Below are 56476 nucleotides of genomic sequence, written 5' to 3' on the forward strand. Positions count from 1 at the left end.
AGATCAGAGAAAGAAAGAGATAGGGCGGGGGCGCCGAATCGATCCACGCGGCACTGCACAAGCCGGGTGTGGAAAATAATCGGCAGCTCATCCGTGAAATAGTGGTTGCGGCGTCGGCGGCCGTAAGCACAATGCTCCCCTGCACGTCGCCGGGCCAGCCGCCACAAGCGGGGGTAGTTTCTGCCGGGCGACGCGGCGGCCAACGTTCTTCGCCCCACGTAGTCGGGCGTCCCTGGCGTCAGAAGTCCACCGATTCGAACCGTCAACACGGCTCGTCGGGGATCGTCTGGTGCCCGCGGCCGGTGGTCCCGGACGAGCCCTTCTGAAAGGAAGGCTCGCCAATGGCAGCCCAAACCGAAAACGGGACGCCCTCGTCGCCCCATATCTCGTCCACGTCGGCCGCCGCCCACCCCTTCACGCCGCCCATCAAGACCGGCGATCCGAAGGGCGACTGCGCCGGCTTCGAGAAGTACCGCAAGAAGCCGCAGGTCAAGCAGGCCGGCGTGCGCATCCTCACGGCCGTACCGATCCGCAACCCGGTGAAGTACGAGTGGGTCACCGTCCACCCCGAATGGGTCTATGAGCCCGTCGACATCCTCACTCTCGAGGACAAGACGTCGTTCATCATGAACCCGGGCCTCGAGCTGGAGCTCGAGGGCCTCGGCGTGCGCACGGTGGCGCTCTACCCGGCGGTCTCGAAGGGAGGTGCCGTCTTCCTGTGGCCGAACCGACTTACCGACCGAATCGACTCCTGGAAGGAGACGTCGGACCGCGCGATTGAGATCGCGAAGGGAACCTGGGTCCGCATGTCTTCGGACATGTCCGCCAAGGAGTACGTCACGACCGTCGCCGTGAACGATCTCGGCAAGCCGCCGTGGCCGGGCGACATGACCTACGACAGCCTCTGGGACCTCGCCGCGAAGCACCGCACGATCGACAGCGTCGACCACGTCGTCCTTCGCCGCCTCGCTGGCGACTTCTAACGAGGAGTCGCGTCATGGCCGACGGGCGGGTTACCTCCATCCAGCTCTGGGACTTCGAGTTTCGGGATCTGGAGGGCGGTAACCCGCCCGTCCTCATTTGCGGCTGCGTGGAGGACTTCTTCACCGGCCGACGAGAAGAGCTTTGGCTTTACGACGGCGCGCACCCGAAGGAGCCGCCGTTCCCGATCGACGAGGGGACCCTGCTCGTCGCCTACGGCGTCCGCGCCGAGCTTCAGTGTTTTCGGGTGCTCAACTGGCGGCTGCCGAGCGCGGCGCTCGACCTGAGCAGCGAGTTCCGGCTCCGCGTCAACGGCACGCGCGAGGACGGCTTCAGCATCCTCGACGCGCTCGAGTTCCACGGCAAGCCGCACGTCACGCGCGAGCACAAGGACAACATGCGGAACCTCGCGCGCCGGGCGGATCCGCCGACGTACACGCCTGGCGAGAGGCGGTGGTTGACCGCCTACTGCTGGACCGACGTCGACGGCGCGCGCGACCTGCTCCTCGAGACGTGGCACGAGATCGACTGGGAGCGGGCCGTCAACGTCCGCGGCCGATACCAGCTCGCGCTCTCGGAGGTCGAGGCACGCGGCGTCAGCATCGACGTCGATACGCTCGAGAAGATCAAGGACGGGCAGGAGTTCGTCCGCTGGAGCTTCGCCCACCTGGCCGAGGCTCGGTATCCGGGCGTGTTCAAGAAGGGCCGCTTCATCCGCCGCGGCTTCGCCGACATGCTCAATCGTGAGGGCAAGGCGTGGCCGACGACGCCGACGGGCCAGTTGAAGCTCGACAAGAAGACCTGGCAGACGATGGTCCGGATCCATCCGGCCCTTAGCCGGCTGAACGAGGCGCGCGGCATCCTCGAACAGTTCCACACGCCGAAGCTCGCCGTCGGAAGCGGCGGCCAGAACGTCTCGCCGCTCTGGTCCTATGCGAGCAAGACGGGGCGCACGCAGTTCTCGGGATCCCGCTACATCTTCGGTCTTCCGTCGTGGAACCGCGGGCTCATCCTGCCGAACCCCGGAAAGGTCTACCTTTACGCCGACTATCGGCGTCAGGAGCCGGCGGTGCAGGCCGCGCTGTCCGACGACGACGTCATGAAGGCCGCCTATCGGGCGCCGGGCTGCTTCTATCTGAACTTCGCCATCGCGGCGAAGCAGGTTCCGGCGGACGCGACCGACGAGGAGCTCCGCGAGCTGCGCGAACGATTCAAGACGATCACGATCGCAACGTCCTATGGGCAGAGCGCGTGGTCCCTCGCGGCGCAGCTCGGCATCGCCGACGTCGACGCCGCCGAGATGCTAGGCACCTTCAGGAAGACGTTCCGGACGTACGTCGGATGGAGCGACAACGTAGCCGACGTCGCCAAGCTCGAAGGCAGGCTCTCGACCCTATTCGGGTGGGAGCTTCAGGTCGGCCGCAAGACGAACGAGGCGTGGAAGATCGCCGCCGAGGACCGCACGGCGAGGAACTTCTTGGGTCAGGCCACCGCCGCCGAGATGACCAGGATCGCGCTCGTCCTCGCCGTCGAGCGCGGGCTGCGTGTCGCAAGCGTCGTCCATGACGCTCTGTTGGTTGAGGCCGACGAGTCCGAGTTCAAGGAAGTCCGCCACGAGCTCGTGCGGGCGATGCACGAGGCGAGCGAGCTGGTGCTGTTCGGCTTCCGCGTCGAGGTCGACGTGAAGGAGATCCGCCCGGTGTCCGTGCTTCACCCGGACCGCTGCCTCGGCAAGGGCGCGGCGACGTGGCTCGAGGTCATGAAGATCCTGGGGTTGAAGTGAGCGTCCCGGCCTTCATCAAGGGCCCGATCCCCTGGGCCGGCTGGATGCACGTCGCGTGCAGCGTCCGCGGCTCCGCCGCAATCGTCGCCCTGCACGTGTGGCTCTGGGCCGGCATCAAGAGAAGGCGCACCGTCGCCATCAACCTCGCGCGACTTCCCATCGGCCGCGCGTCCGCCCGCAGGGGCTTGAAGACCCTCGAGGAGCTTGGCTTGGTCACCGTTCAACGACGTCCCGGGCGACGGGCCGTCATCACCATCGTCATGAGGAGAGAACCATGAGTAGACGTCAGATTCAGCTTGTCATGATCGGCGGGACTCCGTTGGAGCGGGGGTTGCTCGCCTCCGAGATCTCGTCGTCGATGGGATGCGGAGTCGTGAGCATCGCCGACGGCGAGACTTTCGAGTTCAGCGACGCGTCGCAAGCGGACTTCGACCAGAAATACACCGACGTTTTCAAGAGCGGCGAGCACGGTGTTGGCATCGTGCTCCGCGTCTGAGCTCGTCGCCGTGCAGTGTCGCCGCGGGCGTCGGCGCATCGTACCGATGCGCTGGGGCCGCTCCACACTGCCGGTTCGCGATGGAGGCGAGACCGCCAGAGATTTTACCGGCTTCAACGTACCCGCAACCCATGAGTGCCACGCATGTCATCAAGAGACCCTTTGAGCGCGGAGGACCGCGCGTGCGTCCAGCGCATGGCGCAGGCGATCCGGGCCGCAGTCCTCTCGCAGGGGATCCGCGAGGCGATGGCGTCCGCCTCCCGCGAGGCTGTGGATCTCCTGCGGGCTGCCCCTCGCGTACCGGAGCGGCGACTCCTCAGCACCGAGGAGTCCGCGGCGTACGCGGGCGTGACGCCGGCTGCGCTCCGCGTGGCCGCGAGCAGGGGCGTGGTCTCGCCCGCCGGCCGGCGCGGGCGGTCGCTCACGTGGTCCATCGACGCGCTCGACGCCTGGATGACGGGGGCCGCCGATGACGCTCGTGGGCGAGTACGTCAGCCGATGGGGCATGTGGGTCTCGCCCGAGCCGGTGCCCGGAGCTCCGGGAGTGTACCGTCGTCGGGACGGCGGGTTCGTGGTGCGCGCGCGGGTGGTGCACGTGCGGACGGGCCGGACAGTCACGATCTGTCGGGCGCTCGGCGACGAGGTGAGCCCGCAGCGCGCCTACGTGGTGTTGCAGGATCTCAAGCGGGCGGCGCGCGTGGGCGTGCTGGACGCCGTGCAGACGGAGATGCCTACCGCGAAGAGCTTCGCGCTCTCGTTGTTCAAAGCAAAGGTCGCTGACGGCAGCATCGCGAGCGCGAAGGGCCGCGAGAAGTGGGCAACGATCCTCGGCCACCTGGCGCGCGCAAAGTGGGCCGACTACCTGCTCGACCGGATCGAGCCTCGCGACCTGCACGAGTGGCGCGACTCGCTCCCCTCGCTCACCTGGACGCGCACCCGCTTCGATTGGCAGACCGGCCAGCCAGTTGTGATCAAGACCGGCAAGTACGCGCCCACGACGCTCAACGACTGGCTCGCCGTCGCGCGCGTGGTCTTCGCCGCCGCGAAGAGGAAGTACGGGCTCCCGGCCGACCCCATGGCCGACGTCGAGGACTTCCCGCTGAAGGGCCACCGCACGTACACGCGCGAGGAGCCGAACGCGCTCACGCCGGAGGAGACGGCGACGTGGCTGGCGAAGCTCCGGGAGCTCTACCCACGGCTGTTCGCGATGGTGCTGCTCGGGTTCGTCCTCGGTCAGCGCCCGAGCACGCTCCGTCCGCTCCGGCGGAAGGGCAGGCAGGCGGACCTCGACCTCGCCCGCGGCGTGATCCAGATCCGCCGGTCGCACACCCTTGGCGACGAGGTGATGGAGGCGACGAAGACGTTCGCCGACCAGGAGGTCGCGCTCCCGAAGAGCGTGCTCGACGTCCTGCGCGAGCACGTCGCGTGGCTCGACGCCGGCTACCCGGAAGGAGGGACCTGGCAGCAGCGCAAGTCGGAGCTCCTGTTCCCGTCCGCCGAGGGCAAGCTGCTCTGCCGGTCGGCGCTGCAGAAGCCGTTCGCGAAGGTCACGGAGGCGTGCGGGCTCGGCAAGAGCATCACGCCGCGCGCGATGCGCCGGACGTTCCAGGACCTTACGCGGAAGGCCGGCGTCGACGGCGTCGTGGCGATGGCGATCTCGGGCCACGCGACCGACGCCATGCGCGTCCGGTACTCGACTGCGGGCGGACCCGAAATCGCCGCGGCGATCGGGAAGGTCGTGAGCATCGCGACGGCGAAGCCGCGGGCGGGAAGGGCGAAGAAGAAGGCGGGGTAGATCGTCAGCGATGTGGAAAGCGCGCGCGCAGCTCCGCGCGACCATGGACTCCGAGCTGCCGGTAGACGTCCCGAAGATGGTACCGCGCGGTCTCGTAGCTCATCCCGAGCTCGCGAGCGACGCGCGGGAGCGACAGCCCCTCGGCCACGCGCGTCGCGACCTCACGCTGCGTCGGCGTGAGAGAGAAGAGCGCGTCCTCGTCGACCGTGTTCGCTGGACGCTCACAGAGCGCGAAGAGGAGGCGGCGATCGGCGGCGCGTCGCGGCCGCGGCCCCGAGCGCGTAGGATCGACGAAGCTCGCCTCGATCTGGTGGCGCGCCGAGACGACGAGCGGCGGCGGCGCGGATTTTGCGACCCGGGAGGCGCGCGCGACGAGCGTCGTGAAGAGCCGTCCTTGCGCTAGCTTGGTGCTGATGTCCAGGTGGAGGACGAGTGCCTCATTTACGCTCGGACTCTTGTAGAGGACCAGGCTCGGAAGGTCGACCCACGCCAACGGGATCACCCGCGCGAGGTCGCCGGAGATGGCGAGCTTCGCGATGCCGCTCCCGAGCGCGTTGGTGATCCATGGCGCCAGCAACCTGATGACGAGCGCGTCGCCGTCCTCGAATGGTCGACCGCCCTCGCCGCGATAGAGTGCCGCGGAGTAGCTCCCTCCGAGTGTATCGTAGCGCGACACGGCGCCGTCCGCGTAGCCGAAGCGCGCGAGCCCCCGGACGAGAGGGCCCGCGCGCTCGCGCGCGGTGCTGTGGGTCATCACCCGGTACGGCTCTCCGCCGGAGTGATCGAGGAAGGCTGGCGACGGATCCCACGAGAGGTGACGCATGTGGAGCTCGCGCCAGCCGTCTTCGATGCCGTGGACGTGCGCGAGGGGCGAGAAGCCGAAGCCTGGCCCGATGCTCACCGCCTGGACGTCCAGCGCACGCTGGAGCAGGTGCGACGCTTCCGCGACGTCTTCGGTGCTGCCGAACCCCCTCTGCAACAGTGCGAGCAAGCTCCGAAGCGCCGCTGAGTCCACGATCGTAGGAGGATACACGGCGCGACCGCGCCGCGGGAGGGTGGCTTGGCGTTCGTGGCCAGCTCCACGTCACTGCGGGAAGGGGTGCAGCCCGCTCGCTACCGGCGGATCGACCGCGCCGTCCCAGTCGTGGGGCGCGTTGGCTCCGTAGTCGCCGGTGTGTCGGAACAGCGTCGTGCGGTAGGAGGGGGCCGGGACGGAGAACTCGGAGGCAGGCACGACGAGCAAGATCGTGTCGTCGCGCAGGATGACGCGCGCCATCGACGTCGCCGACGACGTCGATCCGCCCGACGCGTCGGTGACCTTCAACGACCAGCCGGCCGCGGGCGAGTACTCGGCGGCGTACCAGCGATCGGTGCCCTTGAAGAAGTCGTTCGGGTATGCGGCCGCAGGCACGTAGTTGTTCGAAGGGTTCCCGTCCGCGTCGAACACGAAGCCGTACTGAAAATGATTCGTCGCGTCGGTCAGTGGGATCGGGTCCTGTACCGTCGCGTAGAGCATGAGGTAGCTGCCTTCGACGAGCGGCTGCACGGGCGACGGGCAAAGCGTGAAGCCGTTCGGCCCCGCGCCGCACGGAAAGTCGGAGTTGTTGAAGCGAGCGTCCAAGAGGGCCTGCGCGAGCGTCGTCACGAGCGCGCCACGGCGCAAGAGCCGCGTGAAGTTCCCCGGTGCCTTCGGAGGAACACCGCTACCAGACCACTGCGTCAAGCTCGGGAGTGACGGCAGGACGCACGCGAGGTGAGGCTCCACCACGCCGAAGAAAGCGGCGAGCTGGGCAAGCGCGGTGAGCTTCGGGTCTTGCGGCGTGCACGCCGTCGACGCGCCCGCGCAGCGGAAGTTCAGGACGGTAGGGCGCTCGAGCAAGACCGGCCAAGAAGAGCCCGTGAACTCCCCCCCCGTGAACTCCCCCCGCACACGGTAGAGAGCGCCGATCGCGTGCGTTCCGGGGGCCTTGCAAACGTACTTGAAGGCCAGCGTCTGCGATTGTCCCGTGGGCACGAAGGGGGCGCGGGCGACGATCGTCCCGGCCTCTACGGAGCTCTGGATCGGTGTCAACTGGTCCGTTGGCCCGTCGTAACGGATCTCGACGTGCTGGCTGGGGGAGAGCAGGAGGTGCGACGTCGTGGCGCCAAGGGCGCTCCCCGTCACTCCGAGCGTCGCGGTGGCGTCGTGCGCGACGTCGAGCGTGCACCCGTCGGTGCAGGATCCATCGAGCGTCAGCGAGAGCGACGGATACCGAGCGGCGCTCCCCAAGATCTCGGCGAGCTTGTTGCTGACGTACATGAGCTCTAGGCCGCCGATGCCGCTCCGCAGCGTCTCTTTCGTCTCGGCGGCGAGCTCTGTCAGCGACTCCTGCAGCGCGTGCCCCACGCTCGCGGGCGCCGCGCTCGGCGCCGGCGGCGGGTTCAAGGGGGGGACGCACTGAACGTCGCGCTGGATCCACGCCGTGGTCGGCCCCCGCCCCTCCGCGACGGTGTGAAGCTGAACCTCGATCTTCCCAGGACCCTCCTGTGCACACTCGAGCGGCAGAGGCGTCAGCTGCGGTGAGAATTGTCCGAAGGCGACCCACTCCGCGCGCACCGGCGCGCGGAGTCGGATCGCACCCGTCGCCTCGGCTCGGACGACGTAGTTGCCGTTCACCTGAGGCGTAACGACGATCGGCGTCTCCCACGTGGCGCCGACGAGCTTCGGCGCCACGGGGCCCAGGAAGACGACCGCGTCTCGCCCCGCCGCGGGGCCGCCCGGCATCGTTTCCCTGAGCCAGACCCTTGAGAAATGCGGGATCGGCGTGGCCAGCCAGGTTTCCTCGACCCCTCCGACGACCTCCGCGCCGAGCGCGAACGTCTGGAGCGACTCGCGTTCACCGCCCTCCGACTCCAACGTCGCGGAGGACACCCACCGCTGGCCGTCCTCCGTCGGCGGGAGCCGTACGAAGAGCCCCGCCGGCGTCGTGAACACGAGGCCGCTCGGCTCGAGCGCGTACCCGGAGTCGTCTCCGCGTTCGACGCGTGTGATGCGAATGTCGACGCCTGCGGGCGCCGACCCCTCGGGGACCCACAGCACCGCGTCGCCGTCGTCGCTGACGACGAAGCGCTCGGGCCGCGGGCTCTCGTCGTCGCCGCAACCGCTCGCGACGACGAGCCCGACGGCGAACGCGCCGATCGCGCGAGGCTTCACGGGTTCTCCGTGATGCTGAACGCGTAGTCGAGCGGCGGTCCGCTGGTGGTGACGATGACGTAGTAGGTCTTGCCCGGTTCGACGGGATCGGTGCCCTCGCGGATCGTGAGGTTGCAGCTCCCTGCGTTGTCGCAGCAGCGCAACCCCCCGGTGATGTCGCAGAGACCGATCGTCGTGTCCGTCTGCCATCGGATCGCTCCGCCGAACGGAGGCGTGAGGGTCGTGACGTTCACGGCGACGCTCGTGAAAGCCTGCGCAGGGACGTACTTGTAGTAGTGGGCCGAGGTGGTGCCTGGCGGCAAGGAGCCGGCAACGTTCTGTCCGCTGGTGATCGTCTGGGCCTTCGCGGGCGAGTCGGGGCTCGTCGAGCCGGCGTCCGCGCCGGAGTCGCTTCCGGCGTCCGCTCCCGCCTCAACCACAGGTCCGGCGTCAACCCCAGGTCCGGCGTCGACGATCGTGCCACTCTCGGCACTCGGGCCTGCGTCCTGAGAAACGCCCTCCGTCGAAGCCGACTCGTCGCCGCATGCGGCGAGTGCAGCAGTCCATGAGCCACACACCAGGAGTGCGTACACGAGATGACGAGTGTTCATTGGCCGCTCCTTCTCCAGTGCCCACGCGCTGCTTGATAGACAAGGCGGCGCGGGGCGACTCGGGCCGCTACCGGCCGTGTGCTAGATCGCTCGCGTGACGCTATGCGCGGAGCGCTGGGCTCGATATCCCCCGATCGGAGGGGGCCGGGCGCCGCCAAGCGGCCGACTCGGTCCCGAGAGCGCCGGTGCACCAGCGTCGTCTCGACCCGCCCCGCCTTCGGCGTCCACACCACTCGCCACACCAGTCCGGCCCGGCGCCACACCACCTGCCCGACCATCCTGGCGTAACGCTCCGTTACGTCCAGAAACGCGAAAGGCCGCCATCGGCGGCCTCGCTATTGAGCGGGAGAAGGGATTTGCTCTTCCCTGTACGAGTCCGCGAAGCCGGCCGAGTCTTCGAGGCCGAGCGAAGTGGACGAGTACACGGGAAGACAGAATCCCTGAAAATGGCGAAGGGCCAGGACCGAAGGTCCTGGCCCAAGCAGAGAGCGGGAGAAGGGATTCGAACCCTCGACGTCCACCTTGGCAAGGTGGCACTCTACCACTGAGTTACTCCCGCAACCGTGTGGTGCAGGCTTCATAGGCGAAGCGGATTGGCTCGTCAACACGCTCGTGATGGGTCACTTGCAGCGGCCGTGCGTGCCGGCTGTGTGGATGGTGGCGAGCTCCTGCGTCGTGAGGGCGCGGTCGTAGAGGGCGACCTCGTCGATGGAGCCGTTGAAGCGGTTTTGGCCGTTGGAGTCGGCGCCGATGCGGAGGGGGAGGGAGTTGTCGGGGAGGGTCACCGTCGTTGGGAGCGACGTGACCTCGGCGCCGTTCACGTAGAGGCGCGCGGTCGCGCCGTCGTAGGTGCCGGCGACGTGGACCCATGCGTTTGTCGGTAGGTTCGCGGGGCTCGAGGTGACCGTCTCGCCGAGGATGATGCGGAGCTTGTTCGCGTGCGTGTCGAGCAAGTAGCCGTTCGACGTGCCTGCGCCGATCTTGTCGATGATGCGGCCGCCGAGCTGCGTCGCTCGGATCCACGCCTCCATCGTGATCCGCGCCGGACGTAGGGGCGGCGCGTGCGGGACCTGGACGAAGCTCGTGCCTCCGAGCATGAACGCCTCGCCGACGTGTCCCGCATCGTACGTCACCGGCGTCGCGCCGCTCTGCGTGCCCGACGCGCCCGCGTGCGTGCTCACCCGATCCTGCATCGTCCCGTCGCCCGTCCACCACGCGATCATGCCGGGCGCCGCTGCAAGACACGGCGGGCCTGCGTCGGCGTCGGCGTCGGCGTCGGGCTCGGAGACGTCGACGTCGGGCGTGACGGACGCGTCGGCATCGGGATCGGCATCGGCATCGGAATCGATGGAGGCGTCTGTGCTCGCGTCGGGCGTAGGCGCGGTCGGAGGTCCCGCCTCCTCTGGAAGCTGGCCCGTCCCCGTCATGTCGAGGCCGCATGCGAGGAAGAGGCGCGCTGCGAGCGCCGCGAGCGCGAGGCGCCTCATCGCAGCAGCATCGCGACGGTCGTGCTCGGCTTCGACGCGTCGCCGCCCGCTGGGACGAAGGCGCCGACGGCGGCGACGCTCGGCGCTCCGTCCGTGAGGGCGAGGCGGAGCGTCGCGCGGTCGCCGGCGAAGAAGGGCTTGCGGTAGCGGAGCTCGATGGCGCGCGCGAGGAGGAGGTGCTCGGTCGGCTTCGTGCCCGGCGCGAGGCGCACGCGCGCTCGCTCGACGGCACGCGCCACCGCCGCCTCCTCGAAGAGGCGCGGGTACACGAGCGAGTTCACGTGCTGGTTCGAGTCCGTGTGCATCATCCCGAAGAGGTGCTCGTGCGCGGGCTCGAGCGCGTGGCTCGCGACGAGGGCGACGGCCTCGGCGTGCGGGTGCTCGTCTTCGGGGATGGCGGGTAGGCCGGCGAAATCGAGACGGGTCACCTTGCGTTCGGCCGGCGGGCCGAAGGGGCGCGTCATGACGTGCTCGGCGTAGAGGCGGCCGACGCGGCGGCGCGGGGCGTCGGGCGGGGGAGCGGGCGCGAGCGTGTGCGCGTTCGGGGCGTAGGCGTCGAGCCACATGTCGAGGAAGATGCGCTCGCCGTTCGTCTCGCGCGCGAGGCGCCACGTGCCTTCGACGTCGACCGGGACCTGCGCGCCGAAGGGGCCCTCGTCGCCGTCCTGCATCACGACGCGGCTGAGGATGGGGAGGACGCCGCTGTCGCGGAACGCCTGGAGGCGCTCGTGCTCCGCGAGGCTGCGCCACACCGCGCCGAGGCCCGGCATGAGGGAAGGGAGGAGGACGCGGCCGTCCTGCGCGACGTCCTCGTAGCGGAGGTCGAGCTTCGCGCGGCCGGTGGACTCGTAGCCGCGCGCGGGAGGAATCGGTGGAATGGAGGATATCGTCAAAGGTAGAATCCGACCGCGGCGTGGCTGACGATCGAGCCTTCCTCCGGATCGATCGTCTGCTCGTAGTGCTTCACCTTCCCCTTCGCGCTCGGGTCGATGACGCGGAGGAGCGAGTACATCGGGCCGAGGCCGCAGACGCGGCGCGTGTCGAGATCGGCGGCGACGTGCTCCCAGAAGGCCTCCGCGTCGACGCGCTCGGCGCGGTCGAGGGAGTCGCGATCGGTGCCGTCGAGGAGGGTGCGCTCCTCGGCGTCGAGCGGTCGCGGGTCGCCGAAGCGCGGGCCGACGTGCGCGAGGTCCGCGCCCGCGATGACGACCGCGCCCTTGTCGTCGACGACCTTGCGGACGGCGTCGAGGAAGCGCGCGACGGGCTTCGACCGGGAAGGGGACTGGCCGCTGCCCTGCTGCTCGCCGAGGCCCGCGAGGATGGGAACGATGCGCGGAGGTCTGCGCTTCGGGTCGCGCGCGAGGACGTGGCGGAGGAAGACGGCCTGGAACTCGAGCGAGTGCTCGCGCTTGTGGTTGAACTGGTCGGCGTACGGATCGAAGTCGCTCGCGGCGGCGATGGAGTCGATCGCGTCGAGGTCGGCGTCGACCCGGCCGAGCGGGGTCGCGAAGGCCTTGCGGCAGAGCGCGAACGGCTCGCGCATCGGGGCGTGCGACGTGCCGAGGAGGATGAACGTGTCGGCGTCGGCGGGGAGCGCCTCGGCGAACGCGGCGTAGGCGGCGCCGTAGCAGGCTGCGCCGCGCCACGGATCGATGTGCGGCGCGACGAGGGCGACGAGGCGGCCCTTCTCCTTCTTCGACGCGGGAGCGGCGGAGAGGCATTTCTGGTCGATGTAATCTGCAAGTTTATTTGGGTCGTCGTGGTAGGCGCCGCCGGCGTGGGAGGCGGGGCGCACGGCGGCGTCCGCGAACTCGCGCTCGATGCGGGCGCGCTCGCGCTTGTAGGGGGCGCCTTCGACGAAGAGGGCCTCCTCGAGCTCGCTCGCGAGCTGGACGACGAGGGAGACGGGCACCGTCTCGCCGGCCTCCTTCGAGAGGTCGCGCGCGATTTGCTCGCACGTCGCGTGGCCGGTGAAGCGGGCGACGATCGGGACCACGTCGATGGGGAGCACGACGTGGTTGTGCGCGACGCCTTGCGTGTCGCGCAGCATCAGCGCCCGGCCGAGGCGCCGGTCCTGGATCATGACGGTCTCGATCGGACGAAGTCGAGGACGCGAAGAAGCCGAAGCCACGAGGTCTCGCTAGTGTAGGGGAGCTGGATGCCGCGAGGAAAGGGACAGCCTGACAGCTCAGCCGCGTATCGCGCCGAGTTGCGTGCGCTCTACAAGGAAGTGGACGGCCTGCTCGAGGGCTGGACATGCGACACGAGCACGGATTGCTGCCGCTTCGGCGTGACGGGGCGGGAGCCGTACCCGACCGCGATCGAGCTCGCGGAGCTCGATCACGCGGTGCGGGCGCGCGGGGGCTTGCCGAAGCGGCGCACGTTGCCGCTCGCGGAGGAGCGTCGCTGCCCGCTCCTCGACGACGCGGGGCGATGCCTCGTCTATGCCGCGCGGCCGTTCGGCTGCCGCACCTTCTTCTGCGATCGCGCGGAGGGGCCGGCCGGCGAGCGGGCCGTGCCGCGTGACGCGATCCAGCGCATCAGCCGTGCGATCGCGGCGCTCTCGACGCGCTTCGCCCCCGCCGATCCCGGTCCGCGCCCGCTCTCGCGAGCCGTGGCGCGCGGAAAGTGAGGAGCGCGCGGCCGCGGGGGCGAGCGCGTGGCTCGCTGGGGCGGCGCGTTGGACGTGTGGGCGGGGGCTTGTGGGGCGGTGCGTCGGACGTGTGGGCGGGGGCGGGGCCGATTTCGCGGCGAATTCTGGAAGCGGGGGCGGGGAGGGATGATAATTCGCGGGTGATCAGGCGGGGCGCGAGGCGGTTCGTGCGTCTGGTCACGGCCGGTTTGGTGTCGCCGCCTGTTGCGGGGGCGGCGTATCTCGTGGGGATCGCGGCGTGGGCGGGGACGCGGACGGGGAGCGTCGACAGCGACATCGGGGACCTTCGACGCGCGGACGCGGTCGCGGTGTTCATGCAGCGTCGATTTCCGGCGGAGCTCACGCGCATGAAGGTCGGGGTCATCGCGATGGCGCTCGCGCTCGGGCTCGTCCTCGGGCTCGCTGCCGAGGTGCTGCTGCGCGCTCGCCATCCGCGTCGCCGGCTCCTCCGTCGCTCCGCCGCCGGCGCGCTCGTCGAGGGCGTGCTCCTCGTCGCGGCGCTCCATGCCTTTCTCGTGCTCTGGGCGATGGCCGACACGCCTCAGCTCTACGCCGCGGAGTGGTACGCGCAGGGCGGGTGGCGCCGCGTCGTGCAGCTCTTCGCGACCGACTGGCTCCGCCCGCGCGGCGTGGTGCTCGCGTTCGTGCTCGGCTGCATCGCCTACGTGCGCCCGACACGCATCGCGTACCTCGCGCGTCGCGCGTCGCTCCTCGCGCGCCGCCCTCTCCGCGGTGTGCTCCTCCGCATCGCCGTCGCGCCCGCGGTCGCCCTCGCGATCGCGAACGACGCGCCCGCCGCCGAGGCGAAAGAGAGAGAGGGAAGGTGGGCGAGCGACGCGCCCGCCGCTGAGGCGGTCGCGACCAAGGTGAGTGAATCGTTGGCGGTGGTGGTGCGGGCGCGCTTGGGGGGGGCCGCGAAGGGGGAGGTCGGCGCGGGGGGAGCTGCATCGCGGATGAATGTGCTTGTTCTTGCCGCGGATTCGCTGCGTGCGGACCGGGTCGAGGCTCGGGTGGCGCCGAACCTCGTCGCGCTCGCGGAGAAGGGGACGCGGTTCGAGCGGGCGTATATCTCGTTGCCGCGGACGTTTCCTTCTTGGGTGTCGATGCTGACCGGGCGGGCGGGGCATCATCATGGGATTCGCTCCATGTTTCCTACGTGGGAAGAGCGCGCGAAGGACCTCGATGCCGCGCCGGCGCGGTTCGCGAAGGCCGGGTATTCGACCGCGGTCGTGAGCGACTATGCCGGGGACATCTTCGGGCGCGTCGAGCTCGGGTTCGAGACGGTGGACGCGCCGGTCTTCGATTTTCGGCAGCTCATTCGGCAAAAGGTGCTCGAGCGCGAGATACCACTCTTGCCGGTGCTTCATTCGCATACCGGGCGGCGGCTCTTTCCCGTCATGCGAGAGCTCGCCGCGGGCGCGGACCCGCGGCTCCTCGCCGACGACGTCGTGGCGGCGCTGCGCGCGCGCGCGCGGCGGAAGGAGCCATTCTTCGTTACGGCGTTCTTCTCGGCGCCGCATTTCCCCTATGCGGCGCCGGCTCCTTATTATTCCAAGTTCACGGAGAAGGGATATCGGGGGCGGTTCAAGTACCATAAGCCGGTCGGGCTCAATCGCGGGTCCGAGGCGCCGCCGGACGCCGACGACATTCGCCAGATCCGCGGCCTCTACGACGGCACCGTCGCCGCGGTCGATGACGCGATCGGGCGCGTGCTGCGCGCGCTCGAGGAGATGGGGCTCGCGGAGAAGACGATCCTCGTCGTCACCGCCGACCACGGCGAGCTGCTCTACGACAACGGCCACGGGCAGGGGCACGGCGACCACCTCTTCGGCGACGAGGCGCTCCACGTCCCGCTCATCGTCGTCGATCCGCGCGTGAAGACCGGGCGGCGGGAGACCAGGATCGTGCGCGACGTCGACCTCGCGCCGTCGCTGTACGAGCTCGCGGGGGTCGAGCCGCCGAGCGACCTCGACGGCCGCTCGTTCGCGCCCGCGCTGCGCGGCGAGCCGATCGCGCCGAAGCTCGCGTACGCGGAGTCCGAGCTCTGGTTCACCGAGGACGTCCCGTCGCTCCCCGCCGAGCTGCGCATGCCGTATCCGGGAATCATGGCGCTCACGGAGATCGACGCGCGACACAACTCCGAGATCGTGCTGCGGAGAGAGATGCAGCCCGCCACGCTGATGGCGCGCCATCGCATGGTGCGCGACGAGCGCTGGAAGCTCGTCTACGTCCCGACCCGCCTCGGCGTGAAGTGGATGCTCTTCGACACCGACAACGACAAGGCCGAGATCCACGACGTCGCCGCCGCGCACCCGAACGAGGTCGCGCGCCTCCAGGCCGACCTCTGGGCGTGGATGCTCGAGGACCCGCAGATGGAACGGCGGAACGGCTTCCTCGTCCCGAAGGCGAGCCCATGACGAAGGTGATCCCGCGCGCGGTCGCGCTCGGCGTCGCGGTCCTCTGCGGCGTCGTCGCGTGGCGGGTCGGCGGCGGCGCCGAGCCCCCCACGCCGCCGCCACGCGCCGACGTGCGGGCCGAAGCTCCGCGTGACGCCGCGCCGCCGGCGGCCGGAGAAGACTACGAAGTAGCGCTCCGTCTCATCGAATTGGCCGGAGACGCCCGCTTCGAGATGCCGCGCGCCGATGCGATGAAGGCGGTCATGAAAGCGCATTGGCGCCAGCTCAAACCGCCCTACCACCCCGCGGGCGACAATGCGAAGTTCGTCACCGTCATCGGACTGCGCAACAACGCTACCGAGACGCAGTGGTCGATGCACGTCGGCCATCAGACGAAGCCCTGGGTCCCCGACGTCCGCGTCTGGAACATGAACGAAGGCAGCTTCGATCAGCGCGAGTCGCTCGTCTCGCCCGGGGCCGGCACCATCACGTACAAGCTCGACGTGCCGCCCGGCGCGCGCTTCTCCTTCGCCGAGGGCACCGTCAACGTGGCGGACGCGCCCACCGCGTTCGTCGTCACGGTCGTCGACCACGAGGGCACGCGCCACGTCGTGCACCGGCACGTCCTCGCGGTCTCCGCCTCGCGGCGCTGGACCGATCAGGTCGTCGATCTCTCGAGCTTCGCCGGGCAGAGCATAGCGCTCGAGCTCCACACCGAGCCGGCGCGAGGCGAGGGCGGCGACGACGGAAAGAAGGCGCCGGGGCGTGAAGCGAAGGCCCCCGCCGACGCCGGCGCCGTGAAGGAAGAGGCCCTCGTCACGCCCGGGACCGCGGTCGCGCTCTGGGGCAACCCGACCGTGCTCGCGCGCACGAGGCCGCGCACGCCCTTCAACGTGCTGTGGATCGTGATCGACGCGCTCCGCCCCGACGTCCTCGCCTCGTTCCATGACGACGCGGAGGACGCGGCGAAGCTCAAGGCGCCGTGGCCGCCGCTGGAGGCGCTCCTCCCCAAGGTCCCCGGCCTCACCCCCGCGATGGACGACCTCGCCGCGCGCGGCGTCCGCTTCACGCGCGCGTACTCGGCGGCGTCGTGGACGCGGCCCGGCACGATCGCGATGCTCGCCGGCGCGCGCTCGTCCGAGCTCGGCATCGACACGACGGAGTGGACGATCACCCCCGCGCAGGCGGCGCGCTTCTATGCCGGAGACCCGCCGCTCCTGTCGCTCGCGCTCCGCCGCCGGCAGGTGGCGACGCGCGCCTTCGTGAACAACTACTTCCTCGCGGGGTACGCGCCGGTCGGCCTCGACCTCGGGTTCGAGCGCGTCGACGACCATCGATACCGCACCAAGGACACCGCCGAGATCACGAACGCCGCGGCGCGGTGGCTCCGCGACAACAAGGACACTCGCTTCTTCGCTTTCGTGAACTTCAACTCGCCGCACGAGCCCTACGAGCCGCCGGCGAAGCTCCTGGAGCGTATTCCGCCGCCGCCGGCGGGGCCCAAAGACAAGAATACACGCCTCTACATGGCAGAAGTGGCGAAGGACGACGACGCTATTGGCCAATTGATGAAGACCCTCGACGAGACGGGACTTCGCGACGAGACGATCGTCGTCGTGACCTCCGATCACGGCGAGACGCTCTCCTCCGCCCACTCCGGCACGAGCGGCCTCGAGAAGATGCCGATCCGCTACCACCACGCGGTGAGCATGTTCGAGGAGACGACGCGCGTGCCGATCCTCGTCGTCGCCCCCGGCCTCCTCACCCCGAACACCGAGGTGAAGGCGCGCGTGCGCACGACCGACATCGCGCCCACCGTGCTCGAGCTCCTCGGCCTCGAGCCGCATCCGCGGATGAGCGGCAGGTCGCTCGTCGCGCTCGCGAAGGGCGAGGTGGAGCCGGACGAGCGCGTCGTCGTCTCGGAGGGACGGAGCTCGCGCGCGATCATGCACGGCAAGTGGCGCCTCGTCGTGCGCGAGGGCGCGGCGAAGATCACGATCCAGGGCGACAAGGTGAAGGAGACCGACGCCGAGCTCTACGACCTCGACGCCGATCCGGGCGAGCGCAACGACCTCGCGAAGAAGAAGCCGGACGTCGTCGCGGAGATGAAGGCGCGCCTCGACGCCGCGCTCGAGAACGTCCCCGTCGCCGGGACGCGCGCCGCCGTCGCGCCCGACGCCGAGACCGGCGCTCCGCCCACGATCCGCCTCCGCTTCGCCGGCGCCGCAGCCGCGCGCCGCGTCGCGGGCGCGATCACCGTCGGGGACGCGAAGTCCAAGCCGAAGTCCTTCGACGTCCAGCCGGTCGACCTCGGGCGCGACGCGTTCAAGGTCGCGGGCGAGAAGATCGAGCTCGCGTTCCGCACGAGCCCCGCCCACGCGGTCGGCTTCGACCTCGTCGTCGATCCGCCGGGCACGCCGGTGACGTGGGACCTCTACCTCGACGATCAGCCGTGGCCCGAGGACCGCGTCTTCGGCGGTCCGTTCGGCCTCCTCGCGCCCGTCCTCGGCAAGGGGCTCGCGACCGAAGAGGCGAGGGCCGCCGCGCAGGCGAACGCGCTCCCCACGATCGATCCGCGTCGCGACCTCGGCTTCTTCGTCGCGCGCGAGCGACGGAGCGAGGTGGAGACCTCGGCCGGCCCGACGGACGAGGGCGCGGAGGAGACGGCGCGCCTCCTCCGCGAGTGGGGCTACGCGCACGGATCGAAGTAATCGCACCGCGCGTCCTTGCGCCGAGGGGCGGTGGCGTCTATGGTCCTCTCCGCTCACCGACACGTCTCGACGCATTCACGACGCTCTCTCGAATCAGGGATCGGTTTTCGCGCTGCGAAGCTTCGTTGTTGTGAGGAAGTGGAGATGTCTCCATTTGCCTCCGTCCGATCCCAACGGCTCATTGGACGCCAGGTTCTTCGACGCACGCCGTCTAGATAGAGAGAGAAAATGAACAATCGTCTTTACGTGGGCAACCTGTCGTACGACACGACGAAGGACGCGCTCCGCAGCTGCTTCGCCGAGTTCGGCGAGGTCGTCGACACGCACGTCGTGATGGACCGCGAGACCGGGCGCGCGCGCGGCTTCGCCTTCGTCACGATGAAGAGCGAGGGCGAGGCGACGAGCGCGGTCTCGGGCCTCAACGGCGCGATGTTCGAGGGGCGTGCCCTCCGCGTTAACGTCGCCGAGGAGCGCTCCCCGCGCAGCTCCGGCGGCGGTCCGCGACCGGGCGGCCACCGCGGCTGGTGACCCCGCGCCCACGGCGCGAATGGGGTTCCGCGTCGGGCACGAAGTAGCCTATTAGTTGGGCCGCGATGCGTCTCGCCACGCTGCTCGGACCCGACTTGAAGGAGCTCCTCCGGGAGGATCCCGATCAGGTGCGCGAGCTCCTCGACGAGATCCATCCCGAGGACCTCGCCGACATCATCGGCGACCTCGACGCCGACGAGGCGGCGAAGCTGCTCGCGCGCCTCCCCGCCGAGGACGCCGCGCCGATCTTCGAGCGCCTCGACGACGAGGAGCAGGAGGACATCGTCGAGGTCATGCCGGCCGAGAGCGTCGCGCAGATCGCGAGCGAGATGGCGCCCGACGATCGCGCCGACCTCTTCAGCGCCCTGCCCGAGTCGGTCGGCGACGCCATCCTCGAGAAGCTCGAGCAGGTCGACCCCGAGGCCGCGGAGGAGGTCCGCGAGATCGAGAAGTGGCCGGAGACGAGCGCCGGTCACCTCATGACGACCGCGTACGTCGCGGTCCACCCCAGCATCACCGTGCGCAGCGCGATCGACGCGATCCGCGCGTTCACGGCGGACCACCACGACAACGTCTACAACGTCTACGCGATCGACGAGGACGAGAAGCTCATCGGCATCGCGTCGATGCGCGACATCCTCCTCGCCTCGCCGCTCCAGCCGCTCGACGAGGTCCTCCGCACCAACGTCCTCAGCGTCCCTCCGATCGAGGACCAGGAGGAGGTCGCGCGGAAGATGGCGAAATACGACCTCAACGTCATGCCCGTGCTCGACGACAAGGGCGCGATCCTCGGGGTCATCACGATCGACGACATCGTCGACGTCTTGACACAGGAGCAGACGGAGGACGTCCAGAAGCTCGGCGCGATCGAGCCGCTCGACATGCCGTACTTCCGGACGAGCTTCTTGACCTTCATCAAGAAGCGCGGCGTCTGGCTCTTCATCCTCTTCTTCGGCGAGTTCTTCACCCAGACCGCGCTCCGCCACTACGACCCCGTCTTCGACGCGATCAAGGGCGCGGCCTACTACGTCCCGCTCCTCATCTCCGCCGGCGGCAACTCGGGCTCGCAGTCGTCGACGCTCATCATCCGCGGCATGGCGCTCGGCGAGATCAAGATGCGGGACTGGTACCGCATCTTCGTCCGCGAGCTGTTGATGGGGTTCGTGCTCGGCCTCGGGCTCGGGATCTTCGGCTTCGCGCGCGTCCTCATGTACCCCGACCAGCACTGGGACTTCGCGCTCACGGTCGGGCTCACGCTCATCGGCATCGTGATGGGCGGCTGCACGGTCGGCGCGATGCTCCCGATCATCCTCAAGCGCGTCGGCCTCGACCCCGCGACGAGCTCGACGCCCTTCATCGCGAGCCTCGTCGACGTCCTCGGCATCATCATCTTCGTCCGCGTCGCGATGGTCGTGATGTCCTCCGTCCTCGCCGCGCACGGCGTGCAATGAAGCGCGGCGCGGCCGTGGCCCTGCTGCTCCTCGCGGTGACGGGCTGCAAGCGGCAGAAGCCGCCGACCGCGACCCGCGTCTGGCTCGGCCCGAACGGCGGCTGCGTCACGACGCTCGAGCACGTCGCGACGGACACGTTCGCGTGTTGGGGGCGGACGCGAAGCGACGTCCCGCGGAAGGGCCTGAAGCAGCTCGCGTTCGCGCTCGACGAGGCCACCTGCGCGCTGAGCGAGACGAACGAGCTCGATTGCACCTCCGGCCTGCACGTCGCGCTCCCCGAGGTCGGGGGCGCGATCGCGGGGAGCGGGGCCGGCGTGTGCGTCGCGACGGCGAGCGGGGTCGGCTGCAGCAGCGCGGGCGTCCCGTTCGCGGAGTCCACCGCGCCGTGGTCGCGCGGGGCGAAGGTGCGCGCGGTCGCGGTCGGGAAGACGCACGTCTGCGCGGCGTACGAGGGGAAGGGCGTCGTCTGCCGGACCTTCGATCCGAAGAGCGAGGACGCGATGACGTTCCCCGACCTCGACGCGACCGCGCTCGCCGCCGGCGACGCGCACTTCTGCGCGGCGCTCGTGGACCGCACGGTGAAGTGCTGGGGCAAGAACGAGTCGGGGCAGCTCGGCGATCGCACGACGAACGACTCGCCGGCGCCGGTCTCCGTGCTCGGCCTCGACAGCGTCGCGCGCATCACGGCGGGGCGCGCGCACACGTGCGTGCTCCGCGGCGACGCCACCGTCCACTGCTGGGGCAACAACGAGCGTCACCAGCTCGCGAACGGCGGGACGCAGAACGACGGCCGCGCGCAGATGGTGCTCGGCATCCTCGGGGTGAAGGAGATCTCCGCCGGCGGCGACGGGACGTGCGCGCTCCTCGGCAAGGACGGAGAGGTGCGCTGCTGGGGTCGCAACGACGCGTGTCAGCTCGGCGACGGCTCGCTCCAGGAGCACTCGGTGCCGGCGGGGATCAAGTTCCGCGCGAGCCAAGGCGATGGGCCGCTCGGTCCCAACTGCGCTACGCTCTGAGGGATGATCCTCACGCGAAGGCACGCCCTCGTCGGAACGGCCGCGCTCGTCGGCTGCCGCACGGAGGCGCCGCCGGAGCCGAAGCGCGAGCCGTCGCCGCTCGTCACGAGCTCCGGCGTCCGCTCGGTGGAGCGCGTCGTCGACGCGACGCCGACGAAGGACGGCGCCGGCGTGCGCCTCAGCCGCGCGCTCGGCGGCCGCGCGCTGCCGATGCTCGATCCCTTCCTCCTCCTCGATCAGTTCCACTCCGACGATCCGAATGACTACGCCGCCGGCTTCCCCGATCACCCGCATCGCGGCTTCGAGACGGTGACGTACATGCTCGAGGGCGCGATGGAGCACCGCGACTCGGTCGGCAACTCCGGGCGCCTCCGCCCCGGCAGCGCGCAGTGGATGACGGCGGGTCGCGGCATCGTGCACTCCGAGATGCCGAAGCAGGAGCGCGGCCTCATGTGGGGCTTCCAGCTCTGGGTGAACCTCCCTCGCGCGCGGAAGATGATCAAGCCGCGCTACCAGGACATCGCGCCGGATCGCATCCCCGAGCTCGATCGCGAGGGCGCGAAGGTCCGCGTCGTCGCCGGCGCCGCGTTCGGCGCGACCGGGCCGATCACCGGCATCGACGTCGAGCCGCTCTTCCTCGACGTCACGCTCGCGAAGGGCGTCCTCTTCCAGACGCCGCTCCCCACCTCGCACAACGCGTTTGCGTTCGTCACCGACGGCGCGGTCCGCCTCGGCCCCGAGAAGCGTGAGGTCCGCGCGGGGCAGCTCGCGGTCTTGTCCCACGGCGATCACGCCGTCGCGACGTGCGACGCGTCGGCGGGGCGGATGATCCTCGTCGCGGGCAAGCCGATCGGCGAGCCGGTCGCGCGCGGCGGTCCGTTCGTCATGAACACCGACGACGAGATCCGGCAGGCCTGGGACGACTACCGCTCGGGGCGCCTCGTCGGCGGCTGATCAGCCGGCGCGCGAGCGGACCTGCGGCAGGCCCTCGTCGAGCGCGCCGAGGACGTGCGCCTGGAGCTCGAGGAGGCGGCTCTGGCGGAGCGGCGCGCCGTTCTTCTCCGCGAGCTGGAAGCGATCGACCGCGCAGCCGCGCTCCGTCGTCGCGCGGAGGCCGACGATCTGGATGCCGGCGCGGAAGAGCGCCTGCGTCACCGCGAGGAGGAGGCCCGGTCGATCGACCGCCTCGACGGTGAGCATCGTGCCGCCGTCCTCGCCGGTGAGATCGAAGAGGATGCGCGCGGACGAGCCGGACGCCACCGGCGGCGCCTCGACCGCGGAGGTGGGCACGCGCTGCGAGACGAGGCCGCCGGCGCTCGCGACCGCCGCTTCGATCGCGACGCCGAGCGCGAGGACGTCCTTCGCGCGGATCGGAGCGACCGCGCCGCGCGCGCTCGGGAGGCGCCGGATCCACAGGAGGTCGACCGCTTCGATGACGCCGTCGGGGCGCGTGCGGCAGAACGCGTCCGCGCCGACGACGTCGATGCGATGCTCGACGAGCGCCGCGCTGATGCTCGAGAGCAGCCCCGGCTTGTCGTCCGCGACGACGCAGATCGCGACCACGCGCTCGGAGAGCTCCTTCCAGATCTCCACGTGCGCCGTGCGCGCGCCGCGCCGCTCGACGATCGCGGCGTGGAGGCGCGTCGCCTCGAGGTCGAAGGACTGGCGGTAGGCCGGCGGCATCGAGGCGACGTAGGCGGCGATGCGCGCGGGCTCGTCCAGGGACATGGGCCTCATCCTGACATGCGAATGTTTCATCAATGCTTCGCCTTCACGCGGCCTTCTTCCTCGCGGAGCCACCGATCGAGCCCAAAAAAGCGGGGATGCGCGCCGTCGTCGCCGACGCGCAGGCCGACCGCGACGCCGCTCTTGGACACGACGAACGCGCCGCGTTCGTGCCCGTCGCGCACGGCGTAGGAGCCGCGGAGGGCGACGTCGCCGCCGTGGACGTAGAAGTCGGTCAGCGCGATCTCGTCGGGGTCCGCGTCGAGGCGGCCGCGCAGGGCGAGGTTCGGCATCGTGAGGAGACCGCCGACGAATTTCGGCGCGTGATCGCGGAGGAGCATGCCGACGACGGGGCGCGCGTCGTCGGCGGTGAGCGCGACGTCGGCGCCGAAGCTCGGGACGCCGCCGCCCCAGCCGAGGAGCGCGGCGTCGAGGACGACGTCGCCGCTCCATCCGCGCGTCTCCGCCGCGGCGTTCTTCACCTCGACGTCGCGGAGCGCGAGGTGGGTGCCGGAGACGTCCATCGTCGCGGCGCGCGCGTCGACGCCGGCGACCTTCACCCGCAGCGCGAGGTCGGCCTCGAGGCTGCTCTGTTCGATCGCGAGGCCGGCGTGCTGCGCGTCGATCGCGATCGCGCCCGACGCGCCGTCCTTGCCCGCGAAGGTGACGTCGCCGTTCGCGCGGAGCGCGCCCGATGTGATGCGGACCTTCGAGCGCGGCGACACGAGCGCCTGGAGCGCGCGCGCGTCGGGGACGGTGACGCCGGCGAGCGCCACGTGCGCGTCGACGACCTCGAGGTTCGGGTGCTCGAGGTCGAGATCGCGCGCGACGCCGTCGACCTCGATCGTCCGCGCGCGCCCGAGCGAGCTCCGCACGTTCGTGAGTGCGACGCGCGAGGGGCCGAGCGACAGCGTCTCGCCGTCGTAGCGCCGGACGTCGACGTCGACGTCTGCGTCCGCGATCGCGCTGACCTTCGGCGTGTGGACGCCGAGCCCCTTCGTGACCATCGCGACGCGCGCGCGCACGACGTCGCCGCGCACCGCGATCGACGCGCCGCCGTCGAAGCGCCCGTCGTCGGTCGCGATCGCGACGGAGGAGGGGAGGAGCGAGCGCAGCGCGGAGGCGTCCTCGACGCGGCCGCCGTCGACGTGGAGCGCGAGGTCGAGCGCGCCGCCGGAGCTGCGGATCGCGACGCGCGCGCGATCGGCGCGGACGCCGCCGCCGTCCGTGGCGACGCCCGCGAGGCGGAGCTTCGCGCTCGACACGCCTTCGATCGAGGAGGCGCTGGCCTCGACGCTCGCGCGGCCGCGGAGCTCTCCGTAGCGCGCGCGGAGGTCGGGCGCACGCACGCGCGCGTCGAAGCCGGCGAGCGCTCGTTTTTCGATGCTCACGTGCGCGTCGCCCGCGATCTTGCCCGCGGCGCCGCCCGCGCCGACGTCGAGCTCGACGCCGGAGCCCTCCGCGATCGTGATCGTCGCGTCGAGGGCGGCGAGCGGATCGTTCGCGTCGATCCGCGCGGCGCGGACCCCGATCACGGCGTCGTGGAGCGCGCCGCGCCGGAGCGCGCCCGCCGTGACGACCGCGTCGCGCACGTCGGCGAGGAGGGAGACGCCCTCGATCGATCCGTCGTCCCAGCGCGCGGAGCCGAACGAGAGCCGGAGCTCGCCGTCGCTCTCTGCGTCGAAGGCGTCGCTCGACGCGTGGACGCCGGCGTAGCGGAGGTGCGTGCTCGCCGCGACGCGCTTCGCCTGGGGCCAGAGCTCGACCTGCGCCGCGAGCGTCGCGCGGCCGGAGTGGACGAAGAGCGCGCAGGGCAACATGCAGTTCGCGACGCGGAGGTCGGGCAGGGTCGCCTCCGGCAGCTCGAGCGCGAGGTGCCCGTCCTGGAGCGTCCCGTCCTCCGCGAGATCGAGCGCGGCGCTGTCCCCGCGCAGCCACAGCTCGCCGGCGTGGAGCAGCTCGGTCGTGTCGCTGCGGAGGAGGCGTGTGTGCTGGAGGTGCAGCTCGGCGCGGAGGCGATCGCGATCGGTCTCGTGCGCGATCGCGGCGCGGAGATCGAGCGCGCCCTCGGCGAAGTGGCCGTTCTTTGCGACGAAGACGCGCTCGGCGCCGGCCTCGACGACGGTGCCGGCGGCGAGGCGTCCTTCTTCGAGGCTCAGCGCGACGCGGCGCGCCTCGATCGTTCCGGTCGCGTAGACGCCGGCGGGGAGAGCGATCGGGAACGTCGCGAGCTCGGCGGAGCGTCCGCGGAGGTCGGTGTGGATCGTGAAGTGGCGAAGGACGTCGGCGCCGTCGACGGCGCGCGGATCGAAGGGCTTCGCGAAGACGTCGGCCTTGCCCGCGATCGCGGCGACGACGGGGCGGTCGTGACCGAGGTCGATCTGGCCCGACTCGATCGCGACGTCGATCTTCCCGATCTCGACGCGGCGGAGCGGCTTGAGGAAGAAGCGGCCCGTCACCCGCGCGTGACCGCTGAAGCGCGCGTCGTCGATCCAGATCTCGCGGACGTCCTCCGCGGTCGCGTCCTCGATCCCGGCGGTGATGAGCTCGTACTGGTCGTCGTCCCAGAGCTCGGGGTGATGCGGGTCGGCGGGGCGCACGCTGAACGCGGGGAAGCCGGGGATGGGAGGGAGGTTCGCGATCTCCTCCGTCGTGTCGGGCCGCTTCATCAGCTTCTGCCGCGCGCGGAGGCTGATGCCCTTGCCGTGCGTCCGCTTCACGAGGAAGGCGCGCCGGGCGAGGGCGGGGAAGTCGAGGTCGAACTCGACCTCGTCGAGCTTCAGGATCCACTCGACGTTGCTGTCGCTCGAGCGGATCGAGAGGTGCTCCGCGTGGATGGTGCCGGGGAAGAGCGACCAGCCGCGCGCGTAGTGGATGTCGAGGGTGACGGGATCGCCGTTGACGACGCGATCGAAGAGCGAGGTGGAGAGGAAGACGTTGATGCCGACGACGTAGAGGAGGTAGAGCGACACGATTGCCGCAACTGTGGCGCGGGCGACTCTCTTTCCGCGCGTTCGCCACGTCTTTCCGCGCTCTTTTCCGGTCACGACCGGCTCAGGTGCACGCGACGATCCGGGGCGCGGGGGAGGGGACTTTTGCCGCATGATCGCGTAATAGAACGGGCGCCCGATGATCCTCCGGCGGCTCGTTCCTGCGCTCACGCTCCTCGCCTTCGCGCCTGTCGCGTTGGGCCTCGGCGCGTGTGGTGGGACGACGGGACAGAACGCCGCCTCGCAGGTCCTCAAGACGCCGGAGCTCCCGGACGACGCGGAGGCGAAGTGCCGCGTCCGCAAGAGCCAGTCGGAGCCGCTCATCGTCGAGTGGCCGAACGGCGCGCGCGGTCGACTCGAGTCGACGACGCGGCGCGGGCTCATCCCGATCAAGTACGAGGGCTGCGAGCTCACGCAGCTCACCTCGTGCACGGTGAAGTCGTCGGTGGGCGCGTACGCGTACTGGCCGATCACGCGGAAGCAGAGCAAGGTCGTCATCAAGGACTCCGACGAGCTCTTCGCGAACATGCCGGTCGGCGCGCTGAAGCTCGAGGGCAAGCTCAAGTCGGCGGGGCAGCTCGACGTCAACATGACGATCATCGGCCGCTACGAAGCGCCGACGCACACGGTCTTCCGCAACGACCTCGAAGGCGCGGACTGCGACAAGGCCACCCACGTCATCGCCGCGATGACGGTCGGCTCCTTCACGTTCACCGCCGGCGCGGACGCCGAGGTGGGCGGCGGCGCCACGGTGGGGGCCGCCGGCGCGGGCGGCAAGAGCACCGCGAAGCGCGAGACGCTGCAGAGCGACGGCGACGAGGCCGCGTGCGCGCGCGCGAGCGCCAACGACAAGGGACCGCCCGAGGGCTGCGGCGCGCTCCTCCAGATCGAGGTCGTGAACCTGACGAAGGGCTCGCGTCCGCCGCCGCCTCCGGTCGTCGCGCCCGTCCCGCCGCCGGTGGAGCCCACGCCGCCGGCGGTCGCGTCGAACACGACACCGTCAAAGCCGGTAAAGCCGCCTAAATGCAAAAAGGGCGAGAAGGTCGAGGACGGCGTCTGCGTGAAGGTCGGAAAGAAGTCGAAGCCGGTGATCATCGGCGCGATCGGCACCGGCACGGGCGCGGGCGGGCTCGGCGTGGGCGGCGGCGGCATCGGCTCGATCGCGCCGCTCCCGACCTGCGCCGCGGGGCAGCACCTCGAGAAGGGGCGCTGCGTCGAGGACCTTCCGCCGGAGCCGGCCCCGCCTCCGCCGCCGCCTCCTCCGAAGGAGTGCGCGTCGGGCATGCGGCTCGAGGGCGACGAGTGCGTCGCGGGCGAGCGTCAGGTCGCCGAAGAGGAGGCGAGGCCCAAGGCGACGCCGACGGTCTACGATCAGACGCCGGTCGAGCAGCGCGCGCCGAACCCGCTCCGCACGCTCTTCGGCTACAGCGCGATCGGCTTCGGCCTCGTGTTCAGCACCGCCGGGTACATCGCGCTCGGCTCGCTCGGCGCCGCGAACGACGGCTGCAAGGGCGGCACGTGCACGGCGGAGGGCAAGGACAAGCAGGGCCAGGCGATGACGGCGGCGATCGTCGCGGACGTCGCGCTGGGCCTCACGCTCGCGTCGCTGATCGGCTTCTTCCTCGTGCCGGCGACGGTGAAGGTCGGCGTCGCGCCGACGCCGAACGGCGGGGTCGCGTCGGCGGCGTGGAGGTTCCAGTGAGCCGCGCCTCCACCGCGGCGGCGATCGTGGTCGCGTTCACGGGCGCCGCGTGCACCGCCATCGTCGTCGGCAGCATCGGCGAAAAGTCCGACTGGCCCGAACGCGACGGCGCCTCGTCATCGAGCACGACCAGCTCGAGCGGCTCGAGCTCGAGCAGCGGGGGAGAGGAGGAGGACAACGAATGCTCGCTCCTCCTCGTGCGCAAAGGCAGTCCGCTCGACAAGGACAACCGCTGCGCGCGTTGCATCAACGAGTATTGCGACGACCACGTCGAGCTCGCATGCAACCGGGAGGGCCAGGCGAAGCCCTGGTTCCAGACGTTGAAGAACTGCGCGCGGAACCCCTGGGACGGGTACCCCGAGCCGGACAGCGGCGGGAGCTTCTCGTGGGGCTGCGGCAGGTACGAGAAGGTCGAGCCGCTCGTCGAAGGCGATCAGCAGAGCGACAACGCGCGCCAGCGTGCGTCGGAGCACTGCGTCCACGACAACTGCTTGCAGGGCGCGGAGCCGGAGTGCCGGCTCTGCGAGGTGTCGAAGACGAAGGGCACGACGTCGGAGCGGCAACGCCTGCGCGACGACAAGTGCGGGAGCTGCTTCACCGAGAACTGCAACGCCGTGCTCGTGGAGTGTTGCGACCTCCCGATCATGGACGACTACATCGCGGCGTGCGCGTACACGAACGAGAAGGCCAACAAGCGCAAGTGCGGCGAGATCGGCGACGCGGGGTTGGTGGACGCGGGCGACTGGAAGCCGCTCGGATCGCGCTACGGCGCGGAGGACCAGGCGTGCGCGAAGAAGCTGGGCGAGTGCTTCAACACGCATTGTGCGGCCAAGAAGGAGTGCCAGGACGAATGACCGCTCGCCGCGCGCTCGCCTCGCTGATCGTGCTCGGCGCGTGCGGCGGCTCCACGCCCGCCGCGGCGCCGCCGTCGTCGAAGAGCTCGTTGCTCGGGGAGGCCGCGCCCTCGTTCAAGCGGGAGGCGCTCGATGGGACGAAGGTGGAGGTCGGCGCGGCGTCGGGCAAGGTCTCGGTCGTGAAGTTCGTCGCGAAGTACTGCAAGCCGTGCACGCGGACGTTGCCTGCGATCCAGAAGCTCTACGCCGAGCGTCCCGACATCGCGATCGTCGCGGTGTCCGAGGACGAGCACGAGAGCGAGGCGCGCGAGCTCGTCGCGACGTATCACCTCACGTTCCCCGTCGTGCACGACGCGCAGCAGGTGCTCGCGGCGCGCTGGCGCGTCGCCGACCTGCCGATCACCTTCGTGCTCGACGGGAAGGGGAGCGTCGCGTGGGTCGGCGGGCCCGAGAAGACCGAGTCGGACCTCGTCGCCGCGATCGAAGCGACGAAGCCCTGAGCCGGCTTGGGCGCGCGCACGCTCCGTGCTACGCGCGAGCGGCATGAACGCCGTCCGCGTCGCCGCCTGTCTCTTCGTCGCCGCTTCGAGCCTCGCGATCGCATGCGGCGACTCGGACACCTCGATCCCGTCGGAGTCCTCCACGAGCACGAGCACGAGCACGAGCACGAGCGGTGGGGTAGGCAGCTCCGGGACCGGAACGACGACGTCGTCGGGGATTCATCCCGCCGTCGTCGGTCGGGTCGATCCCGCCCGCGTGCAGACGCTCACGATCGGCAAGGACACGTGCATGAAGCCGGAGGGCGCGTGCCTCGACGCGCAGTCCTTCACGATCGATTTTGCTGCCTCGTCGTACACGCACACGACCTGCGTCGAGCTCGCCGGTCCCGACGCCGGCCTCTCCGGCGGGACGCAGGACGCCACCACGCGCGGGCCGCTCACCGTGGTCGATCTCGAGAGGATCCGGGAGGCGCTCGCGGCGGTGCGGGTCGCGGAAGGGCCCCATCCCGGCTTCGACGGAGAGATCGACACGCTCGAGGTCTCGATCGACGGGAACACCTTCGCCTTCTCGGCGCCCGCCAACTGCGGCGACGTCCGTTACCAGGTCCTCACCGAGGGCTTCGACGGCCTCTGGACGACGGTCTCGGAGGTCGTGCAGTAGGGTTGTGCCAGGGGATGCCACCGCGACGGCGGTGTCCTGCTCCGTGAGCTGCTCCCGCGCGATCCCGCGGAGTTACGGCGCGGAACGCGGCGTGCTACTCGCGCGCGTATGACGTCGTCCTTCCTCCGCGCGGGCGCGAGCGCGTCCCTCGCCGTCGCCACGTTGCTCGTCGCCGCGTGCTCCGGCTCCGACCTGTCGACGGACCTCGAGACGGGCACGTCGAGCTCCGGCGGACGTCGCAGCAGCTCGAGCGGCACGAGCGGCACGGGCGGCTGGTGGAGCGGCAGCTCCGGCGTCTCGCCCGGATATCCCGGGCATCCCGGCACCAGCGGCGGTTGGTCGTCGTCGTCGGGGGCCATCGACGGCGGGCCGGCGTTCGTCGACCGGCTCGACCTCGGATCCGTTCGGACGATCACGGTCGGCAAGGACGTCTGCGGGAAGCCGCCGGGCACGTGTTTGGATGCGCAGTCCTTCACCGTCGACTTCGACAAGGGAACCGTCACGCACACCACGTGCGTCGAAATCGCGACGCCCGACGCGGGGCCGTTCGGCGGCAAGACGACGAACGCGGAGACGACGAAGCCGATCGCGGACGTGCAGCTGAAGGGCGTCTACGAGGCGCTCGGCGAGGTCCGCCTCTCGCCGGAGGGGTTCAACGGCTTCGACGGCCCGATCGACACCCTCGAGGTCACGACGCGCTCGGGCGAGACTCGGCTTTACTCGCCGTTCGCGGGGTGCAGTCAGGACAGGTTCACGAAGATGACCGAGGGCTTCGAGGGCCTCTGGCAGTCGGTCAGCACGCTCTGATCGGATCAGTGCTGCGCGAGGTTCTTGTAGCTCTTCGGGATCGTGAAGCCCGCCGCGTCGACGGGGTGCGCGTCGAGCTTCGTGACTTGCAACTTCGTTTTGTCGTTTTCGGTAATTCGTAGTGGGAATACCGCGCGGACGGTGAGCTCCTTCTCCCACGCCGCGACCGCGCGGCCGGAGGGATCGACGAAAGAGCCGCCCTTGACGACGCACGCCTCGCGCATCGTCTTGCCTTCTTCGATTTGCCAAATATCGCACTCGCGATCGGCGACTTTGTCCTTCTTGTCCGTCTTCGTGACCTTCGCGTCGCCGCCGCCGCCGAGCTGGCTCGCGGCGAACGTCTTCTTGTCGTCGTCGACCTGATAGACGCGGAGCGTGGACGTGTCGACGATCGTGCGCCCGTGCTTCGCCCCCACCACCCGGAGCAAGGTGCCCTTCACCTCGACCGTCGTCTTCGTGCTACCGCGCTCGACCGTGATCTCGCCCTCGAGCTGATCGGGATTGGCGGGGACGTCGAGCCACGAGTCGGACTTCGCGGCCGCCGCGCCCGCGTCGCCGCGCTTCTTCGCCTTCCGCGCGTCGAGGAGCGCCTGCGGGAAGCAATAGCCGCCTTCGAGCGGGCGGCCGCGCTCGTCGTAGTCGTCGAGCTGGACCTTGATGCACTTGATGTCGGCCGCGCACTCGCTGTCGTCGTCGCAAGGGCGGGTGCACACCCCGTCGCCCTCGACGTCCTGCTTCATGCAACGCGGCGCCTCCTTCTGGCAGTGCATGTCGTAGGTGCAGACGCCGCCGAGCGGCTCCTTCTTGACGAGGTAACGCGTGTAGATCCAGCCGCCGGCGCACGCGAGCGCGAGGGCGAAGACGAGGACGCGGCGGATGATCGTCGCCTTCGACGTCTTCTTCGGCTCGTCGTCGTCGTCCGGGAGGTTCGTCATCGCGCTAGTCTACGGCGCAATGAGCGGACGTCGCCTGCCGATCGCCCCCGTCGCCGAGCCCGCGAAGCGGCGGCGGCTGCCGCTCGCGGACGCGGCGCGCCCCGTCGACGAGGCGTGCACCCCGCTGTACGCGGTCTGGGAGATCACGCTCGCGTGCGACCTCGCGTGCCGTCACTGCGGCTCGCGCGCGGGCAAGCCGCGGCCCGACGAGCTCACCACCGCGGAGGCGCTCGACCTCGTCGCGCAGATGACGGACCTCGGCGTGAAGGAGGTGACGCTCATCGGCGGCGAGGCGTACCTGCGCGCCGACTGGCTCGACATCGTGCGCGCCTTCGCCGCTCGCGGCGTCCTCGTGAACGTCACGACCGGCGGGCGCGGCTTCACGCTCGAGCGCGCCCGCGCGGCTCGCGACGCGGGCGTCGAAGGGATCAGCGTCTCCGTCGACGGGCTCCGCGCGACGCACGATCGGCTCCGCGCGGTGAGCGGCAGCTTCGACGGCGCGATGAGCGCGCTCGCGCACGGGCGCGCGGTGGGGCTCCGCCTCTCCGCGAACACGCAGATCAACCAGTGGAACCGGCACGAGCTCGGCGACCTCCTCGAGCTCCTCCTCGCGCAGGGCATCACCGGCTGGCAGCCGCAGCTCACCGCCGCGATGGGCCGCGCCGCGGACGAGGACGCGCTCCTCCTCGAGCCGTGGCACCTCGTCGATCTGTTCCCCGAGCTCGCGCGGCTCAAGGCGCGCTGCGACGAGGCCGACGTCCTCTTCTGGCCCGGCAACAGCCTCGGCTACTACGGGCCCTACGAAGAGCAGCTCCGCGCCGCGTTCCCGGCCGGTCACCGCGGCGCGTGCGGCGCCGGCATCAAGACGATGGGGATCGAGGCCAACGGCGACGTCAAGGGCTGTCCGTCGCTGCCGACGGAGGCCTACGTCGGCGCGAACGTCCGCGACGCGTCGCTCCGCGACATCTGGCGACGTTCGCATCGCCTGCGCTTCACGCGCGATCAGACGGTGGCCGATCTCTCCGGCTTCTGCGCGACCTGCTACTACGCGAACGAGTGCCGGGCGGGCTGCAACTTCACGGCCCACGTCCTGCTCGGGAAGATCGGCGACAACCCGTTTTGCCATCACCGCGCGCTGATGCTCAAAGAGGAGGGGCTCCGCGAGCGTGTCGTCCGCGTCGCCCCCGCACCCGGGACGCCGTTCGATCATGGCCGCTTCGAAATCGTTCGCGAGCCGTGGTCCGTTTCGTGAGAGGATCGCCGCATGCCGCTCGTCCCGTGTGAGTCGTGCCGCCGCCACGTCCGCGCCGCCGAGGCGTCGTGTCCGTTCTGCAAGACGACGCGCGCGACGGCGATCGTCGCCGCGATCGCGGGCTCCGCCCTCCTCATCGCGGGCTGCGAGACGTTCAGCCCCGCCAGCAAGTACGGCGGTCCGCCGCCGGGCTACGACCCTCCGCGCGCCGACGTGGACGCGGCCGCGGCGGTGGTCGAGCCGACCGCGACCGCCGAGCCGCCGGCGGCGCCCACCGCGACGCCGTCGACGACGGCGAGCTCGCCGCGCCTGAGCGACACGCCGAACCCCGACAACGATCGCGTCGTCGCGCCGGTCGCGAAGTACGGCGGCCCGCCGCGACGCTGACCCCGAGCCTCCGAGGCACCTTGGTCACCGAGTACACGCTTCGCCTCCATTCGATTCGCTTCCGGACCAACATGGGCGCGTCGCGCTCCGAGCGGGAGATCCCGCAGGAGATCGTCGTCGACGTCGAGCTCACGCTGCCGACGAGCGCGCTGCCGAAGCGCGATCTCCGCCGCGACGCGGTGGACTACGGCGTCATCGCCGACCTCGTCGTGGAGGAGGGCCTCGCGGAGGAGTACCACCTCCTCGAGACGTACGCGGCGAAGCTCGTGAACCGCCTCCTCGCCGAGACCCCCGCGACGCGCGTCAAGGTCGGCACGACGAAGCTCCGCGTCCCGACCTCCCACTCCGTCGACCGCGCCGTCGTCGAGCTCGTCGCGACGCGCTAGCTCACGTCGGGTCGGGCGACTTCTTCGGTTGCTGGGCGCGCAGCCACGAGAGGGCGTGCAGCATGTGGATGTCGGAGAACATGTGGCCGACCTTCTGCTCGTCGACGCGGTGGACGAAGCCGCGCGCCGCGAGGGCGCCGCCGAAGGCGCGCGAGTGATTCGCGGTCTGCTTGTCCTCGGTGCAGACGCCGACGTAGACGGGGGCCTTCGGGGCGGGCTCCTCCGCCGCCGCGTACGCGACGCCCGCGCCGCCGGCGAAGACCGCGTAGCCGTCGAAGCGCGCGCGGCCGCGGAGGACGAGCGAGCTCGTGAAGTACGCGCCGCTCGAGAAGCCCATCAAGAAGACTTCGTCGTACTTGCCGTTCTTCTTCTCGAGGTACGCGCGCGCCTCGTTCCAGCCGTCGATGAGCGCCTGCTCGTGCTGCTCCTGCGCCTCTTTGCTGCCGGGCCAGAGGTAGCCGCCGGGCATGAGCGGCGCGCGCGCGAAGACCGCCTCGAACTTGCTCGCCTTCGCCTGCCGCGTGAGCGCGCGCTCCTGGAGCCACTGCCAGTCGACGTCCTTCGCGATCGCGCCGTGGAGGAACACGACCAGCGTCCGCCGCCCGTCGGCCGGCTGCCCGCCGTCGATGTGACAGAGCCCGTTCGGCAACGTCGTCGTCCCTTCGCCGCACCACGCGACGGGCCCCGACGGCTTCTTCGCCGCCGCCTTCACCTTCGGCGCCGCGCCCGCGACGCCACAAACCGTGAGCGCGACCGCGCACACAAGGAGCCCGAGCTTCCTCTCCATGCGGCGGCCGTAACACGATACGGCGCGCGCTGGTCGGAAATTCAGCCGAACGCGGCGAGCGTGTCGTGGGCTTCGCGGGCGAGGTCTTCGACGATGGCGCCCATCGGCTTTACCTCGTGGATGAGGCCTACGCCTTGGCCGGCGCTCCAGATGTCCTTCCAGCGCTTCGCGCCTTCGGGGGTGCGGTCCGGGGTGAAGCCGTCGGGCACGGTGCTCTTGATGAAGCTCGCGTGGATGCCCGAGACCGCGTCCGTGTACACGATGTCCTCCGGGCCCGACGTGACGACGGCTTGCTTGTACGCGTCGGCCGCGCCGCACTCCGTCGACGCGATGAAGCGCGTGCCGATGTAGCAGAGCTCCGCGCCGAGGCTCAGGCTCGCCACGACCTGACGGCCGTCGCTGATGCAGCCCGCGGCGAGGATCGGGACCTTCAGCTCCTCCTTCAGCCACGGGATGAGGACGTACGGCGAGATGCGGCCCGCGTGTCCGCCCGCGCCGGCGGAGACCGCGATGATGCCGTCGACGCCCGCCGCGACGGCCTTCTTGCCGTGCGCGAGCGAGATGACGTCGTGGAACACGTGCATCGCGTGCGCGTGCGCCTCCTTCGTGAGCGCGGTCGGGTTGCCGTAGCTGGTGAGCAGGACCGGGACCTCGAACTCGATGCAGAGCGCCATGTCCGCCGCGACGCGCTCGGGCGCGGTGAGGCCGATCGTGATGTTGATGCCGAAGGCGCGATCGGTCTTCTGCCGGATCCACGCGAGGTCCTCGCGGAGCTTCTCCGGCGTGCGCGCGTTGAGCGACGGCATGCAGCCGAGGATCCCGGCCTCTGCGGCCGCCACGATCATCTCCTTGTTCGAGATGATGAACATGGGCGCAGCGACGAACGGGTACTTGAGGCCGAGCTTCTTGCTCAGCGGGGTCGACAGCTTCATCGCGCACGACGTTACACTGGGGCGGAGCATGCCGACGGTCAAAGCGGTGGAGCGGGCGCGCGCGCTCGTCGAACGGAGCGGGATCCTCGTCGTCTACCCGATCGACGGACGCCCCGACGTCCCGTCGCTCTGGAGCGCGCTCTACCCCCGCGTGAAGATGGAATGGTCGTGGGACGAGGACGCCGATCCGCGCGTCGCCGAGGTCTGGCACCTCCGCGAGCGGCTCCAGCGCACGCACGACGTCGCGTACGCGAAGTGGTTCCGCCAGCGCGCGACGTTCTTCTCGCTGCCGGTCTTCACCGCGCTGCTCGGGCGCATCACGCGGCGGCTCGGCGACGTCCAGCGCGGCCTCCCCGCCGCCGCGGTCGAGATCCTCGAGCTCCTCCGCGAGCGATCGCCGCTCTCGACGAAGGAGGTCCGCGCCGGCGTCGACCTCCGCGGCAAGGCGAACGAGGCGATGTTCACCCACGCGATGAAGGCGCTCTGGACACGCCTCCTGATCGTCGGCACCGGCGAGGTCCCCGACGGCGCGTTCCCCTCGCTCTCGTTCGGCGCGACGGAGCTCCTCTTCGAAGACGCGTGGAACGAGCGGCGGGGCGTCCCGGCCGACGCCGAGGGCGCGCTCGACGCCGCGTTCGCGCGCACGCCCGCGTTCGCGCAGTTCTTCGCGCGCTCGCTCTCAAAGGAGGTCCAGGAACGCGGCGAGCGCTCGTGACTCGTCCGCCGTCAACGACGAGCCGTCGCCGCCGGCGTGCGAGAAGGGCGCGAGCCGCACGAGCTCGAGCGCGGCCGGGATCGTGGGCGCGCTGCCGTTCGTGAAGTAGGGGCGCTTCTTGTAGAGGCGGCGCAGCGAAGGCACCCGCGCGCCGCGATCGTGGACGTACGGCACGACGCCGGTCTTCTCGTACGCCTCCGAGCCCCACACGAGCGCGCCGCCCTCGAGGACGAGGCGCTCCCAGCGCTCGAACGCGACGCGCGACGCCGGATCGTCGGCCGACGCGCGCGCGGCGTGGCATCGCTCGCAGCGATCGCGGAACAGCTCCGCGCCGCGCCGCTCCTCCGCCGTGAACGCGGCGCGGGCGGCGGCGTTCGGGTTCGTGCGGTGCGAGAACGCCATCAAGAACGACATCAGCGCGACGCGGAGCTCGGCCTGGTCCCAGCGCTTCTTCTCGAGGCGCAGACCCGCGAGCCACGGCACCTCCTCGACGTCGAGGTCCCAGTGCGGGTCGGTCTTCGACGGCGCGCCGGCGACGCGGAACTCGTTCTCGGCGACGGCGGAGAGATCGGGATCGAGCGCGCGCGAGAAGTGGGGGCGGTTGTTGAAGAGGCCGACGAGCGGCTTCGTCGTCGCGCGCACGTCGCCGCGGCCGGTGTGGTGCACGCGGCCGTCGACGTAGCCCTCGAAGTGGCACGTCTCGCACGAGAAGCGGCTCTTCGCGCCGTCGCTGCTGCTCGCGGGCGCCATCAGCCCGGTGAAGAAGAGCGCCTCGCCGAGCCGCTCGCGCTCCGTCCGCGCGGCCTTCGGCTCGACGTGCACGACGCGGTCCTTCGTCACCCACGCGTCGAGGAGCGGGTTCGCGGCGACGCCGTTCGCCGCGACGGCGCTCGCGCCCGGCGGGAACGCGAACGACTCCAGCACCGCGCCGTCCTTCGCGCCGAGGCGGAGCGCGCGGTCGCCGCCGTAGCTCGTCACGAGCGCGGTCGCGCCGTCGAGCGAGAGCGCGATCGCCTTCGGCACGATGAGCCCGTGCTCCGAGACGTTCACCGCGTAGAGCTTCTTCAGCGCGCCGTCCTCGTAGCGCCAGCCGTACACGAACGAGTCGATCCAGCCGAAGAAGCCCCCGCGTCGATCGAGCGGATGGTCCTCCGCGCCGCCCGCGACGACGACGTCGCCGTGCGCGGCGAGGCCCCAGATCGGGCCGTCGATCGTCGCCGTGACCGGCGCGCCGGCGACGCGGCCGTCGCGATCGAGCGGGAACCTCGTGACGGCGTGCCCGAGCACCGACGCGACGAAGAGGGCGTCCTTCGATCGCGCGAGGCGCGCGGGGCCGCGCGGCACGGGGAAGGTCCGCACCCGCGCCCCGGCGATCTCGACGAGCCGATCGTCGCGCTCCTCCACGACGAAGACGGTGCTCTCCGCGGTCGCGACGTCGCGGACGAAGGCGCTCGGGAGCGGGAGATCGGGGAGCGGCTCGAAAGATGTAGTGTGCACGCGATAGCGCGCCAGCCGCGGCTCGAGCTCGCTCGCGACGAGGACGGTGTCCCCTTGCACCGCGAGGGCGGACGGCGCGCGCGGGGTCGGGGCGCGCGCGATCTCGGCGAGCGACGCGTCGAGGAGGACGAGCGCGTCGCGGCCGCGCAGGACGCCGGCGCTCTTGCCGTCGCCGAGCGCGACGACGGCGTACGGATCCGCCCCGAACGCTCGGTCCTGCGCCGGCTGCTCGAGGAACGACGTGGCCTTGCGCTGCTCCTCCTCGAAGGTGCGGAGCGGCGCGAGCGGATCGACCGGCACCGCGGTCGGCGCCGGAGGGTTGGTCGATCGAGAGCAGGAGAGGAGCGCCGCGATCGCGAGCGCGCCTCTCGGTTTCACCAGCCGCCGGCCTGATCGCCCGACGCGGCGGGCGCGGTCGTCGTCGGCGTCGCGGCGCTCCCCGACGGAGCGGGCGCGGCGGGCTGCGGAGGATCTTTGTCGCAAGCGGCGAGGAGGGCGACGAGGCCGAGGACCAAGGCGAACGCGGAGATCTTCATGGACCGCAAGGTACACGACGCCCTCGCCGTGGGAAGTCGGCTGCGATACGACGTCTCGATGCTGCGTGTGCGTTCGGTTTCCTGCGTGGCGATCGCGCTCTCGGCGACCGCCTGCCGGTGTGGGGAGAGCTCGGAGCCCGTCTTCGACGCGAGCGAGTCGGCGCTCTCCGAGCCCACGTCCGTTCCCCCGCCGCCGCCGAAGCCGAAGCTCGTGAAGACGTGGGAGAAGAAGGTCGGCTTCAAGGCGCCGGAGTCGGTCCTCCACGACGTCTCGAGCGATCTCTATTTCGTCACGAACGTCGAGGGGAAGCCGCTCGAGCGTGACAACAAGGCGTTCGTCTCGAAGGTGGCGCCCGAGGCCGACGGCGTGGAGCTGAAGTGGATCGAGGCAGGGAAGAAGGGAGTGACGCTCCACGCGCCGAAGGGCATGGCGCTCTCCGGCGAGACGCTGTTCGTCGCCGACATCGACACCGTTCGCCTCTTCGATCGGCGGACGGGCGCGCCGGCGGGGGAGGTGAAGGTGCCGGGCGCCACGTCCCTCGACGACGTCGCGGCCGCCCCCGACGGGCGTGTCTTCGTCTCCGACACCGGAATGAAGGACGACGGCAATGGCGGCGTCGTCGCGGCGGGCACCGACGCGGTCTACGTGATCGGAAAGGATCGCAAGGTCGACGTGTGGGCGAAGTCGCCGGAGCTCGATCACCCGAACGGGCTCGTGTGGAGCGGCGTGCAGCCGTACGCCGTCAGCTTCGGCAAGGGCGAGCTGTACGCGGTGGAGAACGGGACGAAGAGCGGACCGCAGAGCGCGCCGGCCGGAATGCTCGACGGCCTCGTCCTCGTGAACAACGACTACTGGGTCACGAGCTGGGCGGGGAAGGCGGTCTATCGAACGCGGCCCAACCAGCCCTTCGTCGTCATGATCGAGGACGTGAGGTCGCCCGCCGATCTCGGCTACGACCGCACGCGCCGGCGCCTCCTCGTCCCGCTCGCGGAGGAGGACGAGCTCCGCGCGTACGAGATCGAGCTGCGGTGAGCCCGCGCAGAGAGCTCGTCGCGCTCGCGGTCGTGCTCGTCGCGACGGCGTCCGCGGCGGCGAAGCTGCGAAGGGCGGCGCCGCCTCCGCCCGCGGGCGTCCCGGGTCCGGCGCGCACGTTCGGCTACGTGACGTCGGCGGCGTGCGTCGCGTGCCATCCGTCCGAGCACGCGAGCTTCCGCCGCACGTGGCACCGCACGATGACCCAGGTCGCGACGCCGGACACGGTGCTCGCGCCGTTCGAGCGCCGCGAGGGCGCGGTGCTCGCGCCCGACGGCGCGCGGATCGTGCTCACGACCGGCGCGCATCGCGAGCAGGCGTACTGGACGGCGGGCGATCGTCCGGGCGAGCTCCGCATCGTCCCGTGGGTGTGGCTCCCGCGCGAGCGCGCGCTCGTCCCGCGCCACGACGCGTTCCTGTTCCCGCCGAACGAGCCGCTGCCCGACGTGCGCTGGGGCGGGAGCTGCATCGCGTGCCACGCGGTGGCGGGCGAGCCTCGTCGCGACGCGGCGAAGGACACGTGGGACACGCGCGCGGCGGAGCTCGGCGTCGCGTGCGAGGCCTGCCACGGGCCCGGCGCGGAGCACGCGTCGCTCTATCGCGATCCGGTCGCGAGGTACGCGCGCGGGCGCGATCCGAAGATCGTCCAGCCGAAGAAGCTCGCGCCGGAGCGCGCGAACGCGGTGTGCGGGCAGTGCCACGCCTACGCGTTCCCGCGCGACGAAGCGGCGTGGTGGCAAGACGGCTACGCGCGCACGTTCCGCCCCGGCGACACGCTCGCGGCGTCCCGCGCGCTGCTCCGCCCCGACGCGATGAACGGCGAAGAGGGGGCGCCGGTCATCGACGCGCCGGCCTCCGCGATCTTCTGGCCGGACGGCGACGTCCGCGTCGGAGGTCGCGAGCTCAACGGACTCGTCGGATCGCGGTGCAAGGCGGGCTGCCTCGACTGCCACGCGATGCACGCGGGCGATCCGGCGGGGCAGCTCGCGCCGGGCTTCACCTGCCTCGGCTGCCACGACACCGAGCGCGCGCGCACGCACTCGCGCCACGGGCCGGAGGTTCTCTGCGTCGATTGCCACATGCCGAAGACGAGCTACGCGCTGCTCGAGGGCGTGCGGTCCCATCGCATCGCGATCCCGCGCGCGGAGCACGACGACCTGAAGCCGAGCGCGTGCGACCTCTGTCACCTCGACAGGAACGACGCCTACGGCGTCCGCGCGGGCATCGCCGGCGACGCCGGCGTCCGCGCGCTCGTCGCCGACGCGCTCGCCCGCTTCCCCGCTCCCCGCTTCGCGGTCCCGCTCCTCGACGCGATGAAGGAGGACCCGTACGCCGCGGTCCGCTTCATCGCCGCGCGCTCACGAAGACGCTTCGGCGACATCGCCACGCCCCCGCTCGACCCCGCCCTCGTGCGCTCGCTCCTTGCCGCCCGCGACGATCGCGCGATAACGATCGCGGAATGAGCGCGCCGCAGCATCGGGAAGCGGAGGGTGGGCGCGTTGCGTCTCGCGCGCTGCAGCCTTGGGAAGGGGAGGCGGGCACGTGAGCGGTGGGCCCGCGGCGCCTCGCGCGCCGCAGCATCGGGAAGCGGAGGCGGCGCGGATCGAGGTGCGGCACCTCCGTGCGGGCTGGTGGGGGCTCGCGCTCTTCGTAGTCGGCGGGCTCGGGCTGGAGGTGCTGCATGCGGTGAAGGCGCCGTTCTATCTCGACGCGGGGCAGGAGACGACGCGGCTCCTCCTCCGGCTCGCGCACGCGCACGGGACCGGGCTCTCGCTCCTGCAGATCGCGTTCGCGCTCACCGCGCGGGCGTGGCCGGCGACGGCGACGAGGCTCGCGTCGGTCGCGTTCCTGGCCGCGTACGTGCTCCTCCCCGGCGGCTTCTTCCTCGGCGCGCTCGGGGCGTCGCGCGGCGATCCCGGGCTCGGCGTCGTCCTCGTCCCCGCCGGCGCGGTCGCGCTCCTCGTCGCCGTCGGCTCGGTTTCTCGTCGGATCCGTGATCCTTCCGCCGAAGAAGCGGAGTAGTCTCCGCCGCCTCGATGTCCGGCCAGCGCAACGCGCACTGCTCCTACTGCGGCGCCGCCTTCACGGAAGGGGTTCCGTTTCCCCGAACATGCGGGGCGTGCGCCAAGGTCACGTACGTCAACCCGATCCCGGTCGCGGTCCTCGTGCTGCCGGTCGACGAGGGCGTGCTCACCATCCGCCGCGGGATCGAGCCGCGCAAGGGACAGCTCGCGCTGCCGGGAGGCTTCATCGATCTCGGCGAGGCCTGGCGCGCCGCGTGCGCGCGCGAGGTCTTCGAGGAGACCGGCATCCGCGTCGACGCGGACGCGGTGACGCTCTTCGACGTCCACAGCGCGCCCGACGGCACGCTGCTCGTGTTCGGGGCCGCGCCGAAGATGCGCGCGGCCGACCTCCCGCCGTTCGTCGCGACGAACGAGACGTCGGAGCGCGTGATCGTGAACGAGCCGCTCGAGCTCTGCTTTCCGCTCCATACCCGCGTCCTCGCGGACTACTTCACGAGGAGTCGATGAAGCGCCGCCCGCGTTCCAAGTTCCGTCTCGTGCTCAACGCCCTCGCGTTCCTCGCCGGGCTCGCCGGCATCCTCTGGATCCTCGGCACGAAGAACGCCGAGCCCGAGGCCGAGGCGGCGCCTCCGAAGAAGCCCGCCGGCGCCGCGCCGGCCGACGCGGGCGCCGAGGCCGCCGCGGCCGCCCCCGCTCCCGCCGCCGACCACGTCAAGGAAAAGAAGGAAGACGACGGAAAAGACGAAAAGAAGGATCCTGAGCCGATCGACCTCGCGATCGCGCCCGACGGCGGCGTCCCGTTCCACCCGAACGCGGGCCGCTACAGGTCGCCCTTCGCGAAGCCGGGCAACGAGCCGGCGCTCAAGGTGAAGGTCGGCTTCCTCCTCAACACCGTCGACAACTACGACGTGAAGACCGGCACCTTCACCGCCGACTTCTTCCTCAGCCTCACGAGCCCGGCGCCGATGCCGCCGACGGAGCTCCAGTTCCCGAACGGCACCATCGACAAGAAGGAGGTCATCGCCGACCGGCCGACGTTCAAGCTCTTTCGCATGGGCGGCTCGTTCAAGTCGCCTCCGGACCTCCGGAAGTACCCGTTCGACAACCAGGACCTGAAGATCATCATGGAGGACGACTCCGCCGGCATCGATCAGGTCGAGTTCGTCGCCGACAGCGAGCGCACGCAGCTCGCGCGCGGCTTCCGCGCCCTCGGCTGGCAGGTCTCCTACATCGACGCGAAGACGACGACGACGGCGTATCCGGATCGCTTCGAGAACGACGACCTCCTCTATAGCCGCTACACGTTCGCGCTCGGGGTGGAGCGCTACGCGACGAGCGCGGCGTTCAAGGTCTTCGTCCCCGCCTTCGTCATCGTCCTCATCTCCCTCCTCGGGATGTGGGTCCCCGCCGACGAGATGGAGGTCCGCTCGAACTCCGGCGCGCCGATGCTCGCCGGCGCGGTGCTCTTCCACTTCTCGCTGATGCAGGAGCTGCCGTCGACGATGTACCTGACGCGCGCCGACAAGCTGATGCTCGCGGTGTACATCTCGCTCCTCCTCGGCATGATCTCGACGTGGTGGATGTTCCTCGTGAAGGAGCACAACATCCCTGTCGTCTTCCGCGTCGCGCGCATCGCGGTCCCGGTCCTCAGCGTCATCACGATGGCGCTGGGCTGCTTCGCCTGATCAGCGGCTCAGCGGCGCTTCAGCCACGGGCATTTGTCGACCATCTCCTTCGGGCGGGTGCGGTCGCAGTGCACGCCGACGACGGAGCCCGTCGTGACGATGTCGGTGCAGAGCTGGACCATCTCGAAGTTCGTCTCGTCCTTGCGGTCCGTCTTCAGCGCGCACTCCCCGAGCTTCGTGAGCTCGGTGCGGTAGGAGCCGCGCTCGCGGTCCCACGTCGCGGTGATGTCGGCCTTGAGCTTGTCGCCCGGCTTCACCGCGGCGCACTGGGCGAAGCCCTTGTCCGCGCGGACGACGCGGCGCGCGTCGCCGGGGCACTCGTCGTACTTGAGCTCGAGCGCCCACGTCTTCACGCCCTTCTCGTCGGTCAGCGGCTCGATCGTCTCGACCTCCATCGTCGTCGTGTACTTCTTGACGTCGGAGCACGCGGCGACGGTGAGGAGCAAGAGCGGGGCGGCGAGGAGGAGCTTCACGGTTTGGCCTCGGGCGTCAGTGTCGCATAGAAGTCCCACGTCACGCGCTCCCAGAATGCGCGCGCGGGCGGGCTCTCGAGCGCGAGCTTCACGAACGGCCAGGTGAGGTCGGCGAGCGCGTCGAGGGCGGGGCGCTCGACGACGCCGATCCGCTCGAGGAACGCGCCGATCGTCGTCTCGCCGTGCTCGGCGACGAGCGCCTCGAGCTCGGCGAGGAGACGCTCCTTCACCCGCTCGTTCTGGAGGGCGCCCTCCACGATCGCCTCGATCGCGGCGTCCAGCTCCATCCGCGCGTCGTCGTCGACGTTCTTCGTGAGCGCGGCGACGGTCTCGTCGTAGAGGAAGCGCGCGACGTTGCGGCGCAGCGCGACCATCTTCGGATCGCCGCTCTTGCCGACGACGAAGTCGGCGATCTTGCCCTTCGACTTGCGCGCCGCGACGAGGAGGTACTTCCGCATCTCGGGCTCGAGCCGCTTGTCGAACTCGCCGCGCACCGCGCTCATTGACTTGAGGACCGCGCCGGAGCCGATCGGCATGACCTTCTTGATCAGCGCGGGGAGGCCCCACTCCGCGAAGAACGGGTTGACCGACTCGTTGAACTCCACGAGCGAGTCGTAGATGACGTCGCGCATGATCACCTCGACGACCTCGTCGTCGAAGACGCGGCGGATGACCTCCTCCGGCACGAGGTCGGGGCGCGCGACGAGCTCGTCGATCGATTCTCGCGCCGCCTCCGGGACGTAGTCGCCGAGCTTCGCGTCGTCGGTGCGGAGGTTCGCGAGCGTGCGCCGGTGGACCTCGCGCACGATCGGCGCGAGGTGCCCGCGTACGGCGGCCTGGGTCAGCACCTCCTCGAGCGCCGCGACGAGGGCCTTCGGATCGAGGACCGCCTCGAGCGGGAGCGTGAGGAGGTGGTCGTAGCCCGCTTCGAACGAGCGCCTCCAGTCGCCCCGCGCGCGCTCGTCGGTGAGGCGCTCGGTGAGGAAGGCGATCTGACGGGAACGGAGGGCCGCGATCTGCTGCGGCGTGAGAGAGAGCGCGTCGCTCATCGGGACGGTCAGGTTACGCTCCTTGGCGGTGATGCGTGAAGCGTGAGACTCCCGCGTCGGCGTGGCAGCTCGCGCGCGCGATCGTCTGGGGCCAGCGCGGCAAGCTCGGCCTCGGCCTCGCGCTCCTCTTCCTCGATCGCGCGGCCGGCCTCGTGCTGCCGCTCGCGCCGAAGGTGCTGCTCGACGACGTGGTCGGCCGGCGGCGGACGGAGCTCCTGCTGTGGCTCGCCGCGGCGGTGGTGGGCGCCGCGATCGTGCAGGCGGCGGCGGGGTTCGCGCTCCAGCGCGTGCTCGGGCTCTCGGCCGAGCTCGTCGTCCTCGGGTGGCGGCGCCGCATCATGGCCCGCGTCACGCGCGCCCCTGCGTCCTGGCTCGACGCGCAGCAGACCGGCGCGCTCCTCGCCCGCGTGATGGACGACGCGTCGACGATGCAGAACCTCGTCGGCGCGCAGCTCGCGCGCTGGGCGAGCAACGTCGTCACCGCCGTCTTCGCGTTCGGCGCGCTCTTGTGGATCGACTGGGCGATGACGCTCCTCGCGCTCGGCTTCGCGGCGCTGCCCGGCCTCGGGCTCCACCTCTCGTACCGTACGATGCGCCCGCTCTTCCGCGAGCGCGGCGAGCTGCGCGCGGCGCTGACGGGGCGGCTCGCGCAGACGCTCTCCGGCATGCGCGTCGTGAAGGCATTCGCCGCGGAGCGCCGCGAGCGCCTCGTCTTCGCGCGCGGCCTCCACCGCCTCTTCCGCGTGATGGCGCGGACGACGAACCGCCGCGGATCGATGGGCGCGGTCGCGACCGTGACGTACGCGGGCGTCGTCGCGATCGTGCTCGTGCTCGGCGCGCGCGCGATCCTCGACGGGCACATGACGCTCGGCGACTTCGCGAGCTACGTCGCCTTCGCGCTCATGTTCGCGGCGCCGCTCGTGGACCTCCCCGAGATTGCGACGCGCCTCTCGGAGACGCTCGCCGACCTCGATCGCGTGCGCGCGGTGGACGCGGTCGCGCCCGAGGACGAAGGCGACGACGAGCGCGCGCCGCTCTCCGGGTTCGCGGGGACGATCGCGTTCGACGACGTCACGTTCGGCTACGATCCGGACGCGCCGGTGCTCCACGGCGTGTCGTTCCGCGCGGAGGCGGGGACGACGACGGCGATCGTCGGACCGAGCGGGGCGGGGAAGAGCACGCTCTTCTCGCTCGCCCTCGCGTTCCGGCGCCCGGACGCGGGAGCGATCCGGGTCGACGATCGCGACCTCGCCACCGTGCCGCTCCGAGACTGGCGGAGCAAGCTCGCGGTCGTCCTCCAGGACGACTTCCTCTTCGACGGCACCCTCGCGGAGAACATCGCGCTCGGGCGGCCCGGCGCGACGCGCGAGGAGATCGAAGCGGCGGCGACGGCCGCGCGCTGCGACTTCGCCGCCCTCGACGCCGCGATCGGCGAGCGCGGCCTGCGCCTCTCCGGCGGGCAGCGGCAGCGGGTGTCGATCGCGCGCGCGCTGCTCAAGGACGCGCCGGTGCTCCTCTTCGACGAGGCGACCTCGAGCCTCGACGGCGAGAGCGAAGGCGCGGTCCGCGAGGCGATGGCGACGCTCCTCCGCGGACGCACCGTGCTCGTGATCGCGCACCGGCTCTCGACCGTGCGCGCGGCCGATCAGATCCTGGTCCTCGAGCGCGGCCGCGTCGTCGAGCGCGGCACGCACGCGTCGCTCGTCCTTGCGGGCGGGCGCTATCGGTCGCTCTACGAAGCGCAGGCCTTGTAGTACGCTGGCGCGCCATGTCCCTCGCAGACCTCGTCCCCGCCGGCGTCAACCCGAGCACGGAGCAGCAAGACGTGTTGCTGGAGCTCGCGTTCCTCACCACCGCCGCCGACGGGCGCCTCCACGACGACGAGCTGCGCGCGTTCCTGGAGATCGCGACGCGCCTCCGCGGCAAGGAGCCGAGCGACGCGGAGTTCGACGTGATGCTGAACCGCTTCTCGAAGCAGGCCAACGCGCGCGACATCGGCGAGCGCGTGCAGACGCTCGCGAAGTCGGTGCCGGCCGAGCTCAAGCCGGTCGCGTTCAAGCTCGCGGTCGCGCTCGGCGTCGCCGACCTCGACGCGAGCGAGGACGAGAGCGAGCTCCAGTCGATCCTCGCCGAGGCGTTCGGCTTCGACGACGCGAAGGTCGGCGAGCTCACCGCCGAGGTCTACGCGTCGCTCGACGCCGGCGAGGAGTGAGCGCCTGTTCCACCCCGAAGGCCCCACGTTCGCGGAGCTGATGCGCCAGGCGCTCGCCTCGACCGAGCGCGGCTACGATCTCCTCGCGCCGAAGTTCGATCGGACGCCGTTCCGCACGCCGGACGCGGTCATCACGGAGATGATCGCGGCCATCGGCGAGGCCGGCGCCGCGCTCGACGTGTGCTGCGGGACCGGCGCGGTGATGCAACAGCTCCGCGCGGTGTGCAGCGAGCGCGTCGTCGGCGTCGACTTCAGTCAGGGGATGCTCGACGAGGCGCGGCGGCGGCTCGAGGGCGCGCCGGGCGAGGCGCGGATCGAGCTCGTGCGCGGCGACGCGCTGGAGCTCCCGTTCCTCGAGGAGATGGACGTCGTCACGAGCGCGGGCGCGTTCGGCCACGTGCTGGTGGAGGACGAAGACCGCTTCATCGCCGGCATCGCGCGCACGCTGAAGCCGGGCGGCCGCTTCGTCTTCCCGACGACCCGCGCGCCGCGCATGACCGACGGGTGGTTCTGGATGGCGCACGGCTTCAACGCCGTGATGCGGGTGCGGAACGCGCTCCGGCGGCCGCCGTTCATCATGTACTACCTCACGTTCCTCTGGCCGGAGGTCCGCGCGAAGCTCGAGCGGAACGGCTTTTCGGTGCGCGCTGCGGAGCACGACCGCTTCGTGATCGTGACCGCGACGAAGCGCTGAGATCGCGTACGATGGCGCGCCATGAGGATCCATCTCATGGTGCTGACCGCCGTCGCGTGTTTGCCGCTGGCGTGCTCGGACGGCGGTTGTGGCGGTGGTGGCAGCGCGGCGACCGAGGCCGGCGCGGGCTCGGCGGCGCTGACGGCGTCGGCGCCGGCGCCGGTCTCGTCGACGGCGAGCAGCACCGGGCGTCATCGGATGATGGTGCGCGCGGGCGGCGCGGTCGGCTCGCTGTTCCGCGCCGCGAGCCAGCTTGATCTCAAGGAGGAGCAGAGGACGCGGATCGAGAAGATCGCGACCGACCTGCGCGAGGCCGATCGGGCCGGGGGCGAGGGCGACGCCGGCGGCGTGCGCAAGGAGCTCCGCGCGATCCACGACGAGATGGTCGCCGGGGCGAAGGCGGGGAAGGTCGACGCCGCGAAGCTCGAGCCGCACTTCTCCGTCCTCGAGAAGGAGGCGAAGGAGCGGCACGCGCGCGACGTCGACGCGCTCGGCAAGCTCCACGCGGTGCTCGAGCCCGCGCAGCGCACGTCGGTCGCGGCGACGGTGAAGAAGAGCGAGGACGACCGCGCCGGGCGCATGAAGGCGCAGGAGACCGCGCTCGCCGCGCGCGTGGCCGACGGCGGCATGACCGCGACGCGCCGTCGCTACGAGAGCTGGGTCCGCGAGCTCTCGCTCGACGACGAGCAAAAGAAGAAGCTCGAGGCGTTCATCCCGAAGGACGATCCGAAGGCGCAGCTCGAGCAGCGCGAGGACGGGAAGAAGCGCTCCGACGCGACGATCGCGGCGTTCGAGAAGGAGACCTTCGACGCGAACGCGCCGCCGCCGCCGGACGGCAGCCGCATCCGCCGCCCCTACGACGAGCAGGTGAAGTTCTTCAACCAGCTCATCCCGATCCTGAAGCCGGAGCAGAAGGACAAGCTCGTGCAGCGCCTCGAGCGGCAGAGCACCGGCACGTTCGACCACGGCCGCCGCCGCGGCGGCGGACCCGACGAACATGATCCCGACCCCGACGACCGCGAAGAACGCGACCCCCGCTAGGCTCGCGCTCGCGCGGGTCGTTCGGATCGCGCTGGCGGCGCTGCTCGTTGCTGCGTGCTCGCGCAAGGAGGAGCCGGCGCCGTCGGTTGCGCCGTCGTCGTCGGTCGCGCCTGCACCTTCGCCTTCGGTCTCCGTGGTGCCGGTGCCCGTCGTCGCGAGCGTGCCGGACGCGGCGATCGTGCCTGCGCGGGTGGAGCCGAACGAGGCTGCGCGCGTGCACGCGAGGCGGCTCGCGGAGGTGCCGCTCACCGGCGCGGCGATGGCGACGATGAAGAAGCAGTACACGGTCATGCCGGCGGGCGTGGACGTCCAGCAGGCGCCGCTCACCGCGCGCGGGCGCATCGCGTCGCTCGTCTCGTTGACGGGGAAGCCGACGTCGGACGCGCTCCCGATCGTGATCGTCCACGACGAACGCGGCGACGTGCTCTGGTCGAAGGACGGGCCGGTCGCCGGCATCATGCCGCCGGTCGGTCCGCTCGCGATCGCGGCGGCGCCGAAGGGCCGCGTCGCGTTCGCGGCGTGCGATCCCCCGACGACGACGGTCGCGCTGCGGCTGTGGGACGACGACGGCTCGCCGTTCGCGGACTTCCAGGCGATGGCGATGGAGTCCTGCGACGCGCTCGCGCTCCTCTACTGGCCGAAGCAAGGCTGGCTCATCGTCGCCGCCCGCCCCGGCGCGACGCGCGCCCGCCTCGTGAAGGACACCGGCACGCCGGCGTGGAGCGACGCGATCGACGTCGGCGCGCGCTCGCCGGCGGACGCGATCGCGATCCCGAGCGTCGCCGCCGACACCGACGAGAGCTTCGTCCTCGTCCAGGTCGCGCAGCCCACCGCGACGCCGGGCTCGCCGTTCCACGCGCTCGCGTGGCGCTACGACAAGGAAGGCAGCCCGATCTGGAAGCAAGCGCTCGACCTCGGCGAGGCGCCGAAGGGCGCGCGCGCGGTGCTGACGGCGCGCGAAGCCGGCGTGAGCGTGAAGCTCCCCGGCCGCCCCGACATCGAGGTGAAGCCGAGCGGCGCGTTCCGCTGATCGCCTCGTGCGCTCGCCCGCCGCTCGTCTACGGCGCGGAGTCGCCGAGGCCGAGCACGTACGTGAGGTCGCGCACGACCTTGAGCTCGAGGGGGGAGAGGCGGCCGTCGGCGGACGCGGCGTCGACGAGGACGGTGACCATCTCCTGCTTCTCCTCGAGCGAGAGCTTGGCGACGATCGACTCTGCCTGGTCGAGGCCGTCGAGGTCGATCACCTTCTTCCGCATCGCCTCGTCGAGCTCGAGGCGCTTCATCAGGCGGTCGAGGAACGCGCGCTCGTTCTCGGTCATGATGCCGTCGGCGACGAGGACCTTCGACACGAGCAGGCACTTGGCGACCTTGGCATCCATCGCCGGGCAGCGTAGCACTCAACTCCCGCCCGGGGAGCCGCGACTCACGTCCGAGGAGGTGCGGTGAGCCGCGCGATCGCGACGCCCGCGGCGACGCCGACGTTGAGCGATTCGACGGCGCCGGTGCCCTTGATCGCGAGGAGCACGTCGCACTGCGCGCGGACGCGGCCGGAGAGTCCTTCGCGCTCGTTGCCGAGGACGAGCACGGAGGGGCGCGGGAAATCGTAGGTCAGCGCGTCGGCGTCGGCGTGTCCGTCGGTCCCGAGGACGGTGACGCCGCGGCGGCGGAGGCGGCCGATCGTGTCGGCGAGGTCGGTCGTGCGCGCGAGGTCGAGGTGCTCGCATCCGCCCTCCGCGACGCGGATCGCGTTCGGGTCGAGCCCCGGATGCGGGGCCGGCGCGCCGAGGATGACCGCGTCGACGCCGAAGAACGCTGCGCTCCGGAGGATCGCGCCGATGTTGTACGAGTTCCGCACGCGGTCGAGCGCGAGCGCCACGCCGCGACGCGCGGTGAGGCGATCGGCGAGCTCGAGCGGCGACAGCCACGCGCGCTCGCTCGCCTCGAGGCAGATCCCTTCGTGCTGCTTCGTGCCCGCGAGCTTCTCGATCTCGTGCTCCCGCAACAGGCCGACGTGCGTCTTGCGCTTCCCGAGCGCGTGCTCCACCGCGGCGAGGTGCTCGCGCGTGCACGCGACCCGGATCACGTCGTCCGGCCGCCGCTCCAGCACCGCGAGCGCCGCCCGATGCCCATGGATGCGCTCGCACGCGCCACCGCCTCGCGCGGTCATGCGCCGTCTCGCGCGGTCATGTCGCGGAGGCGGTCGATTTCTGCGAGGAGGGTGCGGGCGAAGTCGAGGTCCATGTGGCGGCGGTTCTTGTCGCCGACGAAGAACTCGTCGAGGTGGCCGCGCCGCTGCTGCTCGTAGGTGAGGGCCTTCACGAGCATCTGCAGCTTGTCGGCCGCCTTCACGACGCGCGCCTCGAGCGTCGTCGCCTCTTCCGCCTCTCTCCAGAGCGCGAGCTGCGCGGGCGTCAGCACCGGCGCGAGAGTGGCCTCCTCCGCGGCGGCGAGCGCGCTCCGCAGCGCCTCGCTCTTCGCCGGCATCGGGACGTCGCCGGTGAAGGCCTCCGCGACGTCGTGGACGAGCGCCATCCGGAGGACGCGCTCGCCGTCGACCGCGGTCCCGTTCGCGCGGAGGTCGTCGACGATGAGCGACGCGACGACGGCGACGCCGAACGAGTGCTCGGCGATGCTCTCGGGATCGACGACGCCGCGGAGGAGCCAGCCCGTGCGCGGGAGCGACGCGAGGCGATCGAAGAGCTGGACGAGCTCGACGGCGGACGCGGCGGACGCGGACGCGGCCGGCATCACGCGTCTTTGAACGGGAGGCCGCCGATGAAGTCGGCCTTCCCGAGCGGGACGCCGTTGTGCCGGAGGATCGCGTACGCGATCGTGAGGTGGAAGTGGAGGTTCGGGATCCCGAAGTCGTAGACGTACTCCTCGCCGAGGAGGTACTTGCCCGGCATCCACGGCAAGATGACCTTGCGCGCCTCGGCGCCCTCGAAGTCCTCGCGCGTGAAGCCGGACTGGATCTCGCGCGCGGAGCGGAGGCGGGCGCGGACCTCTTCCCAGGTCTTCTCCGTGTCGGGGTGGGAGGGGACCTCTTTGCCCGTCAGCCGCGTGCAGATGAACTTCGTCTGATCGCAGATCGACTGGAACTGACGGACGAGCGGCAGCATGTCGGGCGCGAGGCGCGCGGTGAGCATCGTGTCGGCGTCGAAGTTCTTGCTCTTGGCGAATTCGACCGTTTTGTCGATCCATCGCTCGCAGACCTCGAGCGACTTCGTGAAGCGAGGGACGGTGTGCTCGTAGAGGCTCATTCCCCTCTCACCTAACACCCCGGCGGCGGGTCGTCGATGCGCGCCACGAGGCGGTGACCGCGCGCGCCGTGCACGAGCGCGAGGCCGCCGAAGGCGAGCACGAGCACGCCGGCGGTGGCGTGCTCGAGGCCGCGCGCGACGAGCGGCGCCGACGCGAGGGCGACGAGGAACGCGGCGGCGACGAGGACGCCGCGCTCGACGAGGGGCCGCGCGCCCTGGACGCGGAGGGTGAGCTGCCGGACGCCGACGAACACGAACACGACCGAGCCGGCGAGGATCGCGGCGTGGGTGCCGAGCGCGCCGGTCTTCGTCGCGAGGGCGATCGCGAGCCCGAACGCGAGCGGCGCCGCGAACGGCAAGAGCCGCCCGCGCCTCCGCGCGACGCGCACGAAGGAGTGCACGATGCCGACGGCGGCGACGAGGGTGACGAAGGCGAGGATGGCGACGGGGAGCGAGACGGGCCCGAGGTGGACCGCGCCGATCGCGGCGGCGCCGAACAGCGCCCGCGCGGCGAGGGCGATCGTGAGGCACGCGATCGACTCGATCTGGTTGAACATCCCGAGCTGGAACACGCCCGTCTCGGCCTGCTCCCAGTACGTGACCGCGGCGGCGGCGGGGATGATCACGGCCGCGGCGACGCTCCAGTACGGCGGCGCGCCGAGGGTGACGACGGTCATGATCGCGACGTAGGACGCGTTGAGGAGGTCGAGCCCGTGATCGAGGAACTCGCCGGTCGCGGAGCACTGGTTGGTCCGTCGCGCGTGCGAGCCGTCGGCGTTGTCACACCAGAGGTACGCGTTGAGGAGGAGCGCGACGACGAAGAACGGCGCGCCGCGGTCGAGGTCGGCGGACGCCATCAGGAGCGCGAGCGCAGCGAGGCTGAGGAGGTGCCCGGCGTGGGTGATCGCGTTCGGCGACAGCCGCTCCGGAATGGCCGGGAGCACCGGCTCGACGAGGAGCCGCTTGTAGTGCGGGAGAAGCAGCGACCGATCCTGAACGGAGTACTCGAGACCCACGCGCCGCCCTCTTTCAAGATACATGCGCACGCCCTCGCAGCCATCCAGCCGGGTTTCGCCGCACGTTTCACACCGCTTTCACATCACCGCGCACCCGCCGCCGCGCCGCGGCGCGAACCCTTCGCGCTGACTCACCTCGCGCCTCGAGCGCAGCGCGGCGAGGGTGGCGACGCGGCGACGCGGCGGCGCGGCGGCTATATGTGCTTTTTATTTGGCGTGCACGACTCTCCAGTCCGCCGTAACGCCTTCGGTATGCGGCGTCGCGAGGATCTGCCTTTTCGCTCCGCATCGCGCTCGCATCCCAGCCAAAGATCCGATCCCGAGTCCACCACCCAACGCCGGCGCGATCGCTTCGGGCGGGGGGCGGGGTGCACGCGGGGAGGGGAGGGATGGGCGCGGGGATGCGCCGTGGCCTCGTAGGTGAGGAGGCGGTGGCAGCGCCGCACGGAAGGACGCTGTAGGTGGGAATGAGGGTAGTGCAACGCCTAAAGAAGAATGCTCGCTTCGTGCGAGGGGCGTTATCGCTTGCGGTCGGGGACGGGGACGTCGACTTGCGTGCGGCCGCTGTCCGGGGGCTTCGTGTCGGTCTTCTTCGCGGGCGCGGGCGCAGGTGCGGGCGCGGGGGCTGGCTTGGGGGGGACGCTTGCTCTCGAAGGGAGAGGGATGCGCGAGGGGAGCGGGATCGGGGCGCGCTTCGGGCGGGAGACCGTGGAAGCGGGCTTCGAGGGGACGATCGACGGGGAGGGCGCCGGGGCCTTCGACGGCATCTTGGCCGGGGGGAGCGACGGGCTCTTCGGCGGCGGCGGGAAGCTCGGGCTCGGGTTGATCATCGTGCGCTCGAGATCGACCGCGCTCGCGTCGACGGGGGCGGCGGTGATGTCGGTCGGCGGATCCGTGCGCGTCGCGACCTGCATGCCGACCTCCGTGCGCGAGGGCGGCGGCGGGACGTCGGACTCGATCGCGGCGGGGCCGAGGCGTCGCGACGGCGGAGGAGGGAGCACGGACGGCGGCGCTCCGCGGCGCGAGGGGGGAGGCGGCGGCGGGACGGAGGGCGTCGACGCGCCGCTCGAGCCGAAGCGCGGCGTCACGGGGGCGACGGACGCGGACGGCCCCGCGGTGGGGATCCCGTCGCGCGGCGTGAGCGGGCCCGGCGGCAACGCGCCGGAGCTCGGCGCCATCATCGTCGCCGCGAGGCTCTGCGGGCTCGTGACCGGGCTCGACGTGATCGGGCTCGAGATCGGGCTCGAGATCGGGCCCGGGCTCGACGTCGGGACCGGGCTCGAGGGCGAGACCATCGTCGCCGCGAGGCTCTGCGGGGTCGCGCGCGCGCTCGGGCTCGAGGGGGTCACCATCGTCGAGGCGAGGTTCTGCGAGCTCGTGCCGGCGCTCGCGAGCGTGGAGGCGAAGTTGGGTTTGCTCGAGCTGCCGGGGCTCACGCTCGTGTCGGGGGGCGTCACGGCGGGGACGCCGTCGCGCGGGGTGGCGCTCCCGGGCACGTTGTGCATGACGGCCGTCGTCTCGCGTGAGTCGCGGCGGACCTCGGGGCCGGGTGGTCGTTGCAGCGCGTGCGCGGACGAGGCGATCGTGGCGGCGCGGCCCATCGCCGACGTGATCGCGGGCTTGAGCCAGCCGCCTTGGCGCTTCTGCTCGCCGGGGAACAGCGTGTCGACGAGCTGCGCGAGGCGGCCCGAGACGTCCTGCGGCGACGAGCGCTGGTAGACCCACGCGTCGAGCTCGCGCGCGAGGTACGTCGCGGTCGGGTAGCGGTGATCGCGGTTGCGCTCGAGCGCGGTCTTCGTGATGCGCGCGAGCTCCTCGGGGAGATCGGGCGCGACGCTGCGGATGTCCGGGATCGGGCCGAGCTGCACCGCGCGCACCGTCTCGATGTCGGTGTCGCGGCGGAAGAGGCGCTTGCCGGTGAGGAGCTCCCAGAGGGTCGTGCCGAGCGAGAAGATGTCGCTCCGGCGATCGACCGGGATCTGCATGATCTGCTCGGGCGAGAGGTACGAGAGCTTGCCCGCGACCATCTGCTGCGAGCTCGAGGTGTCGCCCGTCGTCACCTTCGCGAGGCCGAAGTCGAAGAGCTTCACCTCGCCGCGGAACGTCGCGAAGATGTTCGCGGGGTTCACGTCGCGGTGGACGAGGTTCAGCGGGCGGCCCGCCGCGTCGGTGAGGTCGTGCGCGTACGAGAGCGCGTCCGCGACGCGCGCGACGGCCCAGGCCGCGATCTCGGGGCTGAGGCGGACGCCGCGCGTCGCGATCGTGTCGTGGACGACGGCGAAGGTCTTCCCGAGCATCAGCTCCATCGCGATGTAGTCCTGCTGTTCGTCGGTCCCGACCTCCAGCGTGCGGACGATGTTCGGATGCACGAGGCGCTGAATGAGCTTCCCCTCTTCGAGGAACATCTTCACGAGACGATCGTCCATCGACGCGTCGTGACGCGCGATCTTGAGCGCGACGACGTTCGGCTGATCCGACGGCGAGTCGATGTGGCGGCCGAGGTACACCGCGCTCATGCCGCCGCCTGCGATCTTGGCAACGACCTCCCACTGCCCGAGCCGCGTCGGGCGATACGGGCCGGATGCCCGTGAAGGAGGGAGCGCCATGCCAGAAGGCATTGTGCCAAGGGTGGCCAGGAAAGGTCTAGAATCACCGCTTCGGAATGGACAATCTCGCCGTTGCCCGGGCCCTCACGGACCTCGCCGACCTCCACGAGCTCGGCGGGACCCTGCCGTTCAAGGTCCGGGCCTTCCGCACCGCCGCCCGCGCGATCGAGGGCTACGGCGGCAGCATCGCCGACCTCGTCGAGAAAGACGCCCTCGCCGAGGTCCGCGGCGTGGGCGACGGCGTGGCGCGGCGCATCAAAGAGCTCTTCGAGACGGGGCGCATCACCGAGGCGGAGGAGCTCCGCGCGAAGCTGCCGCCGGGGCTGCTCGACTTGATGAACCTCCCCGGGATCGGGCTCAAGACCGCGCAGCAGGTCTGGAAAGAGCGCGGCGTCACGTCGGTCGACGAGCTGGAGGCGGCGGCGAAGGAGGGGAGGCTCCGCGACCTGCCGCGGTTCGGCGAGAAGAAGGAGGAGAAGCTCGTCGCGAGCATCGCGGCGTGGCGCAAGCGCGCGGCGGCGCCGAAGCGGCGGCCGCTCGCGGAGGCGATGCGCGCGGCGGAGGGGATCGTCCTGCGCATGAAGACGGTGGGCGGCGTGCTCGCCTGCGAATACGCGGGGAGCCTGCGGCGGCGCGCGGAGACGGTGGGGGACCTCGACATCCTGGTCGCGGCGGAGGCTTCGTCGGCGGCGGCGATCATGGACGCGTTCGTCGACATGCCGGGCGTCGCGGAGGTGCTCGGCAAGGGCGACACGAAGAGCAGCGTGCAGCTCGCGGAGAGCGCGGGCGGCATGCAGGCCGACCTCCGCGTGGTGCCGCCGGCCTCGTGGGGCGCGGCGCTCCAGTATTTCACCGGCTCGAAGGACCACAACGTCGCGATGCGGACGATCGCGGTGAAGAAAAGGCTGAAAGTCAGCGAATACGGCGTTTTTGACGAATCGGGGAAAAGTGTCGCGGGCGCGGACGAGGCCGGGGTCTACGAGGCGATCGGGCTCGCGTGGATGCCGCCGGAGATGCGCGAGAACCGCGGCGAGGTGGAGCTCGCGGGCAAGCGCGCGCTGCCGAGCCTCGTCACCCTCGACGACGTGCAGGGCGACCTGCACATGCACACGACCGAGACGGACGGCAAGAGCACCCTCGACGAGATGGCGGCGGCGGCGAAGGAGATGGGCCGCTCGTACATCGCGATCACGGACCACTCCGAGACGCTCACCTTCGTGCGCGGCATGAGCGCGGAGCGGCTGCGCGCGCAGAAGCGGAAGATCCGCGAGGTGGAGGAGCGGCAGGGGATCCGGCTCTTCGCGGGGATCGAGGCGGACATCCTCGCGGACGGGCGCGTCGACCTCGAGCACCACGTCGCCGAGCTCGAGTGGGTGGTCGGGAGCGTGCACCAGCACCTCCGGATGACGAAAGACGAGATGACGAAGCGCGTCGTGCGCGCGATCGAGTCGGGGAACATCGACTGCCTCGGGCACCCGACCGGGCGGCAGCTCGGGCTCCGCGAGCCGAGCGAGCTCGACATGGAGGCGGTCATCGCGGCGTGCGCGCGCGCGGGCGTCGCGATCGAGCTGAACGCGACGCCGCTGCGCCTCGACGCGAACGAGCACACCGCGAAGATGGCGCGCGAGGCGGGCGTC

53 protein-coding genes and 1 tRNA gene (1 of these 54 cut by a window edge) are annotated in these 56476 nt (G+C 71.0%); 32 read left to right on the forward strand and 22 right to left on the reverse strand.

Annotated features, from left to right (window positions below; genetic code table 11):
* Positions 1 to 341: 341 nt before the first annotated feature.
* The 5 genes from KF837_37740 to KF837_37760 all read left to right on the forward strand — a co-directional run bounded on the left by KF837_37740 (position 342) and on the right by KF837_37760 (position 5055).
* Positions 342 to 983 carry a hypothetical protein gene (locus tag KF837_37740; GenBank protein MBX3233128.1) on the forward strand — a complete coding sequence of 214 codons (642 nt, stop codon included), beginning with the start codon at positions 342 to 344 and terminating at the stop codon, positions 981 to 983.
* Positions 875 to 2764, forward strand: a complete 1890-nt coding sequence (locus KF837_37745; protein ID MBX3233129.1) for a hypothetical protein — start codon at positions 875 to 877, stop codon at positions 2762 to 2764. The genes KF837_37740 and KF837_37745 overlap by 109 nt, the downstream gene beginning before the upstream one ends.
* Complete coding sequence (locus tag KF837_37750) at positions 2761 to 3042, forward strand: hypothetical protein (GenBank protein ID MBX3233130.1); 282 nt, start codon at positions 2761 to 2763, stop codon at positions 3040 to 3042. Before KF837_37745 ends, KF837_37750 begins: the two co-directional genes overlap by 4 nt.
* Positions 3039 to 3260, forward strand: a complete 222-nt coding sequence (locus KF837_37755; GenBank protein MBX3233131.1) for a hypothetical protein — start codon at positions 3039 to 3041, stop codon at positions 3258 to 3260. Before KF837_37750 ends, KF837_37755 begins: the two co-directional genes overlap by 4 nt.
* Before the next feature lie 544 nt (positions 3261 to 3804).
* The gene (locus tag KF837_37760; protein MBX3233132.1) at positions 3805 to 5055 is read left to right on the forward strand and encodes a tyrosine-type recombinase/integrase; all 1251 of its coding nucleotides are present in this window, start codon (positions 3805 to 3807) and stop codon (positions 5053 to 5055) included.
* A 4-nt stretch (positions 5056 to 5059) separates the two neighbouring features.
* Here the strand turns inward: KF837_37760 and KF837_37765 are convergent, their stop codons facing one another.
* The 7 genes from KF837_37765 to amrB form a co-directional block, all read right to left on the reverse strand.
* The gene (locus KF837_37765) at positions 5060 to 6034 is read right to left on the reverse strand and encodes a helix-turn-helix transcriptional regulator (GenBank protein MBX3233133.1); all 975 of its coding nucleotides are present in this window, start codon (positions 6032 to 6034) and stop codon (positions 5060 to 5062) included.
* Between the two features lie 105 nt (positions 6035 to 6139).
* Positions 6140 to 8248 (reverse strand): hypothetical protein, encoded by a 2109-nt coding sequence (locus KF837_37770; protein MBX3233134.1) that lies wholly within the window; start codon positions 8246 to 8248, stop codon positions 6140 to 6142.
* Positions 8245 to 8667 (reverse strand): hypothetical protein, encoded by a 423-nt coding sequence (locus KF837_37775; GenBank protein ID MBX3233135.1) that lies wholly within the window; start codon positions 8665 to 8667, stop codon positions 8245 to 8247. The genes KF837_37770 and KF837_37775 overlap by 4 nt, the downstream gene beginning before the upstream one ends.
* A gap of 658 nt (positions 8668 to 9325) precedes the next feature.
* Positions 9326 to 9397, reverse strand: a tRNA-Gly gene (locus tag KF837_37780).
* Positions 9398 to 9458: 61 nt separating this feature from the next.
* Complete coding sequence (locus KF837_37785) at positions 9459 to 10325, reverse strand: LamG domain-containing protein (protein ID MBX3233136.1); 867 nt, start codon at positions 10323 to 10325, stop codon at positions 9459 to 9461.
* A complete protein-coding gene (locus tag KF837_37790) occupies positions 10322 to 11218 on the reverse strand; it encodes a hypothetical protein (GenBank protein ID MBX3233137.1) in 897 nt (298 codons plus the stop codon). The genes KF837_37785 and KF837_37790 overlap by 4 nt, the downstream gene beginning before the upstream one ends.
* Positions 11215 to 12408, reverse strand: a complete 1194-nt coding sequence (gene amrB, locus KF837_37795; GenBank protein MBX3233138.1) for an AmmeMemoRadiSam system protein B — start codon at positions 12406 to 12408, stop codon at positions 11215 to 11217. Before amrB ends, KF837_37790 begins: the two co-directional genes overlap by 4 nt.
* 126 nt (positions 12409 to 12534) lie before the next feature.
* On the opposite strand from amrB, the gene KF837_37800 reads away from it, so the two are divergent.
* The 7 genes from KF837_37800 to KF837_37830 all read left to right on the forward strand — a co-directional run bounded on the left by KF837_37800 (position 12535) and on the right by KF837_37830 (position 22034).
* The gene (locus KF837_37800) at positions 12535 to 12957 is read left to right on the forward strand and encodes a YkgJ family cysteine cluster protein (protein ID MBX3233139.1); all 423 of its coding nucleotides are present in this window, start codon (positions 12535 to 12537) and stop codon (positions 12955 to 12957) included.
* Between the two features lie 188 nt (positions 12958 to 13145).
* Entirely contained in the window at positions 13146 to 15395 is a 2250-nt protein-coding gene (locus tag KF837_37805; protein MBX3233140.1) for a sulfatase, read from the forward strand.
* Positions 15392 to 18085: a sulfatase gene (locus KF837_37810; protein MBX3233141.1), complete on the forward strand. Its 2694-nt coding sequence runs from the start codon at positions 15392 to 15394 to the stop codon at positions 18083 to 18085. The genes KF837_37805 and KF837_37810 overlap by 4 nt, the downstream gene beginning before the upstream one ends.
* A gap of 228 nt (positions 18086 to 18313) precedes the next feature.
* Entirely contained in the window at positions 18314 to 18613 is a 300-nt protein-coding gene (locus KF837_37815) for an RNA-binding protein (GenBank protein MBX3233142.1), read from the forward strand.
* Between the two features lie 65 nt (positions 18614 to 18678).
* On the forward strand, positions 18679 to 20064 hold the full coding sequence (gene mgtE / locus KF837_37820; protein MBX3233143.1) for a magnesium transporter: 1386 nt from the start codon (positions 18679 to 18681) through the stop codon (positions 20062 to 20064).
* A gap of 14 nt (positions 20065 to 20078) precedes the next feature.
* Positions 20079 to 21080 (forward strand): hypothetical protein, encoded by a 1002-nt coding sequence (locus KF837_37825; protein ID MBX3233144.1) that lies wholly within the window; start codon positions 20079 to 20081, stop codon positions 21078 to 21080.
* A 3-nt stretch (positions 21081 to 21083) separates the two neighbouring features.
* Positions 21084 to 22034 (forward strand): pirin family protein, encoded by a 951-nt coding sequence (locus KF837_37830; protein MBX3233145.1) that lies wholly within the window; start codon positions 21084 to 21086, stop codon positions 22032 to 22034.
* Here KF837_37830 and KF837_37835 read toward each other — a convergent pair whose 3' ends face one another.
* Together KF837_37835 and KF837_37840 are read right to left on the reverse strand one after the other, a co-directional pair.
* Positions 22035 to 22808 (reverse strand): hypothetical protein, encoded by a 774-nt coding sequence (locus KF837_37835; GenBank protein MBX3233146.1) that lies wholly within the window; start codon positions 22806 to 22808, stop codon positions 22035 to 22037.
* 29 nt (positions 22809 to 22837) lie between these two features.
* Positions 22838 to 25777, reverse strand: coding sequence for a hypothetical protein (locus tag KF837_37840; GenBank protein MBX3233147.1), 2940 nt, complete (start codon positions 25775 to 25777; stop codon positions 22838 to 22840).
* A gap of 157 nt (positions 25778 to 25934) precedes the next feature.
* Here KF837_37840 and KF837_37845 point away from each other — a divergent pair, with 157 nt between their 5' ends.
* From KF837_37845 to KF837_37865, 5 genes are all read left to right on the forward strand, one after another.
* On the forward strand, positions 25935 to 27497 hold the full coding sequence (locus KF837_37845; protein MBX3233148.1) for a hypothetical protein: 1563 nt from the start codon (positions 25935 to 25937) through the stop codon (positions 27495 to 27497).
* Complete coding sequence (locus KF837_37850) at positions 27494 to 28351, forward strand: hypothetical protein (protein ID MBX3233149.1); 858 nt, start codon at positions 27494 to 27496, stop codon at positions 28349 to 28351. Before KF837_37845 ends, KF837_37850 begins: the two co-directional genes overlap by 4 nt.
* Positions 28348 to 28851 (forward strand): TlpA family protein disulfide reductase, encoded by a 504-nt coding sequence (locus KF837_37855; GenBank protein MBX3233150.1) that lies wholly within the window; start codon positions 28348 to 28350, stop codon positions 28849 to 28851. Before KF837_37850 ends, KF837_37855 begins: the two co-directional genes overlap by 4 nt.
* 43 nt (positions 28852 to 28894) lie before the next feature.
* The gene (locus KF837_37860; protein ID MBX3233151.1) at positions 28895 to 29512 is read left to right on the forward strand and encodes a hypothetical protein; all 618 of its coding nucleotides are present in this window, start codon (positions 28895 to 28897) and stop codon (positions 29510 to 29512) included.
* Positions 29513 to 29620: 108 nt separating this feature from the next.
* Positions 29621 to 30319 carry a hypothetical protein gene (locus KF837_37865; GenBank protein MBX3233152.1) on the forward strand — a complete coding sequence of 233 codons (699 nt, stop codon included), beginning with the start codon at positions 29621 to 29623 and terminating at the stop codon, positions 30317 to 30319.
* Positions 30320 to 30324: 5 nt separating this feature from the next.
* Here the strand turns inward: KF837_37865 and KF837_37870 are convergent, their stop codons facing one another.
* Positions 30325 to 31254, reverse strand: coding sequence for a hypothetical protein (locus KF837_37870; GenBank protein ID MBX3233153.1), 930 nt, complete (start codon positions 31252 to 31254; stop codon positions 30325 to 30327).
* 19 nt (positions 31255 to 31273) lie between these two features.
* Here KF837_37870 and KF837_37875 point away from each other — a divergent pair, with 19 nt between their 5' ends.
* From KF837_37875 to KF837_37885, 3 genes are all read left to right on the forward strand, one after another.
* The gene (locus tag KF837_37875; GenBank protein ID MBX3233154.1) at positions 31274 to 32506 is read left to right on the forward strand and encodes a radical SAM protein; all 1233 of its coding nucleotides are present in this window, start codon (positions 31274 to 31276) and stop codon (positions 32504 to 32506) included.
* A 12-nt stretch (positions 32507 to 32518) separates the two neighbouring features.
* Positions 32519 to 32893, forward strand: a complete 375-nt coding sequence (locus tag KF837_37880; protein MBX3233155.1) for a hypothetical protein — start codon at positions 32519 to 32521, stop codon at positions 32891 to 32893.
* A 71-nt stretch (positions 32894 to 32964) separates the two neighbouring features.
* Complete coding sequence (locus KF837_37885; GenBank protein MBX3233156.1) at positions 32965 to 33279, forward strand: dihydroneopterin aldolase; 315 nt, start codon at positions 32965 to 32967, stop codon at positions 33277 to 33279.
* A 1-nt stretch (position 33280) separates the two neighbouring features.
* On the opposite strand, the gene KF837_37890 is transcribed toward KF837_37885, so the two are convergent.
* Positions 33281 to 34066, reverse strand: a complete 786-nt coding sequence (locus KF837_37890; GenBank protein MBX3233157.1) for a hypothetical protein — start codon at positions 34064 to 34066, stop codon at positions 33281 to 33283.
* Between the two features lie 41 nt (positions 34067 to 34107).
* The gene (locus tag KF837_37895) at positions 34108 to 34998 is read right to left on the reverse strand and encodes a nitronate monooxygenase (protein MBX3233158.1); all 891 of its coding nucleotides are present in this window, start codon (positions 34996 to 34998) and stop codon (positions 34108 to 34110) included.
* A 28-nt stretch (positions 34999 to 35026) separates the two neighbouring features.
* On the opposite strand from KF837_37895, the gene KF837_37900 reads away from it, so the two are divergent.
* Positions 35027 to 35713 carry a hypothetical protein gene (locus tag KF837_37900; GenBank protein MBX3233159.1) on the forward strand — a complete coding sequence of 229 codons (687 nt, stop codon included), beginning with the start codon at positions 35027 to 35029 and terminating at the stop codon, positions 35711 to 35713.
* Here KF837_37900 and KF837_37905 read toward each other — a convergent pair.
* Together KF837_37905 and KF837_37910 are read right to left on the reverse strand one after the other, a co-directional pair.
* Positions 35678 to 37588 carry a hypothetical protein gene (locus tag KF837_37905; protein MBX3233160.1) on the reverse strand — a complete coding sequence of 637 codons (1911 nt, stop codon included), beginning with the start codon at positions 37586 to 37588 and terminating at the stop codon, positions 35678 to 35680. The two genes, KF837_37900 and KF837_37905, sit on opposite strands and share 36 nt — an antisense overlap.
* The gene (locus KF837_37910) at positions 37585 to 37746 is read right to left on the reverse strand and encodes a hypothetical protein (protein MBX3233161.1); all 162 of its coding nucleotides are present in this window, start codon (positions 37744 to 37746) and stop codon (positions 37585 to 37587) included. The genes KF837_37905 and KF837_37910 overlap by 4 nt, the downstream gene beginning before the upstream one ends.
* Before the next feature lie 85 nt (positions 37747 to 37831).
* Between KF837_37910 and KF837_37915 the strand changes: the two genes are divergently transcribed.
* The 5 genes from KF837_37915 to KF837_37935 all read left to right on the forward strand — a co-directional run bounded on the left by KF837_37915 (position 37832) and on the right by KF837_37935 (position 42488).
* Positions 37832 to 38779, forward strand: coding sequence for a hypothetical protein (locus tag KF837_37915; GenBank protein ID MBX3233162.1), 948 nt, complete (start codon positions 37832 to 37834; stop codon positions 38777 to 38779).
* Positions 38776 to 40242, forward strand: coding sequence for a hypothetical protein (locus KF837_37920; GenBank protein MBX3233163.1), 1467 nt, complete (start codon positions 38776 to 38778; stop codon positions 40240 to 40242). Before KF837_37915 ends, KF837_37920 begins: the two co-directional genes overlap by 4 nt.
* Before the next feature lie 79 nt (positions 40243 to 40321).
* A complete protein-coding gene (locus KF837_37925) occupies positions 40322 to 40801 on the forward strand; it encodes a hypothetical protein (GenBank protein MBX3233164.1) in 480 nt (159 codons plus the stop codon).
* Between the two features lie 14 nt (positions 40802 to 40815).
* On the forward strand, positions 40816 to 41310 hold the full coding sequence (locus tag KF837_37930) for an NUDIX domain-containing protein (protein ID MBX3233165.1): 495 nt from the start codon (positions 40816 to 40818) through the stop codon (positions 41308 to 41310).
* Positions 41307 to 42488 carry a hypothetical protein gene (locus KF837_37935; GenBank protein MBX3233166.1) on the forward strand — a complete coding sequence of 394 codons (1182 nt, stop codon included), beginning with the start codon at positions 41307 to 41309 and terminating at the stop codon, positions 42486 to 42488. Before KF837_37930 ends, KF837_37935 begins: the two co-directional genes overlap by 4 nt.
* Before the next feature lie 8 nt (positions 42489 to 42496).
* Here KF837_37935 and KF837_37940 read toward each other — a convergent pair whose 3' ends face one another.
* Together KF837_37940 and KF837_37945 are read right to left on the reverse strand one after the other, a co-directional pair.
* Positions 42497 to 42961, reverse strand: a complete 465-nt coding sequence (locus tag KF837_37940; protein MBX3233167.1) for a hypothetical protein — start codon at positions 42959 to 42961, stop codon at positions 42497 to 42499.
* On the reverse strand, positions 42958 to 44010 hold the full coding sequence (locus KF837_37945; GenBank protein MBX3233168.1) for a hypothetical protein: 1053 nt from the start codon (positions 44008 to 44010) through the stop codon (positions 42958 to 42960). The genes KF837_37940 and KF837_37945 overlap by 4 nt, the downstream gene beginning before the upstream one ends.
* A 35-nt stretch (positions 44011 to 44045) precedes the next feature.
* Between KF837_37945 and KF837_37950 the strand changes: the two genes are divergently transcribed.
* The 5 genes from KF837_37950 to KF837_37970 are packed head-to-tail and all read left to right on the forward strand — an operon-like array spanning position 44046 to position 48987.
* Positions 44046 to 45764: an ABC transporter ATP-binding protein gene (locus tag KF837_37950; GenBank protein MBX3233169.1), complete on the forward strand. Its 1719-nt coding sequence runs from the start codon at positions 44046 to 44048 to the stop codon at positions 45762 to 45764.
* Between the two features lie 14 nt (positions 45765 to 45778).
* On the forward strand, positions 45779 to 46222 hold the full coding sequence (locus tag KF837_37955; protein MBX3233170.1) for a hypothetical protein: 444 nt from the start codon (positions 45779 to 45781) through the stop codon (positions 46220 to 46222).
* Positions 46223 to 46226: 4 nt separating this feature from the next.
* Positions 46227 to 46916 carry a class I SAM-dependent methyltransferase gene (locus KF837_37960; GenBank protein MBX3233171.1) on the forward strand — a complete coding sequence of 230 codons (690 nt, stop codon included), beginning with the start codon at positions 46227 to 46229 and terminating at the stop codon, positions 46914 to 46916.
* Between the two features lie 21 nt (positions 46917 to 46937).
* Positions 46938 to 47957 (forward strand): Spy/CpxP family protein refolding chaperone, encoded by a 1020-nt coding sequence (locus KF837_37965; GenBank protein MBX3233172.1) that lies wholly within the window; start codon positions 46938 to 46940, stop codon positions 47955 to 47957.
* A complete protein-coding gene (locus KF837_37970; protein MBX3233173.1) occupies positions 47914 to 48987 on the forward strand; it encodes a hypothetical protein in 1074 nt (357 codons plus the stop codon). The genes KF837_37965 and KF837_37970 overlap by 44 nt, the downstream gene beginning before the upstream one ends.
* Positions 48988 to 49015: 28 nt before the next feature.
* Here KF837_37970 and KF837_37975 read toward each other — a convergent pair whose 3' ends face one another.
* From KF837_37975 to KF837_38000, 6 genes are all read right to left on the reverse strand, one after another.
* Positions 49016 to 49336, reverse strand: coding sequence for a TerB family tellurite resistance protein (locus tag KF837_37975; protein ID MBX3233174.1), 321 nt, complete (start codon positions 49334 to 49336; stop codon positions 49016 to 49018).
* Between the two features lie 44 nt (positions 49337 to 49380).
* Positions 49381 to 50124: an RNA methyltransferase gene (locus KF837_37980; protein MBX3233175.1), complete on the reverse strand. Its 744-nt coding sequence runs from the start codon at positions 50122 to 50124 to the stop codon at positions 49381 to 49383.
* The gene (locus KF837_37985; protein ID MBX3233176.1) at positions 50121 to 50705 is read right to left on the reverse strand and encodes an HD family hydrolase; all 585 of its coding nucleotides are present in this window, start codon (positions 50703 to 50705) and stop codon (positions 50121 to 50123) included. Before KF837_37985 ends, KF837_37980 begins: the two co-directional genes overlap by 4 nt.
* Entirely contained in the window at positions 50705 to 51217 is a 513-nt protein-coding gene (locus tag KF837_37990) for a DUF1993 domain-containing protein (GenBank protein ID MBX3233177.1), read from the reverse strand. Before KF837_37990 ends, KF837_37985 begins: the two co-directional genes overlap by 1 nt.
* 11 nt (positions 51218 to 51228) lie before the next feature.
* Complete coding sequence (locus KF837_37995; protein ID MBX3233178.1) at positions 51229 to 52233, reverse strand: CDP-alcohol phosphatidyltransferase family protein; 1005 nt, start codon at positions 52231 to 52233, stop codon at positions 51229 to 51231.
* Positions 52234 to 52751: 518 nt separating this feature from the next.
* Positions 52752 to 54749: a protein kinase gene (locus tag KF837_38000; protein ID MBX3233179.1), complete on the reverse strand. Its 1998-nt coding sequence runs from the start codon at positions 54747 to 54749 to the stop codon at positions 52752 to 52754.
* A gap of 146 nt (positions 54750 to 54895) precedes the next feature.
* Here KF837_38000 and polX point away from each other — a divergent pair, with 146 nt between their 5' ends.
* Positions 54896 to 56476, forward strand: partial view of a DNA polymerase/3'-5' exonuclease PolX gene (polX, locus tag KF837_38005; GenBank protein ID MBX3233180.1) — the 5' portion only. The gene runs 162 nt beyond the window's last position; 1581 of the gene's 1743 nt are visible here — the first part of the coding sequence; it begins with the start codon at positions 54896 to 54898; its stop codon lies beyond the right edge, outside the window.

The sequence above is a fragment of the Labilithrix sp. genome, assembly GCA_019637155.1.
Taxonomy (GTDB): domain Bacteria; phylum Myxococcota_A; class Polyangia; order Polyangiales; family Polyangiaceae; genus Labilithrix.

What these genes read in the sequence shown, in the direction of transcription:
- KF837_37740 (MBX3233128.1), top strand. Translation starts at nt 342, where the DNA reads ATGGCAGCCCAAACCGAAAACGGGACGCCCTCGTCGCCCCATATCTCG.
- KF837_37755 (MBX3233131.1), top strand. Translation starts at nt 3,039, where the DNA reads ATGAGTAGACGTCAGATTCAGCTTGTCATGATCGGCGGGACTCCGTTG.
- KF837_37785 (MBX3233136.1), bottom strand. Translation starts at nt 10,325, where the DNA reads ATGAGGCGCCTCGCGCTCGCGGCGCTCGCAGCGCGCCTCTTCCTCGCA.
- amrB (MBX3233138.1), bottom strand. Translation starts at nt 12,408, where the DNA reads ATGATCCAGGACCGGCGCCTCGGCCGGGCGCTGATGCTGCGCGACACG.
- KF837_37810 (MBX3233141.1), top strand. Translation starts at nt 15,392, where the DNA reads ATGACGAAGGTGATCCCGCGCGCGGTCGCGCTCGGCGTCGCGGTCCTC.
- KF837_37815 (MBX3233142.1), top strand. Translation starts at nt 18,314, where the DNA reads ATGAACAATCGTCTTTACGTGGGCAACCTGTCGTACGACACGACGAAG.
- mgtE (MBX3233143.1), top strand. Translation starts at nt 18,679, where the DNA reads ATGCGTCTCGCCACGCTGCTCGGACCCGACTTGAAGGAGCTCCTCCGG.
- KF837_37830 (MBX3233145.1), top strand. Translation starts at nt 21,084, where the DNA reads ATGATCCTCACGCGAAGGCACGCCCTCGTCGGAACGGCCGCGCTCGTC.
- KF837_37835 (MBX3233146.1), bottom strand. Translation starts at nt 22,808, where the DNA reads ATGTCCCTGGACGAGCCCGCGCGCATCGCCGCCTACGTCGCCTCGATG.
- KF837_37845 (MBX3233148.1), top strand. Translation starts at nt 25,935, where the DNA reads ATGATCCTCCGGCGGCTCGTTCCTGCGCTCACGCTCCTCGCCTTCGCG.
- KF837_37855 (MBX3233150.1), top strand. Translation starts at nt 28,348, where the DNA reads ATGACCGCTCGCCGCGCGCTCGCCTCGCTGATCGTGCTCGGCGCGTGC.
- KF837_37860 (MBX3233151.1), top strand. Translation starts at nt 28,895, where the DNA reads ATGAACGCCGTCCGCGTCGCCGCCTGTCTCTTCGTCGCCGCTTCGAGC.
- KF837_37865 (MBX3233152.1), top strand. Translation starts at nt 29,621, where the DNA reads ATGACGTCGTCCTTCCTCCGCGCGGGCGCGAGCGCGTCCCTCGCCGTC.
- KF837_37870 (MBX3233153.1), bottom strand. Translation starts at nt 31,254, where the DNA reads ATGACGAACCTCCCGGACGACGACGACGAGCCGAAGAAGACGTCGAAG.
- KF837_37875 (MBX3233154.1), top strand. Translation starts at nt 31,274, where the DNA reads ATGAGCGGACGTCGCCTGCCGATCGCCCCCGTCGCCGAGCCCGCGAAG.
- KF837_37880 (MBX3233155.1), top strand. Translation starts at nt 32,519, where the DNA reads ATGCCGCTCGTCCCGTGTGAGTCGTGCCGCCGCCACGTCCGCGCCGCC.
- KF837_37885 (MBX3233156.1), top strand. Translation starts at nt 32,965, where the DNA reads ATGGGCGCGTCGCGCTCCGAGCGGGAGATCCCGCAGGAGATCGTCGTC.
- KF837_37890 (MBX3233157.1), bottom strand. Translation starts at nt 34,066, where the DNA reads ATGGAGAGGAAGCTCGGGCTCCTTGTGTGCGCGGTCGCGCTCACGGTT.
- KF837_37895 (MBX3233158.1), bottom strand. Translation starts at nt 34,998, where the DNA reads ATGAAGCTGTCGACCCCGCTGAGCAAGAAGCTCGGCCTCAAGTACCCG.
- KF837_37900 (MBX3233159.1), top strand. Translation starts at nt 35,027, where the DNA reads ATGCCGACGGTCAAAGCGGTGGAGCGGGCGCGCGCGCTCGTCGAACGG.
- KF837_37910 (MBX3233161.1), bottom strand. Translation starts at nt 37,746, where the DNA reads ATGAAGATCTCCGCGTTCGCCTTGGTCCTCGGCCTCGTCGCCCTCCTC.
- KF837_37930 (MBX3233165.1), top strand. Translation starts at nt 40,816, where the DNA reads ATGTCCGGCCAGCGCAACGCGCACTGCTCCTACTGCGGCGCCGCCTTC.
- KF837_37935 (MBX3233166.1), top strand. Translation starts at nt 41,307, where the DNA reads ATGAAGCGCCGCCCGCGTTCCAAGTTCCGTCTCGTGCTCAACGCCCTC.
- KF837_37945 (MBX3233168.1), bottom strand. Translation starts at nt 44,010, where the DNA reads ATGAGCGACGCGCTCTCTCTCACGCCGCAGCAGATCGCGGCCCTCCGT.
- KF837_37955 (MBX3233170.1), top strand. Translation starts at nt 45,779, where the DNA reads ATGTCCCTCGCAGACCTCGTCCCCGCCGGCGTCAACCCGAGCACGGAG.
- KF837_37965 (MBX3233172.1), top strand. Translation starts at nt 46,938, where the DNA reads ATGAGGATCCATCTCATGGTGCTGACCGCCGTCGCGTGTTTGCCGCTG.
- KF837_37970 (MBX3233173.1), top strand. Translation starts at nt 47,914, where the DNA reads ATGATCCCGACCCCGACGACCGCGAAGAACGCGACCCCCGCTAGGCTC.
- KF837_37975 (MBX3233174.1), bottom strand. Translation starts at nt 49,336, where the DNA reads ATGGATGCCAAGGTCGCCAAGTGCCTGCTCGTGTCGAAGGTCCTCGTC.
- KF837_37980 (MBX3233175.1), bottom strand. Translation starts at nt 50,124, where the DNA reads ATGACCGCGCGAGGCGGTGGCGCGTGCGAGCGCATCCATGGGCATCGG.
- KF837_37985 (MBX3233176.1), bottom strand. Translation starts at nt 50,705, where the DNA reads ATGCCGGCCGCGTCCGCGTCCGCCGCGTCCGCCGTCGAGCTCGTCCAG.
- KF837_37990 (MBX3233177.1), bottom strand. Translation starts at nt 51,217, where the DNA reads ATGAGCCTCTACGAGCACACCGTCCCTCGCTTCACGAAGTCGCTCGAG.
- KF837_38000 (MBX3233179.1), bottom strand. Translation starts at nt 54,749, where the DNA reads ATGAGCGCGGTGTACCTCGGCCGCCACATCGACTCGCCGTCGGATCAG.